The sequence below is a fragment of the Pseudomonas sp. JL27(2026) genome (genome assembly GCF_056933555.1).
The window spans coordinates 3,879,813-3,937,483 of sequence record NZ_CM167794.1 but is presented as its reverse complement, the minus strand read 5'-3'; the positions used below and the strand labels follow the sequence as shown (position 1 = coordinate 3,937,483).

Below are 57,671 nucleotides of genomic sequence, written 5' to 3'. Positions count from 1 at the left end.
GCCAGTGAACAGAATAGTGCCGCGTTGGCGTATCGCCATGCGCTTGGCCACTTCGCGTGCATTGAGAAAGCCCGAGAAGCAGGCCATCTCCCAGATCTTGAAGTACTTGCGTGCGGTCTCCTCAAGAATGCTGCAAGGCACGTTGGCGCCTATGTTGAAGACGAATGCTTCGATGGGGCCGATCTGGCTTTCTATTTGTTCTACCAGCGCCATCACCTCTTCTTCTTTACGCGCATCACAGGCGAACCCATGAGCCTGCCCGCCGGATGCCGTGATCGCATCTACCAGGGGCTGGAGTTTGTCTGCGCTACGGCGTGTGACGCAGGCAATGAATCCTTCTTGGGCAAAACGCTTGGCGATGGCCCCGCCAGTGGCATCGCCCGCGCCGACAACCAGCACGACTTTGTTGTTATGGGTAGCTGTGGTCATGGATATCGCCCTTTGTTAAACGATCGTTAAGTAAACGAACGTTATGCTACGATCCGCGATGCGTCAAGACGATGGATTTAAAGGGGGAAGCAATGCGTTACTCGGCCAGTCACAAGCAGGAAACCAAAGAGAAGTTGCTGCAAAGCAGTGCGGTGTCAGCCAAGACTCAGGGTTTTTCCACTGTGGGCGTCGACGCATTGATGAAGGCGATTGGCCTGAGCGGCGGAGCGTTCTATAGCCATTTCTCATCCAAGGACGAGTTGTTCGGTTCGATCGTCGAGCGAGAACTGAGCCAGAGCCTGGAACGTTTGAGTGGTGAAGGGGAGCAGAGCCGTGCGCGGCTTGAGCGCTGTCTACAGCATTACCTGAGCATGGCGCATGTCGAGCATCCCGAGTCGGGCTGCGCGTTGCCGGCCTTGGGGGCTGAAATTGCCCGCTCCAGCGATCAGGTGCGCGAGCACGCCGAGCATTGGATCTGCCAACTGCAACAGAGTTGGGCGTGTATCCTGGAAAGCGAAAGCCTGGCCTGGGCGATTCTGTCGCAATGCGTGGGCGCCTTGGTGGTCGCACGCATGCTTGTCAGTCCGGACGTCCAGCGCAGTGTACTGACCGCTAGCGTCAAAGAAATAGGCCGCCAGATTGCAGGTCAGAACACAGAGTAAAGCGGCATCACGCTACTTGCAGATGACGATCATGCTTCGGCTAGTGTAGCCGGCAGGGTTCAGGCCAAACGGATAGTCGCCCGGGTCCTCCACGGCATCGCCAGATTTGGCGATCACCTTGTAGCCCTTCGGGCCACACGAATTGGCTGCGCGGGTATTGCACTTTTCCCAGGAAGACGACAATCCCGAACAGTTGATATGCAGACCTTTCTTTCCACGTTTGACCTCGGTTTTCGACGTCGCGGCGCAACCGGCGATGGCGAGTACGGCTATCAATATCAAAAATCGTTTCATTCCCGTCCTTTATAGCGGCCCGAGTCTGGTGCTCGGGTAAGACTGCATTGGCGCTCGCGTGTAGTGTTTGGACTTCCTATTCCGAAAAGTCCATGCCTTACACTGGGTTGCGGGCTAAACATGGCCTAATTGAGCGGCAAATGCCAGACCTACGTCAAATCCGGTTTCAATCGGAAGCCACGATGGGCTTGGGTGCTCCGCGCATGGTCATGGTGGCACCGACTGAGGCCAGAATGATGCAACTGATGGCCAGCCATTGTGCCAGCGACAGGTATTCATGCAGGAACAACAATCCCGAGAGCGCGCCGAATGCGGGCTCGATGCTCATCAGCGTGCCAAAGGTGCGGGCGGGCATTCGGGTGAGGGCGACCATCTCGAGGGTGTAAGGAAGTGCGGTGGACAAAATAGCCACGCCAATGGCGATGGGAATCAGTGACGGCGTCAACAGTGCGGTGCCTGCATGCACGATGCCGATAGGGGCAACGAACAGAGCCGCAATCATCACGCCCAGTGCTGCGGTCGTTACTCCGTTGTCGGCCCCGGCTTTTTGTCCGAACAGAATGTACAGCGCCCAGCAAACACCGGCGCCCAGTGCGTATCCTGCGCCAACAAGGTCGATCCCAACGCTAGTAGCCCCCGTTGGTATAAGCAGGAGTAAGCCAATGATCGCGAGGCCAATCCACAGGAAATCAATTGCTCGGCGCGAGGCGTAGATGGCCACCGCCAAAGGACCGGTAAACTCCAGGGCGACTGCGATTCCCAGGGGCACTGTCCTCAGGGACATATAGAAGAGGAAGTTCATCCCGCCTAATGCCATGCCGTAGACAATCACGGTGCGTAAGGACTTGGCGGTGAGCTTTGCCCGCCAGGGACGTAGAAGCAGCAACATGATTAGGCTGGCGAATATCAGCCTTAATGTTGTGGTCCCCTGTGCGCCGACAATAGGGAACATGCTTTTGGCCAGGGACGCTCCCGATTGGATGGAGGCCATGGCTATTAATAGCAGGCCAACTGGAAACAGGGTCGAGGCGAGACTGCGGGGCTGGTCAATCATTGAGAGGCGTCGTCCAAGGTGTTGGGCAAGAAGGCATGCAAGCGCGAAGTAATGCTGGTTATTCAGTGCTGAGCAATATACTGCTCATTCTGTCAGCGCGCAGCTCTATCTAGGGGTGATTTGGTCGGCATTTAAGGTTTCTGATAGAAAAACTGAATTAGGAGTTGACGGCAGATTCTGGAAGTCTATAATTCGCCCCACTTCCGGCGCAGTCGAAACTGAAAACTCCTTGGTAAACAAAGAGTTACGCAGTTTTCGGCAGCAGGTTGCTTCAGTTCATCGAAGCCTGGAAGGAGTTGAAAGAGCAGGGTTGCATGGCGCTTTTGACGGTTCGATCTTCTCGGTCGAAAGCGGAGAAAAAGAGGGGTTGACAGCAGCGTGTAACGCTGTAGAATTCGCCTCCCGCTAACGAGAGATCGGAAGCGCAAGTGGTTGAAGTTGTTGAGGAATTCTTCGAAAACTTCTGAAAATAACCGCTTGACAGCAACAGAGGCTGCTGTAGAATGCGCGCCTCGGTTGAGACGAAAGATCTTAACCAACCGCTCTTTAACAACTGAATCAAGCAATTCGTGTGGGTGCTTGTGCAGTCAGACTGATAGTCAACAAGATTATCAGCATCACAAGTTACTCCGCGAGAAATCAAAGATGTAACCAACGATTGCTGAGCCAAGTTTAGGGTTTCTTAAAAACCCAAAGATGTTTGAACTGAAGAGTTTGATCATGGCTCAGATTGAACGCTGGCGGCAGGCCTAACACATGCAAGTCGAGCGGCAGCACGGGTACTTGTACCTGGTGGCGAGCGGCGGACGGGTGAGTAATGCCTAGGAATCTGCCTGGTAGTGGGGGATAACGCTCGGAAACGGACGCTAATACCGCATACGTCCTACGGGAGAAAGCAGGGGACCTTCGGGCCTTGCGCTATCAGATGAGCCTAGGTCGGATTAGCTAGTTGGTGAGGTAATGGCTCACCAAGGCGACGATCCGTAACTGGTCTGAGAGGATGATCAGTCACACTGGAACTGAGACACGGTCCAGACTCCTACGGGAGGCAGCAGTGGGGAATATTGGACAATGGGCGAAAGCCTGATCCAGCCATGCCGCGTGTGTGAAGAAGGTCTTCGGATTGTAAAGCACTTTAAGTTGGGAGGAAGGGCAGTTACCTAATACGTAATTGTTTTGACGTTACCGACAGAATAAGCACCGGCTAACTCTGTGCCAGCAGCCGCGGTAATACAGAGGGTGCAAGCGTTAATCGGAATTACTGGGCGTAAAGCGCGCGTAGGTGGTTCGTTAAGTTGGATGTGAAATCCCCGGGCTCAACCTGGGAACTGCATTCAAAACTGTCGAGCTAGAGTATGGTAGAGGGTGGTGGAATTTCCTGTGTAGCGGTGAAATGCGTAGATATAGGAAGGAACACCAGTGGCGAAGGCGACCACCTGGACTGATACTGACACTGAGGTGCGAAAGCGTGGGGAGCAAACAGGATTAGATACCCTGGTAGTCCACGCCGTAAACGATGTCAACTAGCCGTTGGGAGCCTTGAGCTCTTAGTGGCGCAGCTAACGCATTAAGTTGACCGCCTGGGGAGTACGGCCGCAAGGTTAAAACTCAAATGAATTGACGGGGGCCCGCACAAGCGGTGGAGCATGTGGTTTAATTCGAAGCAACGCGAAGAACCTTACCAGGCCTTGACATCCAATGAACTTTCCAGAGATGGATTGGTGCCTTCGGGAACATTGAGACAGGTGCTGCATGGCTGTCGTCAGCTCGTGTCGTGAGATGTTGGGTTAAGTCCCGTAACGAGCGCAACCCTTGTCCTTAGTTACCAGCACGTCATGGTGGGCACTCTAAGGAGACTGCCGGTGACAAACCGGAGGAAGGTGGGGATGACGTCAAGTCATCATGGCCCTTACGGCCTGGGCTACACACGTGCTACAATGGTCGGTACAGAGGGTTGCCAAGCCGCGAGGTGGAGCTAATCCCATAAAACCGATCGTAGTCCGGATCGCAGTCTGCAACTCGACTGCGTGAAGTCGGAATCGCTAGTAATCGCGAATCAGAATGTCGCGGTGAATACGTTCCCGGGCCTTGTACACACCGCCCGTCACACCATGGGAGTGGGTTGCACCAGAAGTAGCTAGTCTAACCTTCGGGAGGACGGTTACCACGGTGTGATTCATGACTGGGGTGAAGTCGTAACAAGGTAGCCGTAGGGGAACCTGCGGCTGGATCACCTCCTTAATCGACGACATCAGCTGCTGCATAAGCTCCCACACGAATTGCTTGATTCATTGAAGAAGACGATAGAAGCAGCCCGAAATTGGGTCTGTAGCTCAGTTGGTTAGAGCGCACCCCTGATAAGGGTGAGGTCGGCAGTTCGAATCTGCCCAGACCCACCAATTTTGTGTGGGAAACGCCTGTAGAAATACGGGGCCATAGCTCAGCTGGGAGAGCGCCTGCCTTGCACGCAGGAGGTCAACGGTTCGATCCCGTTTGGCTCCACCACTTACTGCTGTTTGACTGCTGTTTCTGCGTTAAAGCTTAGAAATGAGCATTTCCTTCGGACGAAGGCTAAATGTTGATTTCTAGTCTTTGATTAGATCGTTCTTTAAAAATTTGGGTATGTGATAGAAAGATAGACTGAACGTTACTTTCACTGGTAACGGCTCAGGCTAAGGTAAAATTTGTGAGTTCTCTTAACTGAGAAATTCGAATTTTCGGCGAATGTCGTCTTCACAGTATAACCAGATTGCTTGGGGTTATATGGTCAAGTGAAGAAGCGCATACGGTGGATGCCTTGGCAGTCAGAGGCGATGAAAGACGTGGTAGCCTGCGAAAAGCTTCGGGGAGTCGGCAAACAGACTGCGATCCGGAGATGTCTGAATGGGGGAACCCAGCCATCATAAGATGGTTATCTTACGCTGAATACATAGGCGTAAGAGGCGAACCAGGGGAACTGAAACATCTAAGTACCCTGAGGAAAAGAAATCAACCGAGATTCCCTTAGTAGTGGCGAGCGAACGGGGACTAGCCCTTAAGTGGCTTTGAGATTAGCGGAACGTTCTGGAAAGTACGGCCATAGTGGGTGATAGCCCTGTACGCGAAAATCTCTTAGTCATGAAATCGAGTAGGACGGAGCACGAGAAACTTTGTCTGAATATGGGGGGACCATCCTCCAAGGCTAAATACTACTGACTGACCGATAGTGAACTAGTACCGTGAGGGAAAGGCGAAAAGAACCCCGGAGAGGGGAGTGAAATAGATCCTGAAACCGTATGCGTACAAGCAGTGGGAGCCCACTTTGTTGGGTGACTGCGTACCTTTTGTATAATGGGTCAGCGACTTATTTTCAGTGGCGAGCTTAACCGAATAGGGGAGGCGTAGCGAAAGCGAGTCTTAATAGGGCGTCTAGTCGCTGGGAATAGACCCGAAACCGGGCGATCTATCCATGGGCAGGTTGAAGGTTGGGTAACACTAACTGGAGGACCGAACCGACTACCGTTGAAAAGTTAGCGGATGACCTGTGGATCGGAGTGAAAGGCTAATCAAGCTCGGAGATAGCTGGTTCTCCTCGAAAGCTATTTAGGTAGCGCCTCATGTATCACTGTAGGGGGTAGAGCACTGTTTCGGCTAGGGGGTCATCCCGACTTACCAAACCGATGCAAACTCCGAATACCTACAAGTGCCGAGCATGGGAGACACACGGCGGGTGCTAACGTCCGTCGTGAAAAGGGAAACAACCCAGACCGTCAGCTAAGGTCCCAAAGTTATGGTTAAGTGGGAAACGATGTGGGAAGGCTTAGACAGCTAGGAGGTTGGCTTAGAAGCAGCCACCCTTTAAAGAAAGCGTAATAGCTCACTAGTCGAGTCGGCCTGCGCGGAAGATGTAACGGGGCTCAAACCATACACCGAAGCTACGGGTATCACTTAGGTGATGCGGTAGAGGAGCGTTCTGTAAGCCTGTGAAGGTGAGTTGAGAAGCTTGCTGGAGGTATCAGAAGTGCGAATGCTGACATGAGTAACGACAATGGGTGTGAAAAACACCCACGCCGAAAGACCAAGGTTTCCTGCGCAACGTTAATCGACGCAGGGTTAGTCGGTCCCTAAGGCGAGGCTGAAAAGCGTAGTCGATGGAAAACAGGTTAATATTCCTGTACTTCTGGTTATTGCGATGGAGGGACGGAGAAGGCTAGGCCAGCTTGGCGTTGGTTGTCCAAGTTTAAGGTGGTAGGCTGGAATCTTAGGTAAATCCGGGATTCTAAGGCCGAGAGCTGATGACGAGTGTTCTTTTAGAACACGAAGTGGTTGATGCCATGCTTCCAAGAAAAGCTTCTAAGCTTCAGGTAACCAGGAACCGTACCCCAAACCGACACAGGTGGTTGGGTAGAGAATACCAAGGCGCTTGAGAGAACTCGGGTGAAGGAACTAGGCAAAATGGCACCGTAACTTCGGGAGAAGGTGCGCCGGTGAGGGTGAAGGACTTGCTCCGTAAGCTCATGCCGGTCGAAGATACCAGGCCGCTGCGACTGTTTATTAAAAACACAGCACTCTGCAAACACGAAAGTGGACGTATAGGGTGTGACGCCTGCCCGGTGCCGGAAGGTTAATTGATGGGGTTAGCTAACGCGAAGCTCTTGATCGAAGCCCCGGTAAACGGCGGCCGTAACTATAACGGTCCTAAGGTAGCGAAATTCCTTGTCGGGTAAGTTCCGACCTGCACGAATGGCGTAACGATGGCGGCGCTGTCTCCACCCGAGACTCAGTGAAATTGAAATCGCTGTGAAGATGCAGTGTATCCGCGGCTAGACGGAAAGACCCCGTGAACCTTTACTATAGCTTTGCACTGGACTTTGAATTTGCTTGTGTAGGATAGGTGGGAGGCTTTGAAGCGTGGACGCCAGTCTGCGTGGAGCCAACCTTGAAATACCACCCTGGCAACTTTGAGGTTCTAACTCAGGTCCGTTATCCGGATCGAGGACAGTGTATGGTGGGTAGTTTGACTGGGGCGGTCTCCTCCTAAAGAGTAACGGAGGAGTACGAAGGTGCGCTCAGACCGGTCGGAAATCGGTCGTAGAGTATAAAGGCAAAAGCGCGCTTGACTGCGAGACAGACACGTCGAGCAGGTACGAAAGTAGGTCTTAGTGATCCGGTGGTTCTGTATGGAAGGGCCATCGCTCAACGGATAAAAGGTACTCCGGGGATAACAGGCTGATACCGCCCAAGAGTTCATATCGACGGCGGTGTTTGGCACCTCGATGTCGGCTCATCACATCCTGGGGCTGAAGCCGGTCCCAAGGGTATGGCTGTTCGCCATTTAAAGTGGTACGCGAGCTGGGTTTAGAACGTCGTGAGACAGTTCGGTCCCTATCTGCCGTGGACGTTTGAGATTTGAGAGGGGCTGCTCCTAGTACGAGAGGACCGGAGTGGACGAACCTCTGGTGTTCCGGTTGTCACGCCAGTGGCATTGCCGGGTAGCTATGTTCGGAATAGATAACCGCTGAAAGCATCTAAGCGGGAAACTAGCCTCAAGATGAGATCTCACTGGAACCTTGAGTTCCCTGAAGGGCCGTCGAAGACTACGACGTTGATAGGTTGGGTGTGTAAGCGCTGTGAGGCGTTGAGCTAACCAATACTAATTGCCCGTGAGGCTTGACCATATAACACCCAAGCAATTTGCTGACCTGAAAAGGCACCAGATTGCGGTGTGTGAAGACGAAACGAACCGAAAGTTCGACTGCCCCTAAAAAGGCAGCACAAAACACCGAAACCTACCACATACCCAATTTGCTGAAGCGAGGCCCGCTGGCCACGACTCAGTACCCGAATTTCTTGACGACCATAGAGCATTGGAACCACCTGATCCCATCCCGAACTCAGCAGTGAAACGATGCATCGCCGATGGTAGTGTGGGGTTTCCCCATGTGAGAGTAGGTCATCGTCAAGATTGAATTCCGAAACCCCTATCTGCGTATGCAGGTAGGGGTTTTGTTTTGCCTGCGAAAAAGTCACCTGCGCAAATGGGCCTTCGTGATCTGTAGGTCGAGAGGTATTCTGCGCGCTCTGTTCCTTTGCTGACCCACACCTGTGGTCGTTTTGGCCGACAAGGACAGCGAACGAGGGAATTAGCCCGTCAGTGCCCGTACAGTTTTTGGTATGGTGCAGCTCGTTTTTAAGGGACTGATGTCAGCGCAAGGAGCGGCGTCCAACTTAGTCAAAGAGTTGCAGTAGAAATGCCTGAAGCGATCCCGATCAAAGACCACGAGAAAGAGTCCCGCCTGGTCAATAAGCGGCTGCTGGCCTGCGCGTTATTCGTTGTCGCCATTACCTGTGCATTGGTTGTGCGTATGTATGTCTTGCAAGTGCTCGAATACGACTACCACTCGACCATCTCCGAAAACAATCGCGTGCATGTCCTGCCCATCACACCGACTCGTGGCCTGATTTACGACCGCAATGGTGTAGTCCTGGCGGATAATCGACCGAGCTTCAACCTCACCATCACCCGTGAGCGTGCCAATGACGTGAAGGGCGAGCTGGACTCTCTGGTCAGCCTCCTGCACTTGCCGGCCGAGGACCGTACCCTGTTCGACAAGGCCATGAAGCAGGCGCGCCACCCGTTTGTGCCGGTCACATTGTTTTATGAGCTGACTGAAGAACAGATCGCCATTCTGGCTGTGAATGAGTTCCGCCTGCCGGGTATTGAAGTCGAGCCGCAGTTTGTCCGGCATTACCCATTAGCCGCGCACTTTGCTCATTCGATTGGCTATGTAGGGCGGATCAATGAAAAAGAATCCAAGACCCTGGATTCAGTGGAGTATCGCGGCACTCAATCAATCGGCAAGACCGGCATCGAGCGATTTTACGAATCCGAACTGCATGGCCATGTAGGTTATGAAGAAGTCGAAACCAACGCTCAGGGACGCGTGTTGCGAGTGCTCAAACACACTGATCCGATTCCCGGGAAGAACATCGTATTGAGCCTCGACGTCAAACTTCAGGCCGCAGCTGAAGAGGCATTGGGTGATCGACGAGGTTCCGTGGTTGCGCTGGACCCCTCGACCGGTGAAGTACTGGCGATGGTCAGCAAACCGAGCTTTGACCCTAATCTGTTCGTTACCGGTATCAGCTTCAAGGAGTACGCAGCGCTTCACGACTCCATCGACCGCCCCCTCTTCAATCGGGTGCTGCGCGGGTTGTATGCGCCGGGATCGACAATCAAGCCTGAAGTGGCCATTGCCGGGCTCGACACAGGGGTTGTTACGGCCTCGACCCGGGTCTTTGATCCAGGTTATTACCAGTTGCCGGATTTCGATCACAAGTACCGCAACTGGAATCACAGTGGCGACGGTTGGGTCGACATGGACGCCGCGATCATGCGTTCCAACGACACCTATTTCTACGACCTGGCGCACAAACTGGGCATTGATCGCCTGCACGATTACATGGCGATGTTCGGATTGGGTGAGAAAGTTTCGTTGGACATGTTCGAAGAGTCAGCCGGATTGATGCCATCCCAGGCCTGGAAGCGTGCGACCCGTCGTCAGCCGTGGTTCCCCGGCGAGACAGTGATTCTCGGCATCGGCCAGGGCTACATGCAAGTCACTCCGCTGCAACTGGCCCAAGCCACTGCATTGATCGCCAATAAAGGTGTGTGGAATCGACCGCACCTGGCCAAGACAGTCGGCGATGTTGCGCCAGTGGACCCCCATCCGATGCCCAATATACTGCTGAAAAACCCGAGAGATTGGGAGCAGGTCAATCATGGGATGCAAATGGTCATGCACGATCCGCGTGGCATTGCTCGCGCAGCCGCGGCCGGAGCGCAATACCGGATCGCCGGCAAGAGTGGCACCGCGCAGGTGGTGGCGATCAAGCAGGGCGAGCGTTATGACCGCTTGAAAACCCGTGAACGTAACCGCGATAACGCCTTGTTTGTGGGGTTCGCCCCGGCTGAACATCCGAAAATCGTCATCTCGGTCATGATCGAAAACGGCGAGGCGGGTGGTCGCGTCGCCGGGCCGGTGGTACGACAAATCATGGACGCCTGGCTACTGGATCAGGACGGTCACCTGAAACCGCAATATGCCAGCCCCGCCAAATTGCCAGGCGACCCCCACGTGTAAATAATTGATGATCCCTGCTGTGGAGCGCTGAGGATTTGATCGAACAGGGCCATCAGAATCCTCTGATCACCAGGCTATCCCGGCAGCGGGCATCCATCCGAACAAGTGCTTACCGAGGCACCGGGCAGCTCATGTCTCCTTCCTCACACTCAAGGTAGCGCTTGAATGTCTTGACCCGTTCGGTGGTCATGATACTCAGGCAGTTGGCGTAGATGGTCGGGTAGACGCTGCCTCCCGTCACAGTGGAGGCCGAAAAACCGCATTCTGCATCGCGGTAGGCAACCCAGGCGCGCTGGGCCCTCACCAGCAGCTTTTTAGTGTCAGCGTTGTCTTTCAGGCGCCCGTTGATTTGCTTGTACAGGGCGTTGAGTTCGGCGTCGGCGCTCTTGTACACCTTGCCGTAGCACTCGTTCATGGTGAGCTGGTCCCTGGCACTGCCGCAGTCTTCGGCTTGAGCCATGGAGAGGAACAGCAAGGGTGAAAGTGCCACTAGAACACGTTTGTACATGGGGACTCTCTTCTTGAAGAAACGGTGGGCCAGGAGGCAGGCAGTTTAGACTCTGCGGCGCGCAGTCGATGCGAGTAACAAGCCGTCGGCCATTGCCTCAATCTCATCGCCCATGTGCAGCCTGGCTCGCCAGCCCTCGGGAATGCCCTGAGCGCCGTAAAACGCCCCGGCCAATTGGCCGACAATCGCCGCCGTGGTGTCGGCATCGTCCCCCAGGTTCGCGGCTTGCAGAATGGCGTCTTCCAGGTTTTCGGTGTGTTCGAAGCACCAAAGGGCTGCCTCCAGCGAGGCGACACAATAACCGCTGCCTGTGATCTCGGCCCGGGATTTTTCCCGGTAGCTGCCACGGGCGATGGCCGCGACGTTGGGTTCGCTAAAGCGCGCGGTGTCCAGGTTGAACAGCTCGGATTTCGAGACGCCTTGCAGGGCATTACCGATCAATTCGGCGAACAACTGACAACACTCGACGGCTTCCGGGGCTGCGTGAGTGGTGCGTGAACTGGCGGCAGCAAACTCGCGGACTTGATCGCAGTCAGGGGAGTAAAACAGCACTACGGGCGCCAACCGCATCAGCGAGCCGTTGCCTGCCGAGTAAGGATCTGCCGAGCCGGCGAATGGATCACCGGTGAGCTGATAACGGCTCAAGGCATCACGTACGGTCATGCCAATGTCGAAGCAATCACCGGTCGAGCTCAGGTAACCCCACTGCCACCAATTAAGGTACCGCCCCATCTGGTCGATGGCATCGAAGCCGTTTTTTCTCAACAGGCTTTCTGCCAGGCACAATGCCATTGAGGTGTCATCGGTCCACTGGCCCGGTTTGAGGTTGAAGGGGCCGCCGCCCACCATGTCGGTGAGGGGACGGAAAGAGCCTCGGGGCTGGAACTCGACACTGGTGCCAACGGCATCGCCGCAGGCCAGCCCCAACAGGGCCCCGCGATAACGATCGCATAGCGTGAGTGGCATGAGTCGTCCTTGGTCTGGTTTTGATCGTCGACGACAGTAGCATTTTCCACTGTCATTGCAGGTCGACAGAGTCTATCAAAATGTATTAATGCAACGTTCAGGTTGCGGATTTCCCATTACCGACCTAGGGTCAATGCAGGAGGTGACTCATGAACCTGTCCGATCGCATTGAAAGAAAGATTCTGCTCAAGGCTCCACGCTCTCAGGTCTGGCGCGCACTGGCCAATGCCGAATCTTTCGGTCAGTGGTTTGGCGTTGCGCTGGAGGGCAAGCGGTTTGTCGCCGGAGAGCGCACCCAGGGGAACATTACCTACCCCGGTTACGAACATTTGTTCTGGGATGTTCAGGTCATGCGGGTCGAACCCGAGCGCGTGTTCGCCTTTCGCTGGCACCCATATGCCGTGGACCCCGAGGCCGACTATTCAACGGAACCCACTACGTTGGTGCTGTTCGAGCTCGAGGACATGGATGGCGGCACGTTGCTGCGGGTTGTGGAGTCGGGGTTCGATGGCATTCCCGCCGAGCGCCGTCTCAAGGCCTTTCGCATGAACAGCCGTGGCTGGGATGACCAAATGACCAACATCGAGACTTACCTTGCCGCTCCCTGACATCACGACGTTGAAACCCGCACCGCGCCATTCGGCGCTGGATCAGTCCGCTTTGACCTTCGCCGCACTGGGAGATGAAACCCGGTTACGGCTGGTGGCGGTGCTGTGCGGTGGAGGCGCGATGTCCATCGCGCAATTGACCCAAGGCACCGACATCACACGTCAGGCCGTGACCAAACACCTGCGGGTGCTGGCAGAGGCGGGCCTGGTACGCGATACGAAACTGGGGCGCGAGCGGTTATGGGTGTTTGAACCGGCGCAACTGAACGACGCACGCCATTCACTGGAGGTCATCAGCCAGCAGTGGGATCAGGCGTTGCAGAGTCTGAAGGCGTTCGTCGAATCATGAGCCAGCGCTTTGAACCTTATCTGGGCCAATGGCGTTTGCAGGTCGACGGCGAGTCGGTAATGCCGCCAGGTTTCTGGAAGACGCCGATATAGCATGCGTCGAAGGTCAGTTGAACGTCGCGAAACTTGCGGCTCAGGTGCTTGATGCCTGACGTCTCTAAGGGTTTACGGAAGTGCGGTTATGGCGAAAGGCTTACACGTGTTGGTAGCGTTGTCGTCTTTTTCACATGGGATCCAAAGCGTAATCTACACCCATCAACTGAAGCACAGGATGTGCTCAGGATCACGGATGATCGACCATAAGCAAGGAACGCTGCCGACATGGAGTCGTGATGGTCTTGGAAAAACCCGCTTCGGCGGGTTTTTTTTCGTCTGCACAACGCCCGTTTTTTCGACTGCGATGTCGGATCGTCAAAGGCTTACACGTGGTAGATGCTTTATCGTCTATTTACCCTTGGGCGATGGGTCTAATCTAGCTTCATCAACTGAAGCGCAGGACGCGCTCAGGATCATGGATGATCGACCATAGGCCAGGACGGCCGCTGACAGGATGTCATTATGGTCTTGGAAAAACCCGCTTCGGCGGGTTTTTTTATGGGCGATGGAAAACCCGGGTATCAGGCCTTGAGCACCTCGCGCAGGGGGGCTGGGTCGTGAGTTGCCTCAGCGAACTCAGCAGTGGTCATGGGTTGGGTGCTTTGTATCCAGATCAATTTTTTGTCTGTATCAGATCGGCGCCCTAATCTACGGCCTTTGATGACGGAGCGCCGTGGCCATGGTCGACCTTGCAAGCCTTTCGATGTTCATCGGTGCAGTGCTGCTCTTGCTTATGTCGCCGGGGCCGAACATGGCGTTTGTCATCAGTCATGGCGTGCGATACGGCTGGCGTGGCGGTGTTGCGTCGGGCGTGGGCATTGGGGTTGCCGACCTGGTGCTTACTCTTCTGACTGCTACGGGAGTCACAGCGATCATTGCCGGTTGGCCCCCGGCTTTTGACCTGATTCGTTATGCCGGCGTGCTTTATTTGCTTTGGTTGGCGCTCAAGGCCTTGCAGCGTCCTACGAGCGACACAGTGTCGCAGGCTCCCTTGGTGCCATTGAAGACGGTGCTGGTGCGGGCGCTGTTCAATAGCGTATTGAACCCCAAGGCTGTGCTGTTTTTCATGGTGTTCCTGCCGCAATTTGTCCGCCCGGAAGAGGGGGCGGTCGCCTTTCAGTTGATCAGCCTGGGCGTTGTTTTGACACTGGTGAGCGTTGTGTTCCATACGCTGCTAGGTATCTTCGGCGGCGCCCTGAGTCGCTGTTTCTCGGCCTCTTCGAGGTTTTCACGTGCACAGGCCTGGGTTTTGGCCGTCGTGCTGCTGGTGCTTGCCTTGCGTCTGGCCTTGATGGCGCGCCCGGTTTGATCCTGCTCATAGGCGCGGTAGACAGGCGCTGAAATCGTCGACGCTGAAACAGTCCCGCCATTGAGAAAAACTCGCGATAAGAGCACAAATTAATTGTGGTGACCAGTTTGGAGGACCTACCAATATTGGTAGGTTTACCGTAGGAAAAATCCGAGTAGAGTCTGGAACACAAGACGGGGATAACCCCGGGTGGAAGACCATTCCTTATTTTTCATGCCCGCAAAGGGACGTGATGATTTGAAATAAGGGGCGGGCGTTTTTCATTCTGCGTAGTTCAACTAAAAAATGTCGCAATTTAGCCTGGTGCTTTGCTGTGTGCGCGGTTTCTTTTGTTTTTTTAGCTTCAATTATTACGAAAAAGTTATGCCCGGTGGGCGTTTTTTGCTGTTTTATTTTCGTCGCTTGTTAGTTGGGCTGTCATTAAGTTGTCATGAACTGGCTGCCTTGTTATTCGCAGTTTAATAAAAGGGTCAACACGCTTATGAAGCGAGTCCTGGTCGTGCGCTATTCTCAAAGTGGGCAGTTGAGTTCAGTCATCGAAAGTTTGATTTCGCCTTTGCGTGAGGCGAATGAAGTGTTTATTCATGAAGTTGTCTTGAAGCCTGCGTCGGCCTATCCGTTCCCGTGGCCGGTCACTACGTTCTTCAACGTATTTCCTGAAACCGTGCAACTTTCACCGCCGGCGATCGAACCGTTGCAAGTGGACACGCAAGCACCCTTTGACCTGGTCATCCTGGCTTATCAGGTCTGGTATTTGTCGCCGTCGCCGTTGATCACCGCGTTCCTCAAGAGTGAAGAGGGTAAACGCTTGGTGGCCGGGCGTCCGGTAGTGACGGTGATTGCCTGCCGCAACATGTGGTTGATGGCCCAGGAGGCGGTCAAGCGGCTGCTGACCGAGGCCGGTGCCCAGTTGCGCGATAACGTGGTGTTTACCGACCGTGCCAACACCTTCGCCACCCTGATCACCACGCCGCGCTGGATGTTTACCGGGCGTCGCGAGTCGTTTTACGGATTGCCACGTGCCGGGATCAGCGACGCCGATATCAAGGGTGCCTCGCGCTTCGGTCGGGCGCTTCGCGAAGCACTGGCCAACGATCGGGAAAAAATCGATGCGCCGATGCTCAGCGGCCTGGGTGCTGCCGTGGTCAACCCAGGGTTGATTCTCAGCGAAAAAGCGGCCCACCGCGGATTCAGATTCTGGTCCGGTCTTATTGTCCGTTGCAGCAAGTATGGAAGCGCAGTAAGAGCGAGCTTGATGATGTTGTTCCTCGTGTACCTGATGTTGGTAATTACAACCGTTCTGCCGATTTCATTAGTGTTACGTCGTTTGCTTCATCCCTTCATCCGGGCGCGTATTGATGCGTTGCAGCATTACTACGAACAACCGTCCGGGTCGCAACTAAACCTTAAAGCCGAAGAGTGAAATGCTATGAGTGATTCGTTTGCCTATATTACGAAGACGTCCACTTTCATGCCGGGTGAGGCAGTGGACAACGATACGATGGAAAGCATTCTCGGTTATGTGGGCGGGCGTCCTTCACGGTCACGTCAGGTGGTCTTGCGCAATAACGGCATCAAACAGCGTTATTACGTACTCGACCGGGAAACCGGGATTCCAAAGTTCACCAACGCCGACATCACTGCCCTGGCAGTCAAAGGCCTGGTGGGCGATGGTTTTGCCCTGGATAACATTGAATGCCTGTCGACCGGTACCACCTTGCCTGACCAACTCATGCCTAACCACGGTGTGATGGTGCACGGTGTTTTGGGTAACAAACCCTGCGAAGTGGTGTCCACCGCCGGTATCTGCCTGGCCGGTTTGACCGCACTGAAATACGCGTACCTGTCGGTACTGTCGGGTGCCAGCAACAACGCGGTGGCCACGGCTTCCGAAGTGCTGTCGCCAGTGCTGCATGCTCGCAACTTCGACAGCGAAAACGAAGCCCTGGTCGCGCAGTTGGCCGCTCGCCCGGAAATCGCGTTCGAAAAAGACTTCCTGCGCTGGATGCTGTCCGACGGTGCCGGCGCGTTCCTGATCGAGAACAAGCCACGCAATACGGGCACTTCGCTGCGGATCGACTGGGTGGACATTTTCTCCTACGCCGACGTACTGCCAACCTGCATGTATGCCGGTGCAGAGAAGGGTGACAACGAGGAACTGACCAGCTGGAAACTGCTGAGCCCGGCACAGTGGGGCGAGCGTTCGATTTTCGCGATCAAGCAGGACGTGCGCCTGCTCAACGAGAACGTGGTCAACTACTCCCTCGGCAAACCGCTGCGTGAAGTCATGGTCAAGCGCAACCTGTCGCCAGAGCACATCGACTGGTTCCTGCCGCACATGTCCTCCGAGTACTTCCGCAAGCCGATTGCGCAGTGCCTGGCAGACAACGAGTTTGATATCCCTCAGGAACGCTGGTTCACCAACCTGTCGCAGCGCGGTAACACCGGCGCGGCATCGATCTACATCATGGTGCATGAGTTGATCGAATCCGGTCGTCTGAAACAGGGCCAGCGCATTCTGTGCTTCGTACCGGAAAGCGGTCGATTCTCCGGTGGCCTCATGCAACTGACTGTGATGTAAGCGCAACCGACCTCTTAAATTAGTGCAACACACCAAGGAATGGCTATGGACACTATCGAACAACGCGTCAAAAGAGTGGTAGCAAGGGAATTGGGCGTCGAGGAAGCCAAAGTGCTGAGCGTCCATTCGTTTGCCGAGGACCTGGAAGCCGATTCGCTGGCCAGGGTTGAACTGGTACTCGCACTCGAAAACGAGTTCGACATCACCATCCCGGACGATCAGGCCGATGGCTTGCAGACCGTCCAGCAAGCGATCGATTACGCTCGTGAGGCACTAGGCAGCGCGGTTACCGCCTAACGTCGCAACGTCGATGTGGCCGGGGCCTGGTTGGCTGGCCGGAGTAGTTACCCCCGGACCACATCTACGCGTGAACACACCAATGGCTTATGCCCGATCAAGTCGCGCCGCTGCGCGTTCGATGATCTCGGCACGCTGCTTCACCGATTGCACGGAACGCCGGTTGGCTTCCTCCAGTATTGCCCGTGGCGCAGTCTGCGGGGTGCCGGAGTCGAATGGTGGGGCCGGAGCATACTCAAGTTGTAGCTGAACCAACTGCGCCACATCATCGCCGAACAGTTCGGCGGCCAGGGTCAGCGCAAAATCGATCCCTGCCGTAATCCCGCCGCCGGTCAACAAATTGCCGTCGCGCACCACCCGATCCTGAACCGGGATCGCCCCCAATGGTTTCAACAAGTCGTGGTAGGCCCAGTGCGTCGTTGCACGTTTGCCCCGCAATAACCCCGCCGCGCCCAGCACCAACGCTCCCGTGCACACTGAGGTGACATACCGTGCACTGGCGGCTTTGTGCTGGATGAATTCCAGCGTTTGCGGGTCTTCGATCAATGGCCCGACGCCGCTGCCACCGGGGATACAGATCACGTCCAGGGCCGGGCAATCGGCGAACGTGGTGGTCGGCAGCAACACCAGGCCGGTGCTGGCGGTCACCGGGGACAGGTCTTTCCAGACCAGATGCACTTTCACGTCCGGCAGCGAGGCCAGCACGTCGTAAGGGCCGGTCAGGTCCAGTTGTTGAACCTGTGGAAACAACAGAAAACCGATGTGTACCGTCATGGCGTAATCCCTTGGGTCTGGTTGGGCGCACCCGACATGGGTGGACGGTTTGACTGTAGGCCCGTAGGATTTGGCGCATACGCCAATCACCCCACAAATTACGCCAATCATGCACACACCGCCGAAAACCATTCATGTGCTGGCCTTCGCCAACGTGCAAGTGCTCGATGTCACCGGGCCGTTGCAAGTGTTTGCCTCAGCCAATGACCTGGCGGCGAGCCAGGGCCTGCCGCTGCCGTATGCTGCCAGTGTGATCGCGGCACCGGGTGGGGCGGTGATGTCTTCGGCCGGGTTGGCGCTGGTGGCCGAGCCGTTGCCGACACAGCCCTGTGACACGCTGATTGTCGCGGGTGGCTGGGGTGTTTATGCGGCTGCCGAGGACCAGCCGCTGGTGAGCTGGGTGCGCGAACAGGCGGCGGTGTCACGGCGGGTGGCGTCGGTGTGTACCGGGGCATTTCTGCTCGCGGCCAGTGGTTGGCTCAATGGTCGGCGGGTGGTGACACATTGGACGCGCTGCGAGCAACTGGCGCGCCAACATCCGTTGCTCAAGGTCGAACCCAACCCGATTTTCATCAACGATGGCCCGGTCTGGACCTCGGCCGGGGTCACCGCTGGCATTGACCTGGCGTTGGCGTTGGTGGAAGAGGACCTGGGCCGCGCCATGGCCCTGGAAGTCGCCCGGCAACTGGTGGTGTTTCTCAAGCGGCCGGGCGGTCAGTCGCAGTTCAGCGTGACGTTGGCCCTGCAGAACGACGGCCAGCGTTTCGACGACTTGCATGCCTGGATCGCCGAAAACCTGTCGATGGACCTGGGCATTCCCACGCTGGCGCTTCAGGCGGGCATGAGCGAACGCAGTTTCGTGCGCCATTACCGCGCCGACACCGGTCAGACCCCGGCGCGAGCCATTGAGTTGATCCGCGTCGAGACGGCCCGGCGTTTGCTCAGTGATACCGGTGTGGCGATCAAGCGGATCGCCGTGCAGTGTGGTTTCGGCAGTGAAGAAACCTTGCGTCGCAGTTTCTTCAGGGTCATGGGTGTAACGCCCCAAGCGTACCGGGAGCGTTTTTCGGCCGAACGCTGAGGCGTTTACTGCACCCGCGTCAACTCGCCATCGCGGTACAGCACCTCGCAGCCCAGCCAGGTCGGGTCCACGTGGGGGAGCACCGCTGAAGGTTTACGCAACTCGCGTAACAAGGTCGAGCCGTGGGACAAGCGCCCCCCCATGCGCGCGATCACCGCTCGTGCCGCTTGATAGTGGGCGTGACGGCCAGGGTCGAGGGTGTCTTCGAGCAGAATGTCGTCGCCCAGAATGCCTTGCACCTGCCCCGGATAAATCATGAACCCGGTGGCGTGCTCGGTGCCTTCGCGGCCGTCCTGCCAGAAACTCCCGTCGCGGCTGCGCGCATGCGTGTGAGGTGCGAACCAGTAGGCGCGGTCGGCCAACGGCACCGCGTGGTGCAGGCGGAAAAACACCCGCATGAGGTTGTCGCGATACCATTCGCGCACTTGCAGGTAATGACCGCGCATGCCTGGCAACCCGAGCGAGTGGGCGAGGCTGATCGCGCCGGACCACTGTGCAAACGCCTGCAATGGCAACGCCGTCGGTGCCGGGCGCGGGGTGCCCGGATCGGTTTCCCACGGCAGGCGATGCGGGCAGTGTTCGAGGTTGTCGTAAGCGGTGGGCGGACGGCCCAGCAGTTCGCCGCCGCTGCTGGCCAGCGCCGTGGCGATGCACAGGTTGCCTTGCACCACGAACACGTAGAAACGCGTGAACCAGTCGGCGAGTTGCTGGCCACTGGCATTGGCCGCCGTCAGTTCGGCCAGTTCCTGATCGAAGCGCCGTAGCCCGTTTTCCAGTGTCAGCAGATGCTGGCGCGCCTTGCGCTGCATGCGCAGGAACAACGGCAGCGACCGCAACAGGCGCAGCCGCCGCCATGGCAGGTGCGGTGTGGCGCCGCCGACTTCGCCGGCATAACTGGCGGCCGAAACGCCCCAATCCGCCAGCCGTGCCAGGAACAGGTCATTGTTGATATAGGACGCGCCGCCGAACACGGCGGTGAACGGTTCGTTGTCCTGTAACACCCGCGAATCCCAACGGGCCATGATCGCCGGAATGCTCGCCGCTGCGCGCCGTTGGGCGTACTCCACCAAGCGGCTGGGTTGCGGCGGGAGGATCTCGGCGATGTTGGCGGCGGTCAGGTGCCGGCGCCAGCCGTAATCGCTGATCGGCCGGTATTGCAGCAACCACAACTGGCGGCCGTCCCAGGCCCATTCGACATCACCGGGCACGTAATGAAAGACCCGCAACACGCCCTGCAGGAACTGCCACAAACGGTCCGCTGTCAGGCCATGAGTGGCCTTGAATTCACCGCTGCGCCAGGCGTCACCCAGTCGCGACAGAATCGCCCGCTCAGGCGTGACGTGACCGTCGGCCAGAGATTCGAGATGACCTTCGACCCACTCCAGCTCCACCGACAGATGCCGCACAAACGCGATCCCGGACAGCAATGGCGTGATGAAGCGTTGCACCACCACTTCCTCGACACCGTCCGCGCTCAGTTGCGCGATGCGTGTGGGCACGTTGTCGGTCGGTTCACGCAGGAACGTGGTGCTCAACCCGGCATTCGCCGCGTCGGCCTGATCCTCGCCATAGCTGGACGAACGCACCGCCCAGCTCGCGCCGGGTTGGCTGGCCAGAAACGCCGGCAACCGCGAATCGTCACAGGCGTTCAGCGACAGGGCGGGCGGCACCGCTTGCCCGGCCAGCGTCGCCAACCGCAACCGACCGCCCTTGGTGTGGGCGACGAAACCGCGCTCGCCGGACTCCAGCCACGCGGCGAACTCGGCCGGTGCATCGATCCACGGGTAATGGCCCCAACCGGGTTTCAGGCTGATGGTCAGGTCTGCCCGGGCGAGGATGGCCGACCACGCGGCTGCTTGCGCGATGCCCAGCACCTTGTCCTGATCGCCCCAGACCAGCTCGACCGAATCACTGACCCATTCCAGCAGGGGCAACGCGGTGTCGGCCCGAAGTTGCTCCCAGTACGGCACGAAGGCCCGGCAGCGTGCGTAACCGGCGCCCATGCGCTGATACTGCGCGGGCGTCCAGGGCCGGACGGAAAACTTGTGCGCAAACAGCGTCGGTGTGTTCGCCAGCAACCAGTGAATGGTTTTACGGATCGGCAACGGTGACATCAGTGCCGGCAACCGCCGTTGCCACAAAAATGCCCCCACTGGCGCCAGCAAGACGCTGCGGGAAAAGTGCCCCGGTTTACGTTGCAAGGCATGCAGCACCAACAGCGCGTTGACCCCGACCGCCATGATCGCGCTGCCTGCTACCGTTGCGGCCAGCAATGCCTGGGCGTAGGCGCTCAGGTCTGCGCACGGCGCCTGCGGGTTGTCGCCAAAGCCCGGCAACTCCAGCGGCATCACCTGGTAGCGCTGAAAATGCGGCACGGCGTCGTCCCACCAATCGGCGGCGCTGCCGTTGCCGGCCAACAGGTACAACAGGGGCTTGCTCATCGGTCGTCCTCAGGCCAGGTCGCGCAGGGCGGCGTCGAGCGTCGGGTAGCGGAAGGTGTAGCCAGCCTCGTTCAAGCGCTTTGGCACGACACGCTGACCGTCGAAAAACAGCTGCGCCATTTCACCTGCCAAGGCCCGCACGGGGGCGGCTGGAATGTGCAGCCACACCGGATGCTTGAGCGCCTTGCCGACACTGTCGGCGAACACCGCCTGACTGACCGCGTCCGGGGCCACCACGTTGTACGTACCGCTCAGGCTGCTGTCGTTGAAGGCGCGGGCGATGACCTGAATCACGTCGTCGCGATGGACCCAACTCATGATCTGCTGACCATCGCCCATGCGTCCGCCGAACCCCAGGCGGAATGGAATCAGCAGCGGCAACAACGCGCCGCCGGGGCCGAATACCACGCCCAGGCGCATCACCACCTGACGCACGCCAAGGGCCACGGCCGGTTGCGCGGCGGCTTCCCAGCGCGAGCACAGTTCAGCCATGAAACCGTCGCCCATCGAGGCGTTTTCATCCAGGGTTTGCGAGGCGTCGCGCACGCCGTAGAAACCAATGGCCGAGGCCTGAATCCACAATTCGGGGGTGTGCCTGGCGTTCTTCAGCCAGGCAATCAACGCCTCGGTGGTGTTGACGCGGCTGGCCAGCAACTGCGCCTGGCGCCTGGCGCTCCAGCGTGGTCCGGCGACTGGGGCGCCTGCCAGGTTGATGATCACGTCGAAGGTTTCACGGTGGCCCAGTTTGCTCAGCGAACGCAGGCAACGGGCGCGACCGTCGAACAGGTACGCGGCTTTCAGCGGGTCGCGCGCCAAGACACTAACCGTGTGGCCAGCGTCGAGCAGTTGATTGACCAGGGTTTCACCGATGAACCCGGTGCCGCCCGTCACCAGCACGCGTTTGTAAGCGCCACCGCCGAACGGGTTGGCCGGTTTGCCTTCGCGCTGCATGCGTAGGGCTGCGAGACCGTCGCGAATGCCCGAGGCGGTCACGCCCACCGCGAACAGCGTGAGCAACCAGCCGCGCCAGCCGAAATCGATGGCCACCAACCCCGTGGGCAGGTCCGACCACTGCGCCAGTTGTACGCCGTACAGGGCAAAGAATGCACCGCCGTTGACCGCCAGCACCGTGTGCATGATGCGCTCGATGGCCGGCAGTTTGCGGGTGCGATCCTCGACCACGAAGTCCCACAGCGTCAGGCAGATTTCGAGGGCAAACAGCGCTGCGATGACAATCGCCCAGGTGCCGTGAAAGGCCAGGTGGGCCATGCCCATGAACAGGATGCCGTAGAAGCACGAGCGCATCGCGTGGATCGACAACTCCAGCCGCGCACCATGGCGATAGGGCAGGGCGACGGTCAGTTCGTGGTGATAAATCGTGTCCAGTGCACCGAGTATCGCCTGGGCGATCAACAGGGCGACCGCCCAGTCCAGAAGGGAAAAATCAGGCATGGTCAGACTCATTCAATGAATTACGACGGTCATGGCGGTACAGCCAGAACAGCGGCGGCAACAGGGTCAGCAGCGCGACGCTGTCGAACCACAGGTGGGACCAGACCTGGGCCCGGATAGAAAGCAGCATGTCCTGCGGCGCCCACACGATGATCCCGGCCATCAGCCAACCCCAGGCCATGGGAGTTTTCAGCCGATTACCGATATGCACCAGCGCCAGCATGTACAGCGAATAACTTTGCAGCGTGGCGCCGAACAGCGCGAGCCACCAGACTTGCTGCGAGCGGGCGGCGGTGGGTACGGCATCGACCCAGAATGCGTGTTCGACAGTGTTCAGATAACCGTCGAGCACACCCGAGTGGCCGGCCCAGGTCAGCACCAGGCTGACGAGCAAATGCACGAGGGCGGCGGCGTACAGCCAGCGCACCAGCGTGCGTCGAAGGGGAGAAGAGCGGGGCAACATTCCGTGTCCTGATGGCGTCCTTGGCGGGCCGCCAGTGTAACGATTTTTGCCCGGCCAGGGGCTAATGCCGGTCAGTTAAGGTGTGTAACCTGTGGGAGCGGGCTTGCTCGCGAAAGCGGTGTGTCAGCAAACAGTGATGTTGAATGTGCCGACGCCTTCGTCGGATCGCCATCCGGAGCAGGCCCGCACACACAGGGAGTTCACTTAACTGGCAGGCATTAGGCCAAGGGCCGATCATTCACCGGCCTTCAGTGGCCTTCAAGTAATTCCAGCAGCGCATTGAGCGTGGCCTGCGGCGCTTCCTGAGGAATGTTGTGGCCGACGCCTGGCAGAATCCGCCGCTGGTAAGGGCCGGTGAACAGCCCCAGGTCCTCATCAACGTCCGTTGCCGGCCCCACGCCGTCATCCGCTGCGCATAATGAAATACTCGGCACGCTGATCACCGGTTGCCGGGCCAGTGCCTGTTCAATCCCCTCCAGCGCCGGGTCGCCCGGCGCGTACATGAACCGGTGCCGATAGGAGTGAATCACCACCTCGACAAAGTCCGGGTTGTCAAAGGCCGGCGCGCTCAGCGGATACAAGTCTGGCCCTTGGGCCCAGGTCGGCGACCACAGTTGCCAGAGTAACGCGCACAGCTCCCGGCGATGGGCCGTCAAACCGTCGACGCCGCGCTGAGTGTGAAAATAATACTGATACCAGAGCCGATGCTCGGTGAGCGGCGCCAGCGGTTGCGTGGAGGCGGCGATGTTCTGAATGTTGTAGCCGTCGCCGGTCACCAGGCAACGAACGCGCTCGGGCCACAGCGCCGCGACGATACACGCGGCCCGGCCACCCCAGTCGTAACCGCAGAGGGCAGCGCGGTCGATGGCCAACCCGTCCATCAATTCCAGCAGGTCCTGGGCCAGGGCCGCTTGTTGACCGGAACGCAGCGTGTGAGGGCTGTTGAAGCGGGTAGGCCCGTAGCCGCGCAGGTATGGCACGATCACCCGATAGCCACGCTCGGCCAAACCCGGCGCGATGTCATCATAGGCGCGCGGGTCGTAGGGGAAGCCGTGAAGCAGAATCACCGGCTCGCCCGAAGACGGGCCGTGCGTTTCGTACGCGATGCTCAGGCTGGGCGTTTCAACGTGGTGGATCAGCACGGAAACGATGGGCGCGCGTGAGGGTGCAAGTCGACCTGGCATGCTTCGCTCCTAGGCTTGCACTTCAGCGGGCTGATTGAAGTACTTCGAGCGATCCGGCGTAAACGTCACCTGCATCTGCGTCCGGGAGCAGGTCAGCGCCTGTTCCTGAGTCAGGTCGATGTCCAGGTCTTCGCCGCGCAGGCCTTGCCATTGCGCGAGGTATTTGAGGGAGCCGTATTTGTCGCGTTTCTTCAGGCTGCGACTGACGCCGCCCTTCCAGCCCAGCACCGGCAGTTCACCGGCCAGGCAGCGTTGCGCCAGTTCAGGGAAGCGGGCGGCGCGTTCACGGCCGATTTCCCAGCATTTGATCAGGCCTTTGTCGGCGGCTTCCCAGACCTGGTCCCGGCTCAGGCCTGAGCGGGGAGGGGCATCAATGCTGCACTGCACACGGTGGGTCATTCTGGCTCCTTGAATTCGGGTTTTTATTGAACAGCTCCGCTGTACCCGTTGACGGTTGAATCATGGGAGGAGGCAGGATAGCTGACAACAGCGAAAATGTTGGCGCCGTGTCGGATTAACCGACGCGTGACGAAACACGCGTCGTGCCAGGGTCACACGGCTTCGCTGTAGCAGGCGATGTGCGTGCGGTTGCAGTTGGTGCCATGGCCCCAGCAGCATTCATAGGCGCGGGCGCGATCCTGGCCGTCGGAGCGGAAAATAATCACGCGCTCACCCTTGTGCACGCCCCGGGTCGTCAACGCGGCGCGGGCGGTGAACGGCGTGCCGTCACCCGTGGTGGAGTAAGCGGTGGTCGGGTTGGCGTAAATGTGGGTGAAGGCCGCGTCGAATGTCATTCGGTTGTGTGCGGTGTTGGCGTGGGGGCCGATGTTGGGTTTGGTGGTCATGGCGTGGCTCGCTTTGTGTAGGCACAGGGCCGGGGCTGTGTTGAACGGTTCAGGATGATATCAAGGTGATGGCGGTTTTCAGTGAATGTTTATCGGTGTCGGATGGGTTCCTACGGATTCCTTGAGGAATGAGGATATTTCCGACCGGGTTTTCAGATTGTGGTTGGGAAGTGGGCGCGACTAACTACCCCTGACATCTGTCACCACGCGCAACCCCCGCAACAACAACTCCAGCCCTTGCAGCGCCTCGCGCAGCCGTTCGCCAGGGGCTTCGTCGCGGGCGATCCACAGAGCCGCGTCCACCAGGCTGCCGTTGATCAGGCGTGCCAGCGCTTGCGGTGGGGCGTGGGTGACGAGGTTTTGCTGCATCAGGTGTTCGAGCAAACGGCTTAGGGTGTGGATGCAGTCGTGTTGCAAGGTCAGGGTCAGGTCGCCGAGGACGGCCGGGGCGTCGAGCAGCATGATGCGCTGGATTTCCGCTTCCTGGGCCATTTCCAGGTAGGCGGTGCAGCGCTGGCAGAAACCGCTCCAGGGGTCGCGTGCGTTGGCGGAAATTGCGTCGAGCCGGGCGTCCATTTCGGCGTCGATCTGCGCGACGACGGCGGCGAGCAGGCCTTTTTTGTCACCAAAGTGGTGGTACAACGCGCCACGGGTCAGGCCGACCTGTGCGGTGAAATCGTCCATCGAGGTGTTGCCGTAGCCTTGAGTCCCAAAGGCCTGACGTGCACTGGTGATCAGTTTGGCGCGGGTTTCTTCGATCATTTCGGCGCGTGGACGCTGGCTCATGGTTCTCCCTCGGTGAGTAGTTTTTGGATTTGACATACGGCGCGTATGTTCTCATGCTTTCTCACATACGCATCGTATGTATTTTTACCGCAACGCCTGAATGTGGCAAGTTGCAGGGACTTTCAGAGGTCGGGACGACATGGCAAACCCTTATCACGAACTGTTCAACGCCCCAGGCAGCCGGGCGTTTGTGCTGGCAGGAATGATTGCGCGCATGCCGATCTCCATGACTGGCATCGGGCTGATCACCATGCTCTCGCAATTACATGGCGGGTATGGTCTCGCCGGGGCAGTGGCGGCGACGTTTGCCCTGGCCACGGCGTTTTGCGCGCCGCAGGTGTCGCGCATGGTCGATCGCTTTGGCCAGGGCCGGGTGCTGCCGGTTTCGGCGCTGGTGGGGGGCGGGGCGCTGTTGATGCTGTTGCTGTGCACCCGTTTGCAGGCACCCGACTGGACGCTGTTTGTGTTTGCCGCGCTGGCCGGGTGCATGCCGAGCATGTCGGCAATGGTGCGGGCACGCTGGACCGAGTTGTATCGCGGCCAGCCGCAGTTGCAAACCGCTTATGCGCTGGAGTCGGTGCTCGACGAAGTGTGTTTCATCGTCGGGCCGCCGTTGTCCGTTGGCTTGTGCGTGGTGGCGTTTCCCGAGGCTGGACCGTTGGCGGCGTTGTTGATGCTGGCGGTCGGCGTCACGGCATTTGTCTGGCAGAAGGGCACCGAGCCGCCGGTTCATCCTCACGAGGAAGAAGCCTACGGTTCGATCATCCGTTCCGGGGAGATCCGCCTGTTGATGCTGCTGATGCTCGCCATGGGGGTGATTGTCGGCGTGGTCGATGTGGTCAGCGTCGCGTTCGCCCAGCAACAGGGGCAACCGGCGGCCGCGAGCATCGTGTTGTCGGTGTATGCCATCGGTTCGTGCCTGGCCGGGCTGGCGTTCGGTGCGTTGAAGCTTCAGGTGCCGCTGCCACGGTTGTTCTTGTATGGCGGCGTGGCAACAGCGGTGACGACCCTGCCGCTGCTGTTGGCGGGGAACATCCTCGGGCTGTCGCTGGCGGTGTTTGTGGCGGGGCTGTTTTTTGCGCCGACACTGATTGTCGCCATGGCGCTGGTGGAGCGCATCGTGCCACCGGCCAAGCTCACCGAAGGCCTGACCTGGCTGGTCACCGGCCTGAGTGTCGGGGTGGCGATTGGCGCGGCCAGTTCCGGTTGGGTGGTGGATGCCTTTGGGGCGCGCAGCGGGTTCTGGATCGCCATTGCGGCGGGTGCGGTGGTGCTGGGGGCGGCGGTGCAAAGTTATCGGCGTTTGGACGGTTTGCGCTAATTTCCTCAGGCCTTCATGCGTTCTCTGGTGAATGGATAACGAATTGAGGGTAAGCGCGGTGACCAAGCTGACACTGCTGTGCCTGCCGTACTCCGGGGCGAGCGCGATGGTTTATAGCCGCTGGCGGCGCAAGCTGCCGGACTGGCTGCAATTGCAACCGGTGGAATTACCGGGGCGCGGTGCGCGTTTTGGCGAGGCCTTGCACACCGACATGCGTGAGCTGGCCCAACAGTTGGCCCGCGAATGCAAGCTGACGTTAAGCACGCCGTATGCGCTGTTCGGCCATAGCCTGGGGGCGTTGCTGGCCTGTGAGCTGGCCCACGCCTTGCGGGCGCTCGGTTGCCCGGAGCCGGTGGCGTTGTTCGCCTCGGGAACGGCGGCGCCGAGCATGCGCGCCGACTATGACCGTGGTTTCGCCGAACCCAAGAACGACGCGCAGTTGATCGAGCAATTGCGCAGTTTGAACGGCACCCGCGAAGAGGTACTGGCCAACAAAGAGTTGATGAGCCTGACCTTGCCGATCCTGCGGGCCGACTTCCTGCTGTGCGGCGGCTTCCGTCCGCTGATCCGCCCCTTGCTCAACTGCCCGGTGCATGTGCTCGGCGGAACGAACGACAAAGCGACCACTGCTCAGTTGATCGGCTGGAGCAAGGAAACCCACGGCAGCTTTTCGGTGGACATGCTGGCCGGTGGGCACTTTTTCATCCATGAGCATGAAGCCAAGGTAATCCGCATGATCAAGGATCATCTGGACGTTCATCATCGGCGCCACGCACGTGCGCATTCGCTCGACAACGCGACGCTCGCTTCCTCGTTCTGACCTTTCTTTGATGGCTGCACAAGGCCCTGTCACCCACGGTGACGGGGCGTCTTTTTGTGCGCGTTCGGCCAGGCCCGGCGGGCCTGTCTGATTGTTGCCCGGTGTCGCTAATTTTTCCCGAGTGCATTCGTTTTATAGGAACGACGTGCCTTTGTGCTTCCTGCCTATCGACCCGGATGTTATGAAATGAATGCTGATGACGCCTTGAAACTCGCTCGCCGGTTTATCGGGTTGCCCCTGGAAAAGCGCCGGATGTTCCTCGCGGCCCTGAACAGGGAGGGGGTGGATTTCGCACAGTTCCCCATTCCGGTGGGCGTCGAGACCGAGGATCGTCATCAGCTGTCATACGCCCAGCGCCGCATGTGGTTCTTGTGGCAACTGGACCCGCAAAGCGGCGCCTACAACCTGCCGGGCGCGGTGCGTCTCAAAGGCCCGCTGAACGAGACCGCGCTGCAACAGGCGTTTGCCAGCCTGGTGGCGCGCCATGAAACCCTGCGCACGGCTTTCCAGCGTCAGGACGACGAGCGTATCGAGCAGGTGCCGGTGGTCGCTGCGTTGATGGTTCAACGGGCGGATTTCAGCGCGCTGCCGGTGGCCGAGCGTGAGCACGCGGTGATTGGCGAAGTCGAGCAGCAGTCGTTGCAGGCGTTCGACCTGGCCACCGGGCCGCTGCTGCGGGTCAAGCTGCTGCGCCTGGACGCCGAGGAGCACGTGCTGCTGCTGACCTTGCATCACATCGTTTCCGATGGCTGGTCGATGAACGTGCTGATCGATGAGTTCATTCGCTGCTACGACGCCCATGACCGGGGCGATGCAGCGGATTTGCCGCCGCTGGCGATTCAGTACAGCGACTACGCGTTGTGGCAGCGCCGCTGGCTGGAGGCCGGCGAGCAGGACCGTCAACTCGACTACTGGATGACGCGTCTGGGTAACGAACACCCGGTGCTGGAGTTGCCCACCGATCACCCGCGCCCGGCGATGCCGAGCTATCGCGGCACGCGTCATGAATTCGAACTCGACAGTGCGCTGGCCGAACAGCTGCGCGCCACCGCCAAGCAGCACAACATCACCCTGTTCATGCTGTTGCTGGGTGCCTTCAACATTCTGTTGCAGCGCTACACCGGGCAGTCGGACATCCGCATCGGCGTACCGATCGCCAACCGCAACCGCAGTGAGATCGAGGGGCTGATCGGTTTCTTCGTCAACACTCAAGTGCTGCGCGTGCAACTGAACGGCCAGACCCGCGTCGACGCGTTGCTGCGTGACGTCAAGGAAGCGGCGCTGGGCGCGCAGGCCCATCAGGACCTGCCGTTCGAGCAACTGGTGGAAGCGCTGAAACTGGAGCGCAGCCTGAGCCATACGCCGCTGTTCCAGGTGATGTACAACCATCAGCCGCACGTGGCGGACATCACCGCGGTGACCACCGCGTCCGGTTTGCAACTGAGCGCAGTGGACTGGCAAGGGCGCACCACTCAATTCGACCTCACGCTCGACACCTACGAGCGTGGCGGCCAACTGCATGCAGCGCTGACGTACGCCAGCGATCTGTTCGACGCGCCAACAATTGCGCGCATGGCCGAGCATTGGAAAAACCTGCTGCGCAGCCTGATCCGTCAGCCCGATGCCGCCATCGGCGAGCTGTCGATGCTCGCGGATGAGGAATACCAGCGCATCGTTCACGGCTGGAACCAGGCCACGGCGTTGGCCGAGCCCGGCACCTTGCAGCAACTGTTTGAAGCACAGGTCCAGCGCACGCCGGAGGCGCTGGCGCTGATCGACGGTCACTATGAATACAGCTACGCGCAGGTCAATGCGCGGGCCAACCAACTGGCGCATTACCTGCGCGAACGCGGCGTGGTGCCGGGCGTGCTGGTGGCCATTGCGATGCCGCGCACCCTGGACCTGCTGACCGGGTTGCTGGCGATTCTCAAGGCCGGTGGCGGCTACGTGCCGCTGGACCCGGATTACCCGGCCGAACGCCTGGCCTACATGCTCGAAGACTGCGGCGCACGCTGGCTGTTGAGCCACGCCAGCCTGCGCGCCTTGTTGCCGGAACAGGCTGGCGTCGAGCGCTTGTTCATCGACGAGCACGCGCCGCACTGGCAGGCCTGCTCGCCGCAGAATCCCGCGCTGTTGAATGACCCTCGTGATCTGGCGTACGTGATTTACACCTCCGGTTCCACCGGACGGCCCAAAGGCGTGAGCATTGAACACCGCAACACCACGGCCCTGATCGACTGGGCGCGGCAGGTGTATAGCCGCGAGGATCTGAGCGGTGTGCTGGCGGCGACGTCGGTGTGTTTCGACCTGTCGGTGTGGGAGTTCTTTGTCACGCTGTCGTGCGGCGGTTTCCTGATCATCGCCGACAACGTGCTGGCGCTGGCGCAGTTGCCGGCCCGCGAGCGCGTGCGGCTGATCAACAGCGTGCCCTCGGCGGCCACGGCGTTGCTCGCCGCTGAGGCGATCCCGGCCAGCGTGCGGATCATCAACCTGGCCGGCGAGGCGCTCAAGCAGAGCGTGGTCGACGGGCTCTACGCGTTGGCGCATCTGGACCACGTTTACGATTTGTACGGGCCGTCCGAAGACACCACGTATTCGACGTACACCCGCCGCGAAGCCGCTGGCCGGGCGAGCATCGGCCGACCGCTCAACGGCACCCGCAGCTACGTGCTCGATGAGCTGGGGCAGGTGGTGCCGGTGGGCGTGGTGGGTGAATTGTACCTGGCCGGTGTCGGGCTGACCCGTGGTTACCTGAACCGCGCCGGGCTGACGGCCGAACGCTATCTGCCGGACCCTTTCGACACCCTGGGCGGGCGTGCCTACCGCACGGGTGACCTGGCGCGTTACCGTGCCGACGGGGTGATCGAGTACGTGGGCCGGATCGACCATCAGGTCAAGGTTCGCGGTTTTCGCATCGAGTTGGGCGAGATCGAGGCCAAACTGCTGGAGCACCCGGTGGTGCGGGAAGCCGCGGTACTGGCTCAGGACCACGGACAGGGTCAGCAACTGCTGGCCTACGTGGCCACCGGCACCGAGTCGGTCGGTGCTGAATCCGAGGCTGCGTTGCGCCAGCAACTGCGGGCGCACCTCAAACTCAGCTTGCCGGATTACATGGTGCCGGCGCAGATCATGCTGCTGACGCACTTACCGCTGACCCCCAATGGCAAGCTCGACCGCAAGGCGCTGCCGCAACCCCAAGGCGTGACGCGTGACGCCGGGTTCTGCGCGCCGCTGGCCGGCGTCGAAGCGCAACTGGCGCAGATCTGGCAATCGGTGCTCGGCGTTGAAGAGGTCGGCCGCCAGGACAACTTCTTCGAGTTGGGCGGCGATTCGATCATCTCGCTGCAAATCGTCAGCCGTGCCCGGCAGGTCGGGATCAACCTTAGCCCCAAGGACATTTTCCAGTATCAGACCGTCGAGAGCCTGGCCGTCGTGGCCGGGCAAACCCCGCTGGTGGTTCAAGAGCAAGGGCTGGTCGGCGGCGACATGCCGTTGATGCCGGTGCAGGCGTGGTTCTTCGAGGAAGTAACCGAGCAGGCGCAGCACTGGAACCAGTCGGTGTTGCTGCGTGCCCGCGAGCCGTTGCGCGCCGAGGTGCTGAGCCAAGCGCTGCAAGCGGTGTACGCGCAGCACGATGCGCTGCGCCTGGGTTTTGCGCCGGGCAGTGAGCGGGCGCAGCATCGCCCGTTGGACGCGCAGGCCGGGCAGGTGATGCTCTGGCAGCGCACGGTCGAGTCGCTTGACCAGGTGACCGCGCTCTGCGATCAGGCCCAGGCCAGCCTCGACTTGCAACAAGGCCCGTTGCTGCGAGCGGTGTTGATCGAAACCCCGCAACAGCAGCGCTTGCTGCTGGCCATCCACCATTTGGTGGTCGACGGCGTGTCGTGGCGCATTCTGCTCGAAGACCTGCAACGCGCTTACCTGCAACTGCTCGCCGGCCAGCCCCCGCAACTGCCGGCCAAGACCAGTGCCTTCAAGGCCTGGGCCGAACGGTTGCACGCTTATGCCAGCGAACCCGAGTTGCTGGCGGAACAGGCCTACTGGCAAGCGCAACTGGGCGAGACACTGCCCGCGCTGCCCCAGGACAATCCTCACGGCAGCCTGAATAACCGCTACGCCCGGCGCCTGTCGTTGAGCCTCGACTCGACGCAGACCGAACGTCTGCTCAAGCACGCGACCCTCAGCTACCGGACCCAGGTCAATGACCTGCTGTTGACAGCGCTGGCCACGGTGATGTGCCGCTGGACGCAATCGCCGTCGGTGCTGGTGCAACTGGAAGGTCACGGTCGCGAGGACCTGTTCGAGGGCCTCGACCTGAGCCGCACCCTGGGCTGGTTCACCAGCCTGTTTGCCCTGCGCCTGACCCCGGCTGCGGAGCTGGCCGGGTCGATCAAGCAGATCAAGGAGCAGATCCGCGCCGTGCCGAACAAAGGCCTGGGTTATGGCGTGCTGCGCTACCTGGCCGAGCCACCGGTGCGCGAGCGCATGGAGGCGCTGGCCGAGGCGCGGATCACCTTCAACTACCTCGGGCAGTTCGACCAGAGCTTCGCCGACGACGCCTTGCTGGTGCCGTCCGGCGAGAGCAGTGGCGCCGGGCAAAGCCTGGCGGCGAGCCTGAGCAACTGGCTGAGCATCGACGGCCAGGTGTTCGAGGGCGCGTTGCGTCTGGACTGGTCGTACAGCAGCCAGATGTACCACGACGAAACAATCCAGCATTTGGTCGATGACATGCGCGCCGAGTTGCTGGCGGTGATCGAGCATTGCTGCGACGCCGGGCATCACGGCGTGACGCCGTCGGACTTCCCGCTGGCCCGACTCACTCAGGCGCAGCTGGACGCGTTGCCGCTGTCGGCCGCCGCCATGGCCGACGTCTACCCGTTGTCGCCGATGCAGCAGGGGATGCTCTTTCACACCCTGTACTCGCCGGGTGAAGCGGCGTACATCAATCAACTGCGGGTCGATGTCAGTGGCCTGGACATCGAGCGTTTCCGTGGCGCCTGGCAGGAGATGGTCAGCGCCCACGACATTTTGCGCACCGGCTTCATCTGGCAGAGTGACAGCGAGCAGCCGTTGCAAATTGTTCAACACGGCGTGACTCTGCCGATGACGGTGCTCGATTGGCGTGAGCATGCGGATCTCGAACACGCGCTGGACGACTTTGCCGACACGGACCGCGAGCAAGGTTTCGACCTGGTGCAAGCGCCGTTGATGCGCCTGACCCTGATCCGTCTGGACGAGCAGCGTTATCACTTGATTCACACCAGTCACCACATCCTGATGGATGGCTGGAGCAACGCGCAGTTGCTGGCCGAGATGCTCTCGCGTTATGCCGGCGAGCGGGTCGCGGCGCCGGGGCGTTATCGCCAGTACATCGACTGGCTGCAACGGCAGGACGGGGCAGTCAGCGAAGCGTTCTGGATGGAGCAGTTGCGTGACCTGGACGGCCCGACCCAACTGGCGGCGGCGTTGCCGCGTCAGGGCATGGCGGGCGAGGGCTATGCCGAACTCGATCTGCTGCTGGATACATCGGCCTCGGCTCGCCTCGGCGAGTTTGCCCGTCAGCACAAAGTCACCCTCAACACCTTGGTGCAGGCCGCATGGATGCTGTTGCTGCAACGCTACACCGGCCAGCGCTGTGTGACGTTCGGCACCACGGTGTCGGGCCGCCCGGCGCAGTTGCCGGGTATCGAGCGGCAGATCGGTCTGTTCATCAACACCTTGCCGTTGATTGCCGCGCCGGACGCCCGGCAAACGGTGGCGCAGTGGATTCAACAGGTGCAGGCGTTGAACCTGGCGATGCGCGAGCACGAACACACGCCGTTGTTCGACATCCAGCGCTGGGCCGGGTCGGCCGGCGAGGCGTTGTTCGACACGCTGCTGGTGTTTGAAAACTTCCCGGTTGCCCAGAGCCTGCAACAGAGTTCGGCCAGTGGCCTGACGTTCAGCGCGGCGCAGAACCATGAACGCACCAACTATCCGCTGGCCCTGACGGTGTACAGCGGCGAACGCCTGTCGCTGAACCTGGGTTACCAGCGCGAGCGTTTTGCCGACGACACCATCGGCCGGGTGATGAACCATTTGCGGCACCTGCTCGAACAGTTCGTCAGCAATGCCAACCTCGCGCTCGGCGCCCTGCAAACCGTGGTCGCCGAGGAGTACGAGGCCATCGTCCATGGCTGGAACCCGTCGACCCTCGAACAACCGGCACCGCTGTGCGTACAGCAACGCTTCGAGCAACAAGTTCAACTGCACGCGACGGCCCCCGCGTTGATTCTCGACGAGCGTCAGTTGACTTACGACGGCCTCAATCGTCGCGCCAACCGTCTCGCCCACAAACTGCGCGAGCTGGGCGTTGGCCCGGACGTGCTGGTGGGCGTTGCGGTGGATCGCTCGCTGGAAATGATTGTCGGCCTGCTGGCGATTCTCAAGGCGGGCGGTGCCTACGTGCCACTGGACCCTGAGTACCCGCAGGACCGTTTGGGCTGGATGATTGAAGACAGCGGCCTGCATTTGCTGCTGACCCAGCAACCGTTGCTGGCGCGCCTTCCGATCCCGGCGCATGTGCAGACCCTGTGCCTGGAAAGCGATCTGCAATGGCTGGCCGAGTACCCCGAAGACGATTTGCCGAACCTGGCGCAACCGAAGAATCTTGCCTACGTGATGTTCACCTCCGGCTCCACCGGCCGGCCCAAGGGAGTGGGGATTGATCACGCGTCGTTGGCGCGGCACACCGAGGTGGCGTCGGCGTTGTTCGAGCTGACCGCCGAGGACCGGGTGTTGCAGTTCGGTACGTTCAACTTCGACGGCTTTGTGGAGCAACTTTACCCGGCGCTGACCTGTGGCGCTTCGGTGGTGCTGCGCGGGGGTGAGTTGTGGGACAGCGAGACGTTCTATCAACAAGTGATCGAGCACGGCATCAGTGTCGCCGACGTGACCACCGCGTATTGGCACCTGCTGGCGCGGGATTTCGCCAGTCAGCCGCGCAACAGCTACGGACGGTTGCGTCAGGTTCACGCGGGGGGCGAAGCCATGCCGCCCGAAGGCCTGCTGGCCTGGCGTCAGGCCGGGCTGGAGCATATTCGCCTGTTCAACACTTACGGCCCCACGGAAGCGACGGTGACCGTGACGGCGCTGGATTGCGCGGACTACGTCAGCGGCAAGGTTGTACCGCCGCTGGTGATGCCGATTGGCAGCGTGCTCGACGGCCGCTCGATTTATCTGGTGGACGACTCCCTCAACCCGGTTCCGGTCGGGGTGGTGGGTGAACTGTTGATTGGCGGTGAGTTGCTGGCGCGTGGTTATTTCAATCGCCCGGCGTTGAGTGCCGAGCGCTTCGTTCCGGATGTGCTGGGCCGCGAACCGGGCGCTCGTCTGTACCGCACGGGTGACCTGGCACGCTATCGCGCGGACGGGGTGATCGAGTACGTTGGGCGCGCCGACCATCAGGTGAAGATTCGCGGTTTCCGGATCGAACTCGGTGAGATCGAGGCTCGGGTTCAGGAATACCCTGGCGTGCGCGAGGCGTTGGTGATGACGCTCGAGGGGCCGGGCGGGTTGCAGATTGCGGCGTGGCTGGTGCCCGGTAATGGCGATATCGTGAATGCCGACGCCGAAGTGCAGAGTGCCTGGCGCCAGGGTTTGCGCGAGCACCTCAAGGCGTTGCTGCCGGACTACATGCTGCCGACGCACCTGATTTTGTTGGCCCGTTTGCCGTTGAGCCCCAACGGCAAACTCGACCGCAAGGCACTGCCATTACCGGACATGAGTGAGGGCCGTCAGGGGTATGTGGCGCCGGTCACCGCCCTGCAACAGCAAGTGGCGCGGATCTGGGAAACCGTGTTGCAGGTCGAACAGATCGGCCTCAACGATCACTTCTTCGAGTTGGGCGGACATTCGTTGCTGGCCACTCGCGTGGTGTCTTGCGCCCGGGCCGAGGGCCTCGATACCTTGTCTCTGCGTGACCTGTTCGAATGCCCGCAGCTGTCGGCGCTGGCTGAACGCCTGGCCGAGCGTCAGGCATCGACTGCGTCGGGCCGGTCGTTACCGGCGCTGGTGCCGGTACCACGCGGTGCGACGTTGCCGCTGTCACTGGCACAACAGCGGTTGTGGTTGGTGGAGCGCATTTCCAGCGAAAGCGCGGCCTACAACATGCCGGCCGCGCTGACGGCACGCGGGCCGTTCGACCTGGCGCGCTTGCAGCGCAGTTTTGCCCAATTGATGCAGCGCCATGAAATCCTGCGCACCTCCTATCACGAAGATGAGGACGGCAATCCGCAAGCGCGGGTCAGCAATTGGGTCGAGTTGCCCATCGCTCTGCTGGACATCAGTGCACAGGTCAGCGAGGTCCGGGCACACATGCAGCAAGAGTGGTTGCTGACCTGCGCCGCCGAGCGCATCAGCCTTGAACAGGCACCATTGCTGAGGGCGCAAGTGCTCAAGCTGGGCGTTGAAGAGCACGTGGTGTTCTTCTCCATGCACCACATCATTTCCGATGCCTGGTCGATGGGGGTGCTGGTCGATGAGCTGCTGGCGTTCTATCACGCCGATGCCGACGATGGCTCGGCGGTGCTCGCCGCGTTGCCGGTGCAGTATCTGGATTACGCGTTCTGGCAGCAGCGCCTGCTTAACGAAGGCTTCCTGGCCCAGGACCAGCAATTCTGGCGAGAGCGCCTGCACGGTGTGCCGGCGCAGTTGCCGCTACCCACCGACTACCCGCGTCCGGCGCAGCCGAGCCACGACGGCGACAGCCTGGAATTGCGCCTGGAGCCGGCACTGTATGAACCGATCAAGGCCCTGGCCCAGGAATTGGGCTGCACGCCTTATTTGCTGCTGCTCGCGGCATTCCAACTGACGTTGCACCGCACCTGCGACGTGGCGGACCTGGTGATCGGCACCGACGTTGCCGGCCGTCAGCAACTGGCGCTTGAAGGTTTGATCGGGTTCTTCGTCAACGTGTTGCCGATGCGTTCGCGGTTGACCGTCGACCAACCATTCAGCGACTACCTGCAAGACGTGCGGCGCACAGCGCTGAGTGCCTATGAACATCAGGAGTTGCCGCTGGACCTGATCATTGAGGCCTGTGGTGTGGAACGCATCAAAGGTATCAATCCGCTGCTTCAGGTGTTGTTCGTGATGAATAACACCCCGACCGCGACCTTGCGGGTCGCCGGGCTGGAACTGGAGCCGTTGGCATTAAAAGAGCGCCACTCGAAGTTCGAGATGGGCCTGTTCGTTGAAGAACTTGGAAATAGCCTTGTTTGTAATTGGTCTTACGCCGTCGCCCTGTTCCGTCGCGAGCGCATCGAGCTGATGATGCGCAGCTGGATCGGCATTCTCGAGCAGGCGGTGCAAGACCGGCACACATTGTCAGGAGAATTCGTCATGCCCGTTGCACACCCGGTGCCTGCCATGGAAAAGGCCGCCAGCAAGAAGTTCGACAAGCTCAACAAGTTCCTCAAGAAGGCCCCGGCACCGGTGACGGCCGCCGAGCCTCAGGTACGTTTTCGCGAGTTGCGCGAGGGCCAGGTGTTTCCGTTGCTGGCCGAGCCAGGCGACAGCACGTTGGACGCCATTGAGTGGGTCAAGCACCACCGTGAGCTGATCGAGGAAAAACTCGCCAGCCACGCCAGCATCCTGTTTCGCGGGTTTGCGTTGAACGGTATCGATGAGTTCGAGCAGTTCGCGGAGGCGTTGCAGCCTGGGCTGTACGGGCGCTACGGCGATCTGCCAAAGAAGGAGGGCGGCAAGAATACCTACCGCTCCACGCCGTACCCGGAACAGAAAATGATCCTGTTCCATAACGAGAGTTCGCACCAGGACCGCTGGCCGCGCAAGCAGATGTTCTATTGCGAGCAGCCGTCACCGGTGGGCGGCGCGACGCCGATTGTCGACTGCCGCGAGATGTGCCGTCGCTTGCCGGCCGACCTGCTGGAGACGTTCGAACGCAAGGGCTTGCTGTATGTGCGCACCTTTACCGACAAGCTCGATGTGTCGTGGCGGCATTTCTTCAAGACCGACAGCCGCGAGGAAGTCGAAGCCCGCTGCCGTGAGTCGGGCATCGAGTGGACCTGGCTGGACAACGACGAGTTGCAGACCCGCACCCGTTGCCCGGCGGTCATCAGCCATCCGCTGACCGGCGCTCGTTCGTTCTTCAATCAGGTGCAACTGCACCATATTCATTGCCTGGACACCGATGTGCGTGAGGACCTGATCGCGATGTTCGGTCTGGATAACATGCCGCGGCATGTTTACTACGGCGATGGCACACCGATCGAAGACGAGGTGATGGAGCTGGTCGGGCGTTTGTATGAGGAGTGCGCAGTGCGCTTTGACTGGCAAAAAGGTGACGTGGTGCTGATGGACAACATGCTCGCGGCCCATGCCCGCGACCCGTATGAAGGCCCGCGCAAGATCGTCGTGGCGATGGGCGACATGTTCGACCGTTCGGGGCTGGAAACACCCCAGGCGCAACCGCTGCGTCAGGCGCAGGAAGAGGAGATCGGACTATGAGCCCGTCTTACGGTCAGGCCCTGAGCCCCGAGCAGCAAGCGTGTTTGAGCGGTTCGGCTGCCGATAGCCATCGTGCGTTGCTGCTGTTGATCGAGGTGCGTGGTGAGCTGGACCTGGCGCGTTTGCAGCGCGCCGCCGACCAGTTGTTGGCGCATCAACCGGTGTTGGCCACGCGTTTGATGCGGGTGCCAACGTATCGCGGTGTGCGCCAGACGCTTGAGCAACGTTCGGGGTGGCCGTTGCTGCACGAGCCAGCGGCGGCGCAAGGCTGGACGGCTTTCGAAGCGCACATGCGCACGCTGCAGCAGGAAGGTTTTGCTGAAGACGCACCGACTCTGGCGGTTTTGCATGTGTGCCGCCTGGGTGAGCAGCACCATGGCCTGGCGCTGCGTATTTCGGCGTTGCTGAGTGACCGGAACGGGTTGCCGGTTTTTTATGCTGCATTGCACCAGGCCTATGTTGCCGATCAATCGGTCGAGGTGGATCCCGAGGCGGCGCAGTATGCGCAGTACGTCGACTGGCGTGCAGAAATGGCCCAGGACGAAGACGCGGCGAGCGGTCACGAGTACTGGCGGCAAAGGGGGGCTGCGAACGCCCCGGCCCTGGCGTATCGACACAACGGGGCTACCGGGTTAGCGGGGCAAACGCTGCGGGTTGCACTCGACCCATCGTTGCAACAGGCCGTCGCTCAATATGCTCAGACGTTGGGGCAGCCGGTGACGCGGGTCATGCAAGCGGCCTGGTGGACGCTGTTGGCACGCATCAGCGCTCAGCCGCAGATGCAGGTGGGCTGGCGCCATGATTGCCGGCAGGACTATGAGTTTTTTGCCGATTGCATTGGCGTGTTCGAAAAGACCTTGCCACTGGTGATCGACGTGCCATTGCAGCAGAGCCTTGGCCAATGGTTACCAGCACTGGAAGCGCTGGCGGACGGGCACCTGACCTGGCAGGAACACTGGCCGGTGGAAGCGCCGCCCAGCGTGCAGCATCTGGCCTTTGGCGTTGCTCGCGAGGCTGCGTTGTCGCCCAAGGTGACCGCCGACGGGAACTGGTCGGTGCTGGCCGTTGAGGATGGCGGAGCGCCGTTTGAACTGGAGCTGCGGCTGATCGAGGCGGATGAACAGGTTCACGCCGTGCATGTGCGCTTTGCCCCCGAGCGTTACAGCGAGGCGTCTATCGACGGGTTGCTGGAACAATATCAAACGCTGTTGCGCAGCCTGACGGATGCCCCTGACACCGCGTTGGCCGATCTGCCATTGATCGGCGCTCGGGAGCAGGCGCGACAACAGCAGTGCGTTGGTTCGCCGTTGAGTCTGGATGGTCCGAACCTGCCACAGCGGATTGCCGAGTGGGCGCAACGTACTCCTGATGCACTGGCCTTGAGTTTTGCCGGTGAACAGCTGACTCACCGGCAGTTGGCCGAGCGCGTCGAGCAACTGGCCCGACAGTTGCGTGTCAACGGCGTGCAGCCGACAACGGTGGTGGCCCTGGCGTTGCCACGTTCGATGGATCTGGTGGTGGCCTTGCTTGCTGTGTGGCGAGCCGGAGCTGCGTGGGTACCGGTCGATCCGCAGTGGCCGGCGGCTCGTCAGGCGCTGGTGAGCGAGCAGGCCGGCGCGGTATTGACGGTCAGTGATCGTGCGCACTGGCACGGGCATTCGCCAGTGGTGTTGGTGGACCAGTTGACCGAAATTGACCGCGCAGTGACGTTTGACTGGGCGCCGGTCACTGCGGATCAACCGGCTTATCTGCTGTTTACTTCTGGTAGCACCGGTACGCCCAAGGGCGTGGTGATCGAACACCGGCAATTGCTCAGCTACGTGCTGGCCTCCACGGCCGCGCTGGGGTTGGCGGACTGCACGTCGTTCGCCATGACCTCCACCGTGGCCGCCGACCTGGGGCACACGACGGTGTTCGCCGCTCTGTTGCAGGGTGCGCCCCTGCACATTGCCAGTGATGAACACATGCAGGACGCCGAGCGCTTTGCCGACTTCCTGCAGAGCCTGCGTATCGACTGTCTGAAAATCGTCCCGTCGCACCTCAGCGCGCTACTCGATAAGGACCGCACTTACTTGCCGAGCACTTTGGTGCTGGGCGGCGAGGCCGTTGCGCCAAGCCTGGTGAAATTGATTTTCCAGGTCGCCCCGATGTGCCGTCTGTTCAACCATTACGGCCCCACCGAAACCACCGTGGGCGTGCTCTATCAGCCGCTTCACCAGCACAGCGACCTGAGCGCCGGCGTGCCCTTGCGTCGGGTGTTCGACGGTTGCGCGGTGTACCTGTTCGATGAGCACTTGCGCGAGGTGCCGGTGGGTGCGCTCGGCGAGTTGTACATCGGCGGCCAGCAAGTCGCGCGGGGTTACCTGCATGAGCAGGGGGGCGAGGCGTTTATCGAACACCCGCAGCGCTTGGGCGAGCGTCTGTATCGCAGCGGCGATCTGGGGCGTTATCTGCCGCAGGGCGGCGTGCAACTGGTAGGGCGTCGTGACCATCAGGTCAAGGTGCGTGGGTTCCGTATCGAGCTGGCGGAAATCGAACAGGCGCTGCTGGCGCAGCCGACCGTTGCCCAAGCGGTGGTGTGCACTTGGCGAGCGGCCGATGCCGATGAGGCTAATGTGCAATTGGTGGCGTATGTCCAGGCGCAGGACACGTCTGCCGAAGGCTGGCTCGACGCCGTGCGTGAACAACTGGCTGCCAGCCTTCCGGCAGCCATGTTGCCTGCGCATTTCTTTGCGCTGGAGCGTTTGCCCAGGTTGGCCAACGGCAAACTCGACCGCCAGGGTCTTCCGGCGCCGGAGTCGCTGTTGGCAGCGCAGGTCTATGTGGCGCCTGTCACGGCGTTGCAGACCCTGCTCGCCGACGGTATGGCGCAATTGCTGGGGGTTGAGCAACTGAGCATCGAGCAGAATTTCTTTGCCCTCGGTGGTCACTCGTTGCTGGTGATCAAACTGGTGTCGGCGTTGCGTAAGCAATTGCAGCTCGATGTTCACCCAGGTGTGGTGTTCGACCATCCGAGCGTCGTCGAACTGGCCGCTGCCCTGACCCGTGACGAGACGGCACCGGGTGCACTGGAGCGTACCGCTCAGGTACGTTTGAAGCTCAACAGTCTCACACCGCAACAACGTGAAGCGCTGCTGGCCAAGTCCCGAACCTGCGTCAACGCCTGATAACAATGCCCGTACCTGTTCGTCAGTGAATGACGAGCAGGCACGGGTTTTTTATTGCGTGAGATTTTTCTGATGTTTTGCACGAAACCTTTCCGGTTTTACGACGATGTTTCGTCTCATGCTTGATATTAAACAAGTAGCATTCTCATTAACGGCGCTTGCTGCTGAACTTTCAACTTTGAAAGGGCATATAAATGTCTGCTGAACGACACAAAAAAACCGCATTGCAGCGGGCCTTGGATTCAATCATGGGGCGCCATCAACCTTTGACGGCGGCTGTCCTGAGCCTGTCCCTGGGCCTGTCCGGTTCTTTGGCCGCAGCAGAGTTGAACATTGCGGCACAGTCGCTCGAAGGCGCGCTGCGGGAATTGGGGCAGCAATCCGGCCAGCAGATTCTTTACTCCCCGGACCTGGTTCAGGGCAAGCGCGGCATTGCGTTGCGCGGTGACCTGGATGTGCCTTCGGCCTTGCAGAAGTTACTCAGCGGCACCGGTATCTCCTACAAGATTGAAGACAACACCGTGCTGCTCAGCGGTGCCGTCGAAACCGGCGCAATGCAGCTCGATGCAGTGAAAATCGGTGGCGTGGCCATGGGCGCGACAACCGAGAACTCCGGTTCCTACACCACCGGTGCCACCAGCACCGCGACCAAACTGCCACTGACCCTGCGTGAAACCCCGCAGTCGGTGACGGTCATCACCCGTCAGCAAATGACTGATCAGGGGTTGGGCACCATTTCCGACGTGTTGCAGCAAACCCCGGGCGTGGCAGTGATGCATGACGACACCGAGCGCTTTAACTTCTACTCTCGTGGTTTTGGCCTGAACAACTTCCAGTACGACGGCGTACCGACCTCCGACTTCACCACCAACACCAACGGTCTGGGTGTACGTGACATGGCCATCTATGATCGGGTGGAAGTGGTGCGCGGCGCCACCGGCCTGATGAGCGGGGTGGGCAGCCCGGCCGGTGTGGTCAACCTGGTGCGCAAGCGCCCGACCAAGGAATTCCAGGGGTATGTCTCGGGCAACGGCGGAACCTGGGACCGCTACCGTACCGAGATGGACCTGTCCGGGCCGCTCTCGGAAAACGGTGCCGTGCGTGGCCGCGTGGTGGCTGCGTACGACGATGCCAATTCGTTCATCGACTATTACTCGTCGAAGAAGAACGTGTTCTACGCCATCGGTGAAGCCGATATCACTGACAGCACCATGCTCTATGGCGGTATCGACTATCAGAAAATCGACTCCAACGGGTCGAGCTTCGGCCAGTTGCCGTTGTTCTATTCCGATGGCAGCCGCACCGATTTCTCCCGTTCGATGAACCCGGCGGCCAAATGGGCCTTTGCCGACAGCGAAAGCACCAAGTACTTCGGCGGCGTCGAACAGCGTTTCGACAATGACTGGATGTTGCGGGTCGAAGCCAGTCACTGGAAGGGCGAGACCGAACAATTGCAAGGCAACATGATTGGCTGGGGCCCGTTCCCTGACAAGCAGACGCGTCAGGCGCGGTTGTTCCGCAGTCACAAGACCTACACCATCAACACCGATTCGGTGGACGTTTATGCCACCGGGCCGTTTTCGCTGTTCGGGCGCACTCACGACTTGATCCTGGGGATGAACGTCAGCGACCGTCGCTCCGATTATTTCTCGGAAAACGACAACAAACCGACCTTGTCCTTTGACTTCGACAAGTGGGGTAATAATCCGGCACGCCCGACCTCGTACAGCGCCTGGACAACCCAGGACTACCACATCAAGGAAGTCGGCGGTTTCGCGGCGGTGCGCCTCAAGCCGACCGATGATCTGTCGGTCATCCTCGGCAGCCGCGTTGTCAACTACAAGCGCGAAGGCGAGTTGGGTTTCAACTCCGATCCGGCGAACCCGGACCATGACGACGCGAAGAAAACCGGCAAGGTCGTGCCTTACGCCGGGATCGTTTACGACCTGAGCGAACAGCATTCGGTCTATGCCAGCTACACCGATATTTTCGAACCACAAAGCAACCGTGACATGGACGGCAAAGTTCTGGAGCCGATGGCCGGGAAGAACTACGAAGTCGGTTTGAAATCCGAATTCTACGGCGGCGCGCTGAACACCAGCGTCGCGCTGTTCAAGACCGAACAGGAAAACTACGCGCAGTACGTCGGCACCAGCATCACCGACCAGGATGCTTACGAGGGTGTGACCAACACCACCAAAGGCTTCGAGTTGCAGGCATCCGGTGAAGTATTGCCGGGCTGGCAGGTACTCGCCGGCTACACCTACGCTCAGCCGCGTGATGAGAAACACAAGCGCATCAGCCCCGAGCGTCCGGAGCGCCAGTTCAAACTGGCCACCAGCTACACACTCGACGGTCAGTTGAAAGACCTGACCGTGGGCGGCAACGTCACCTGGCAGGGCAAGACTTACTTCGTCAACGCAGACCTGCCGGCTGAAGCCAAGGAAGGCAGCTACGCGGTGGTCGGCTTGCTGGCGCGTTACGACATCGACAAACACCTGAGCGCTTCGCTCAACCTCAACAACGTGTTCGATCGTCAGTACTACAGCGGCTATGGCCTCTACAACAGCTACTTCTACGGCGACCCGCGTAACCTGATGGTGGGCCTCAAGTACCAGTTCTAACCGTCAGAGACAGCTAACTGCCCCCGCGCCGACCCACGCGGGGGTATTTTTTTGCCTGGAGGAAAGTGCCTGGCAGGGCAGGCGAGAAAGGGAAAGTGGCGACACCAGGATCGGTGCCGCCACGGGCGGGAGGGTTAGCGGGTGCCGAACAACGACTGGCTCAGGGACTGGATCAGTTGCGGGTCGAGGACAATCGCTTCGTGGTCGCAGTCCAGGGTCATCGACAGCGCCAGGCACTGTTCGCCGAACGCGGTTTTGAGCTGGTCTTCGAGGAGGCGGACCAGTTCAGGCTGTTTGTCCTGCCCGGCCCACCAGCAATGCAATGCAACTTTCAGCGGACGATAGTCGAACGCTTGCGCGAGTTCGCCCAGTTTTTCGCTGACTTCTTCCCCCAGCGCCAGTTCGTGTTCGCCCAGTATCAGGCTCGACAACTGCTCGGGGTGGTCCTGCAATTGCGCTTTGGCCCAGTCCATGAACAACGCTTCGCGCTCGCTCGGTGCGGTGTCGTGCAACGCCTGCTCATGCCAGCCTTCAGCGGCCTCGGCGCGCTGTGGGAACAGGCGCTTGAACAGCTCAAGGGCATTGCGCTGTTGTGGCGGTGGCGAGAGCACTTGCTGCGCTTGGACCGCTTGCCAGAACGGCTGCACGGACGCCGGTGGCGGCGCGTCGATCAAGCCCAGGAACGCCACTGTTTCACCTGCTGTTTCCAGACGATGGGCGACTTCCATGGCCAGGTTGCCGCCCAGCGACCAACCGGCGAGGGCGTATGGGCCGTGCGGTTGGACGTCGCGGATGTTTTGCACGTACAGCTCGATCATGGCAGCCCAACTGATGTCGCTCCAGGCGCCATCGGCAAAGGCTTTGCAGAGGATGCCGTAAACCGCAGACCGCTCGCTCAGCGCCGTCGCCAATGGCTGGTAGCTGTGGACCATGCCGAAGATCGGGTGGAAACAGAACAGCGGTGGTTGCGTGCCTTGATGCGGGTTGAGGCGCACTGTCAGTTGCTTCGACGGTGTTTGCAGGTTCTGGCACAGCGCCTCAAGGGTCGGGTGCCCCATGAAGTCGTGCAGGCTGAGCCGGGTGCCGCAGGTCTGGTTGATCAGACTCACGGCTTGCAGCACCAGCAGCGAGTGGCCGCCGAGTTCGAAGAAGTTGTCGTGCACGCCAACCTGTTCGACCTTGAGCACTGTTTGCCAGATCTGCGCCATCTGTTGTTGCAATGTCGTGCGCGGCGCAACATGGGCGGTGTGCAGGGCCACGGTGTGTGGGGGTGGCAAGGCCTTGCGGTTGAGTTTGCCGTTGGGGGTCAGCGGCAGTTTGGCGAGGAGCACCAGATGCCCCGGCACCATGTACGCCGGCAGATGGGCCTTGAGGTGATTGCGCAGCGCGTCGTGCAGTGCGGCATCGCCCTCGGCCCGCGCCGAATCTGTTGGCACCACGTAGCCGACCAGTTGCTTGCCGGTGGCGGCGTCGACAGCAATGACCACGGCTTCGCGAATGCCTTCGTAGCCTTGCAGGCAGGCTTCGACTTCGCCCAGTTCAATGCGGAAACCGCGAACCTTGACCTGATGGTCGGCGCGACCAACGTACTCGACGTTGCCGTCGGCGCGATAACGCGCCAGGTCACCGGTACGGTAGAGGCGTTCGCCATTGGCCTCGAACGGGTTGGGCACGAAGCGTTCGGCGCTCAGGGCCGGACGCTGATGGTAGGCCCGGGCCTGGCCGGTGGCGCCACCGATGTAGAGTTCGCCGACCGTGCCGATGGCTGCCGCGCAGAAGTCTTTGTCCAGCACATACAGGCTTCGGCCGGGCAGGGCACGACCGATGGGAATGCCATGTTCGGACAGGGTGTCGAGGTCCAGGCCGGAACATTCCAGGGTGCTCGACACCACGCTCGCTTCAGTCGGGCCGTAGGTGTTGAGCAAGCGCACGGCACCCAGGCCGGCGGCTTGCCAGTGACGCAAGCCTTCCACCGACATGGCTTCGCCGCCGACATGGACCTGCCGCAATTGACCGTAGCTGCGTGGGCCAGCCGCCGCGCAGTCGAGGGCAAACAGGTGCCAGTACGCCGACGGCAAGTCGGCGACGCTGATGCCATGATGCAGGATTTGCTCGTAGAGCGTCGCGGTGTCCCACACGGTTGTGCCGCGCAGTACCACTCGCGCACCTCGGCACAACGGTGGGTAGAACTGCTCGATGAAGCCGTCGAAACTGAACGTCGCGAACTGCAATACGCGGTCTTCGGCGCTCAACTGCGAATAGTCACCGGCAATGGCACAGAACTCGGCCAGTGCGCCGTGGGTGATGGCCACGCCCTTGGGCTGGCCGGTGGAACCGGAGGTGTAGATCACGTAGGCGAGGTTTTGCGGCATCACGCTGTGCGGCAGGTTATCGACGCTGTAGGCGTCCAGGCCTTCGCTCAGGTTTAGCGTGCACACCGTGGCCGGGATGGCCAGGCGTTCGCGCAACCGGTCTTCGATCAGCAGCAGTTGCAGGCCGCTGTCGGCGAGCATGTAGCGCAGGCGATCTTCCGGGTAGTTGGGGTCGAGCGGCACATAACCGGCACCGGACTTGAGAATGGCCAGCAAACCCACGGCCATGTCCAGTGAACGCTCTACCGCAAGGCCCACCAGCCGGTCAGGGCCAGCCCCCAGCGTGCGTAATTTACCGGCGAGCTGGTTGGCGCGGGCGTTGAGGGCGGCGTAGGTCAGGTGTTGGTCGTCGAGGACAATCGCTATGGCATCGGGGGTTTTCGCGACCTGGGCTTCAATCAGTTGATGGGCGCACAGCGTGATCGGGTAATCGACGGCACCGCCACGAGCATGACCGATCAGGGCCTGGTGTTGTTCATCGGACAAACCGTGCAGTTGCCCCAACGCCTGGTTCGGGTTGTCGAGCATGCGCAGTAACAGGCTGTCGACATGCCCTGCGATCTGCTCAATGGTGTGCCGGTCGAAATCGGCGAAGGCGTATTCGAAACTCAGCGACAGGCATTCGCCGAGTGACACGGCGACGGTCAACGGGTAGTTGGTTTGCTCAAAGTCCTCGACCTCGCCGAACACCAGTTCACCCGGTGCGGCTTGCTGCAAGGCTTCGGCCACCGGGAAGTTCTCGAACACCAGAATGTTGTCGAACAGCGCTTGTGCGCCCAAGGGCGACCAGCGCTGGATCTCGTGCAGCGGTGTATGTTCGTGTTCGCGCAGGTTCAAGTTGTGCGCCTGAACCTCGGCCAGCCACGCGGCAACGCTCTGGTTCGGTTGTGGGGTGGCGACGATTGGCAGGGTGTTGATGAACAGCCCCAACTGGCTCTCTACACCGGGCAGGTCCGCCGGGCGGCCGGCTACCGTGGCGCCGAACGCCACCGTGTTCTGGCCACTGTAGCGCGCCAGCAGGATCAGCCACGCCGCCTGAACGAGGCTGTTGAGCGTCACTTTCTGTTCGCGGGCGAACGTCTCCAGGGCCCGGGTCTTGCTGACGTCGAGCGTGTGCAGGTGAACGCCGTGGGCCTGGGTCGCCGAGGCGTCGAGGTGTTTGCGGCCAAAGGCACTGGCCAGTCGCGTGGGTTCGTTCAAGTCCAGTAACTGCCGGGTCCAGAAGGCCTGGCTGGCGGCGTGGTCCTGGCGTTGCAGCCAGCCGATGTAATCCTTGAAGCGCCCGATCAGCGGTGCAAGGGGTTGGTGGTCATAGCTTTGCAGCACTTCGCCCATCAACTGCGAGTTGCTCCAGCCATCCATCAGGATGTGATGGCTGGTGTAGATCAGGTGATAGGTGCGTTCACCCAGGCGTACCAGGGTCAGGCGCAGGAGTGGTGCCTGTTGCAGGTCGAAGCCTTGCTCGCGGTCGGCGCGGGCGAGTTCACGCAGTGCGGCCTGCGGTTGCGAGCGGCTGCGCCAGTCGAGTTGGCTGACCGGCAGGCTCAGGCGTTTGTGGACGATCTGCAACGGCTGCGGCAGTCCATCCTTCCAGAGGAAACCACTGCGCAGGATGTCGTGGCGCTCGACCACCGTTTGCCAGGCGCGAATGAAACGCCCGGCGTCCAGGCCATCAATGTCCACGGCCAACTGATTGACGTAGGTAGCGTCCTGACCTTCATACACCGAATGGAACAGCATGCCTTGCTGCATGGGTGACAGCGGATAAACGTCGTCGAGCTGGCGGGCGTCCACGGCAAGGCTGTCCAGTTGCGTCTGTGACAGTTGCGCCAACGGGAAGTCGGACGGCGTCACTGCGCCGGTCTGCGGGCTCAGGCAATGGCCGATCAGGGCGTGCAATTCGTCACGGTAGTGGTTGGCCAGTTGCTGGATCTGCGCCTCGTCGAACATCTCGCGGCTGAAGGTCCAGTTCAGTTGCAACTCGCCGCCGTAGACCTGCCCGTTGATGCTCAGCCAGTTGTCCAGTGGCGCGCCTGGGTCCTGGTTGTCGCCGCTGTCTTCGGCGGCGGGGCTGAACAGCGCGTGTTCGTCGAAGCTCTGGTCGAACTGGCCGAGGTAGTTGAAGGTGATTCGCGGGGTGGCGAGCGCGCGCAACGTTTGCTGCGTGTGCTCGTCACCGAGGTAGCGCAGGGCACCGTAACCGATGCCTTTGTCTGGAAGGCTGCGCAGTTGTTCCTTGATGGACTTGATCGAGTCGGCCAACTGCGACGCCGGTGTCAACCTGACCGGGAACACGCTGGTGAACCAGCCGACAGTGCGGGTCAGGTCGAGCTGTTCGAACAGGTCTTCGCGGCCGTGGCCCTCGAGCTGGATCAGGGCCGAGGCGTGCCCGGTCCAGCGGCAGATCACCCGCGCCAGTGCTGTCAGCAGCAGGTCGTTGACCTGGGTGCGATAGGCCGCCGGGGCTTCTTGCAGCAATTGTCGGGTCAGCAGCGGGTCGAGGCGGGTACTGACGAAGTGTGAGTGGCTGCCGGCCAGATCGGCATCACGCCGGGCACCCGGCAAGTCGCCCGATGCGCCGTGCAGCAGGGTTTGCCAGTAGTGCATCTGGGTTTGCAGGGCCGTGCCGCGGGCATAGCCTTGCAGGTGTTCGGCCCAGGCCTTGAAGGCACTGGTTTTGCCCGGCAGGTTCGGGGGCTGTCCTTGCAGCAAGGCTGCGTAACTGGTTTGCAGGTCTTCAAGCAGGATCCGCCAGGACACACCGTCGACCACCAGGTGATGGACCGCCAGCAACAGGCGCTGGCTGCCATCAGCGAGGTTCACCAGCAGGGCACGCAGCAGAGGGCCTTGTTTCAGGTTCAGGCTGCGTTGGGCGTCGTTGCACAGGGCCAGCAACGCGGGTGTATCGGCAGCCTCGCGTTCCCAGAGCAGAGGCTGATCTGTGTGGTTGACGGTGCGGTGGGCCGCTTGCCAGATGCCGTGATGAGATTCGAAGCCCAGACGCAGTGCATCGTGATGGCTGACCAGATGTTCCAGCGCTCGCGTCAGCGCCGTGGCGTTCACCGGCAGCGAAGGCTTGAGCAGGATCGACTGGTTCCAGTGTTGGCGCTCGGGCACCGGTTCTGCAAAAAACACCTGCTGGATCGGCGTCAGTGGCAAAGCGCCGTGGACCGGACCTTGCTCCAGTACCTGGGTGTCGAGGGCCTGCGCGACGCTCGCCAGGCTGTGGATGGTCTGGTGCTGGAACACGTCTTTTGGCGTCAGGCGAATACCGGCCTGGCGGGCGCGGCTGACGACCTGGATGGACACGATCGAGTCGCCGCCCAGTTCGAAGAAGTTGTCTGTGAGGCCGACCTGTTCGACCTTGAGCACGTCCTGCCAGATCTGCGCCAGATGCTGTTGGGTGGCGGTCTGCGGAGCCACGTAGGTGTGTTGAGTGACACTGAAGTCCGGCGCGGGCAGGGCCTTGCGATCCAGCTTGCCGTTGGGTGTCAGTGGCAGGCGCGATAGCAGCACCAGGTGCTTGGGCAGCATGTAGTCCGGCAGGCTGGTTTTGAGGTGATCCTTGATGTCGGTACGCAGCAGGTCCTGGTCCTTGGCCGACGCTTCACTCAGACTCAGGTCCAGCGGCAGGATGTAACCCACCAGTTGCTTGCCGGTCGGCCCGTCCATTGCCAGCACCACGGCTTCGCCGACGGCGGGGTGGTCTTGCAGGCGCGCTTCGATCTCACCGGGTTCGATGCGGTAGCCACGGATTTTGACCTGATGGTCGACGCGTCCCAGGTATTCGGTGACGCCATCCGAACGCAGGCGCACCAGGTCGCCAGAGCGGTAGAGGCGCCCGCCGTTGCTGTCGAACGGGTCCGCGACGAAGCGTTCGGCGGTGGTGTCCGGGCGCTGATAGTAACCACGGGCCAGGCCTTCGCCACCGAGGTAGAGTTCGCCGGCACTGCCCAGTGGCACGGGGTTGAGGTCGGCGTCCAGTACGTAGGCCGTTCGTGCGCCAACGATCTTGCCGATGGGGGCATAGGCGGCGTGGCAACTTTCATCGCGACCGGCCTTCCAGATCAGGGGTGTGACCACGGTTTCGGTCGGGCCATAGCCGTTGATGATGAACTGCGGTTGCAGCACCCGTTTGACCAGTTCGAAGCTGGCGTTGGGCACCGCATCGCCACCAAAGCAATAGATACGTACCGGTGGCGGTTCGGGGAACTGCCCGGCGTACTCGGCCAGTTGTTGCAGGTAGACCGGCGGGAATGCGACGACGCTGACCTGATGCTGGTGCAATGCCGCGTAGGTCTGTTCCACCGACCACAAGGTGTTGTCGCGGATCAGCAAACGGCCGCCGTGGGTCAGGGTGGTCAGCCAGCGTTCATGGGCACCGTCGAAGGCGAACGACATGAAATGCAGTTCGCAGTCCTCGGGGGTCATGCCATACAACTGGCCAATAGCCTGGCAATGCATGGTCAATGGACCGTGGGCGACACACACGGCTTTCGGCCGGCCGGTGGAGCCGGAGGTGTAGATCATGTACGCCAGGTGCTCGGGTTCGACCCGGCACGGCAGGTTGTCGTCGCTGCAGGCTTGCAGCCAGTCGCTGTCCTGATCGAGCACCAGGCTGTTAACGCCGTCAGGAATCGGCAGCACGTCGAGCAGGTGGTTCTGGGTCAGCAGCAGGTTGATGGCGCTGTCCTCGATCATGAACGCCAGGCGTTCGCGAGGGTATTGCGGGTCCATCGGCACGTAGGCACCGCCGGCCTTGAGAATCGCCAGCAGGCCGATGACCATGTCCATCGAGCGTTCAAGGGCAATGCCCACCAGCACGTCGGGTTTGACGCCTTGTTCCACCAGTTTGTGCGCCAGGCGATTGGCCCGGCGGTTGAGTTCGGCAAAGCTCAGCGATTGCTCGCCGAACAGCAGCGCCACGGCGTTCGGCGTGCGTGCGGCCTGGGCTTCAAGGGTCTGCTGGACACACTCACTGTGACCACCGTTGTAGTGGCTGCGGTTGAAGTCGCGCAGCAACGTCTGTTGTTCCGCCGCGCCCAGCAAAGGCAGGTCGCCGATGGATTGGGCGGGGTTACGGCACACGGCCCGCAGCAGGTTCAGCCAGTGGCCGGTGATCCGCTCGATGGTCGCAGCGTCGAACAGGTCGCTGGCGTAGCTCAGGGTGGCGCTCAGGCCCTGCTCGTGTTCGAGGGTGTTGAGGGTCAGTTCATACTGGGCGGTGCGGCGCTCCCAGCTGAGGTTCCTGACCTTCAAACCGGCAATCGCCGGAGCAACGCCAGCGTCTTCGTACTGGTGGTTGAGCATCACCTGGAACAAGGGGCTGTAGCTCAGGCTACGTTCCGGTTGCAGGGCTTCGACCAGTTGCTCGAAGGGCAGGTCCTGGTGGGCCTGCGCGCCAAGGGCCGTGGCCTTGACCTGCTGCAGCAGATCGCTGAAGAGGGTTTGGCTGTGCATCTCGGCCTTGAGCACCTGGGTGTTGACGAAGAAGCCGATCAGGCGTTCGGCTTCGGCCCGGTTACGGTTGGCCACCGGCACCCCGACACGAATCTGCGCCTGGCCGCTGTAGCGGTGCAACAGGGCTTGAAACGAGGCCAGCAGGAGCATGAACAGGGTGCAGTTTTCCTGCATCGCCAGTTGTTTGAGCTGCCTGGCCAGTGCCGGCTCGATGGGGATTTCACAGTCGGCACCGGCCTGGCTCTGCACCGCCGAGCGTGGGCGGTCGGCGGGCAGTTGCAATACCGGTTGTTCACCGCCCAGTTGTTCTTTCCAGTAGCCAAGCTGGCGCTCCTGCTCACCGGCCTCCATCCATTGACGCTGCCACGCGGCGTAGTCGGCGTATTGCACGGTCAGAGCGGGCAGGTTCGCATCGACCCCGTGTCTATACCCTTGATAGAGCGCGATCAGTTCCTCGATCATGATCGGCACCGACCAACCGTCCGAGACGATGTGGTGCATGGCCACCAACAGCACATGGTTGTCGTCGGCCAGTTTCAGCAGGCTGACCCGCAACAGCGGCCCCTGCTCCAGATCGAAGGGCTGGCTCGCCAGGCGTTCGACGAACGCCTGGATGTGCGCTTCATGCTCGGCAGCGGGCACCGCTTCGGCGTTTTCCACGTTCAGGGTGAACGCCCCGGCAGGGTGGATCACTTGCACCGCCTGGGCCTGATCCTGGGTGAAGGTGGTGCGCAGGCTTTCGTGACGCGCAATCAGCGCCTCGAAACTGCGTCGCAGTGCTTCAATGTCCAGCACGCCCTCCAGTTGCAGGGCCGCTGGAATATTGAACGCGGTGTTGTGTGGGTCGAGTTGCCAGAAAAACCACAGGCGCTGTTGTGCATAGGACAACACCGCCGGTTCTTCGCTGTGGCGCTTGAGGATCGGGGCAACGTTGTACAGGTTGATGCCCTGACGCTTGAGCAATGTCGCCAGCGCCTTGCGCTCTTTGGAAGACAGCGAACCGAGGGACGCGAGTAACTCTTGCACGCGAAAATTCCTTATTGAGAAATCAGGTCTTCAATATCGTCACTGGACAGGCTCTTGAGCAGCGCCAGGGTCCTGGCGAGTTCGTCCTGCAGAGGGTTGGCGGTGGCTTGCAGTGCCTGGACCTTCTCGGCGAGGTCGAGCAGATGCTCGGCGCTGAAGAGTTCGCGAATCGGTAACTCGATCCCGAGTTGCTCACGCACCCGCACCACCACCTGAGTGGCCAGTAATGAGTGGCCACCCAGCTCGAAGAAGTTGTCATGCAGGCCGATGCGCTCGACTTTCAGCACTTCCTGCCAGATGTCCGCAAGTCGGGTTTGCAGTTCCGTACCCGGGGCCACGTAGTCGCTGTGGGCCAGTGCCGGGTCGGGAGCCGGCAGGGCCTTGCGGTCTAGCTTGCCGTTTGGGGTCAGGGGCAGTTGCGCCAGCAGTACCCAGAAGGTCGGTTGCATGTAGTCCGGCAGGCTCGCCTTGAGCTGGGCGCGGACCTCGCTCAAGCGTGCTTTCTGGGTGTCGAGGTCGGCGCTGGCCAGGGCTGGGTCGGCCGGTACCAGGTAGGCCGCGAGTTGCTTGCCGTTGGCGCCGTCTATTGTGACCACCAGCACTTCGCGAACCTCGGCGCATTGCAGCAGGCGCGCTTCGATCTCACCGAGTTCGATGCGGAAACCGCGAATCTTGACCTGATGGTCGGCGCGACCGATGTACTCGATCACCCCGTCTGCGCGGTAGTGCACCAGGTCGCCGGTGCGGTACAGGCGACCACCCGGCTGATCGCCGAAGGCATCGACGACAAACCGTTCGGCGGTCAGGGCCGGGCGGTCATGATAGGCGCGGGCCAGCAACGGGCCGCCGATGTACAACTCACCGACCACACCGGCCGGAACAGGCTCAAGGTTGCCGTCCAGCACGTACATGCTGCGTCCACCCAAGGGCTTGCCGATGGGCATCAGCGCTGGCAGTGGCCGGGTACCCGAGACGTACTCGGCGCACTCAAGGAAACTCGCGGTGACCGTGGTCTCGGTCGGGCCGTAGGTGTTAAGCAAACGCACATGCCCCAGCCCGGCCTGGGCCCAGAGCTTCACGCCTTCGGGCGGCATGGCCTCGCCGGTGGCGCTGACCTGGCGCAAGCGCGCGTAGTCACGCGGGCCTTTGCGGGCGAACTCCTGGGCGATCAGGAACCAGTAGGCGGTGCTCAGGTCGGCCACGGTCATGCCGTTGTCGATCACTTCGCGATAGAAACTTTCGCTGTCCCAGACTTCGTTGCCGCGAATGATCACCCCGGCGCCGACGCACAGGGCCGGAAACAGTTGTTCGATGAAACCGTCGAAGTTCAGCGACGAAAACAGCAGCACCCGGTCCTGTGCGGTCAGCTGGAAGTAGCCGATGGCAACGTCGGTGTGGCCGGTCAGCGCGTCGTGGCTGATGTCGACGCCTTTGGGCATGCCGGTCGAACCGGAGGTGTAGATGACGTAGGCCAGGTTCAACGGGGCCACGGCGGTGCACGGGTTGGCGTTGCTGTACGACGCGAGGGCATCGTCGTTCAGGCTGAGGTTCAACACCTTGACGCTGTCCGGGATGCTCAGGCGTGCGAGCAGGGAAGGCTGGGTCAGCAACAGGCCGATGCCGCTGTCCTGCATCATGTAGCTGAGGCGGTCTTCGGGGTATTGCGGGTCCAGCGGCACATAGGCGCCGCCTGCCTTGAGAATCGCCAGCAGGCCGATGACCATTTCCATCGAGCGCTCGAACGCCACGCCGACCCGTACATCCGGGCCAACGCCCTCGGTGATGAGTCGATGGGCCAGGCGATTGGCCTGCTGATTGAGCTGGGCGTAGCTCAGGCGCTCACTCCCGAGCAACAGGGCTATGGCGTCAGGTGTCAGGGCAGCTTGTGCTTCGATGCGCTGATGCACGCCGGGGCGGCTGATGGTGAGCGGCGGCGGGTTCCAGCCGACCAGGATTTGCTGGCGCTCGGTGGCGTCCAGCAACGCCAGGTCGCCAATCGCGTGCTCCGGGTGTTGGCTGATGGCCTGGATCAGGTTTTGCCAATGCCGGGCCATGCGCTCGACCGTGGCGGCATCAAACAGTTGCGCGTTGTATTCGAGGCTGGCGTAGAAACCGTCGCGGCTGCTGCCGGCATCGATCGACAGGTCGAACTTGGCCTGTGGCAGGTCGCTGTCGATGAACTCCAGCGCCAGGTCGCCCAACTGCAACAGCGCGGCAGTGTTGTCGTCGACCCGCCAGTTGAACAGGGTCTGGAAAATCGGTGCGTGCTCGACACTGCGCTCAAAGGACAGGTTGTCCAGCAACACTTCAAACGGGATGTCGGCATGCTGCAAGGCCGCCTGGGATTCCTTGCGCAAACGGCGCAGCAGTTCCAGCGCGCTCATGCGCGAGTCGAGGCGCGCGCGGTAGACCTGGGTGCTGACAAAGCAGCCCACCAGCCCTTGGGTTTCTTCCAGGTGACGGGTGGCGTTGGGCACGCCGACGCAGAAGTCGTGCTGGCCGCTGTAACGGCTGAGCAGGATTTCCCAGGCCGCCAGCAACAGCACGAACGGTGTGATGCCTTCACGGGCGCAGAGCGCATCGACGTCTTGCTTCAGCGCATTCGGCAACTCGATATGGCAATAGGCGGCGGGTTGGCCGGTGGTCTTGAGGCGTGGCTGGTCGGTCGGCAATTCAAGGACCGGAAAGTCATCGCCCAGGTAGGTTTTCCAGTAGGCGATGCCGCTTTCCAGGCCCTGGCCGCTGGCCTGGCTGTCGCGCTGCCACTGGGCGTAATCGGCGTATTGCACCGCCAGCGCAGGCAAGGTTTTGAGGTCGCTGGCACCGGTGCTGATGCGGTAAGCCTCACACAGGTCCTGGACCAGAATTGCGTTGGACCAGGCATCGGAAACGATGTGGTGCAGGGTGATCAGCAGCGCGTGCTCCTGATCGCCCAGTTGCAGCAACCGGGCGCGCAGCAAGGGTGCCTGGCTCAGGTCGAATGGCTCGGTGGTCTGAGCCTGGATCTGTTGGTCGAGCAATGCCTGGCGTTCAGGCGCCGGGTAAGCGCGCAGGTCCTGACGCTCAAGCCGGAACCGTGCCTGCGGGTCGACTTCCTGAAACGGTTCGCCATTGATTTCAATGAAACGGCTACGCAGCACCTGATGGCGCTCGATCACTTGCACCAGGGCACTTTCCAGCGCCTGTGCGTGCAACTCGCCTTTGAGCAGGAAAGCCCGCGGCAGGTTGTAGGCGCTGCTTTGCGGGTCGTATTGCTGCTCGATCCACAAGCGTTGCTGTGCATAGGACAGCGGTGCCGGGCGAGTCGAGTCGCGTGGGCTGATCCGCGCCGTGTCGGTGGACTCATCGCCCAGCAGCAGGGCCAGTAGTTCGTCGTCTTGAATATCGTGAATGGCGGTCATTGCGTGTCTCGGGCGTTGAGTCAGGGTCGATGGGGCCGATTGTTGCGTGCGGGTCAGGCCAGGCTGTTGGCCTGGATCACCTTGCCCAGTTCCAGGCGCACCAGTTGATCGGCGACATCGAAGTAGCGGTCGTCATGGCTGATGACAATGATGGTTTTGCCCAGGCGCTTGAGGTCCGGCAGCAGCTCGGTATAGAAAATCCGGCGGAAGGTCGGGTCCTGGTCGGCGGCCCATTCATCGAACACCAGCACCGGACGCTCTTCGAGCCAGGCGTTGAGAAGCGCCAGACGCTTGCGCTGGCCGGTCGACAGGTCGGTGGTGGTGAACGCACCGTCGCGCACACTGACTTTATGGGCAATTTCCAGGCGTTCCAGGTACTGGTCGACATCGGCCGGCAGTTGCTTGCCGTGTTCGCCCTGCACCAGTTCATCGAACAGGTAGTAGTCGGAGAAAATCGTTGTGAACAGTTGTCGGTAATCGTCGCGGCTGTGGGCATCGACGGCCTTGCCGTTGAGCACGATCTGGCCTTCCTGCGGGGTGTACAGGCCCAGCAGCAACTTGATCATGGTGGTCTTGCCGCAGCCGTTTTCACCGACGATGAACAGGATTTCCCCTTGTTCGATGTTCAGGTTCAGCGGCCCCAGTTTGAACGGCTCGAAACCGTCGACGG

The 57,671-nt window shown here is 60.7% G+C and carries 30 protein-coding genes, 2 tRNA genes and 3 rRNA genes (2 of these 35 cut by a window edge); 19 read left to right on the top strand and 16 right to left on the bottom strand.

Annotated elements, in window-relative coordinates:
- Window positions 1-429: the 5' portion of an SDR family oxidoreductase gene (locus tag AC1Z1G_RS17890; protein WP_483621404.1), read on the bottom strand. It extends 312 nt beyond the left edge of the window; the window shows 429 of its 741 coding nt (coding positions 1-429); the start codon lies at window positions 427-429; its stop codon lies beyond the left edge, outside the window.
- A gap of 92 nt (window positions 430-521) precedes the next feature.
- On the opposite strand from AC1Z1G_RS17890, the gene AC1Z1G_RS17885 reads away from it, so the two are divergent.
- Window positions 522-1,091, top strand: coding sequence for a TetR/AcrR family transcriptional regulator (locus AC1Z1G_RS17885; RefSeq protein WP_483621402.1), 570 nt, complete (start codon window positions 522-524; stop codon window positions 1,089-1,091).
- 12 nt (window positions 1,092-1,103) lie between these two features.
- On the opposite strand, the gene AC1Z1G_RS17880 is transcribed toward AC1Z1G_RS17885, so the two are convergent.
- Window positions 1,104-1,385, bottom strand: a complete 282-nt coding sequence (locus tag AC1Z1G_RS17880) for a hypothetical protein (RefSeq protein WP_483621400.1) — start codon at window positions 1,383-1,385, stop codon at window positions 1,104-1,106.
- 166 nt (window positions 1,386-1,551) lie between these two features.
- Window positions 1,552-2,439, bottom strand: coding sequence for a threonine/homoserine exporter RhtA (rhtA, locus tag AC1Z1G_RS17875; protein WP_483621398.1), 888 nt, complete (start codon window positions 2,437-2,439; stop codon window positions 1,552-1,554).
- Window positions 2,440-3,141: 702 nt separating this feature from the next.
- Between rhtA and AC1Z1G_RS17870 the strand changes: the two genes are divergently transcribed.
- From AC1Z1G_RS17870 to mrdA, 6 genes are all read left to right on the top strand, one after another.
- Window positions 3,142-4,680 (top strand): 16S ribosomal RNA (locus tag AC1Z1G_RS17870).
- A gap of 81 nt (window positions 4,681-4,761) precedes the next feature.
- Window positions 4,762-4,838: transfer RNA gene (locus AC1Z1G_RS17865), tRNA-Ile, on the top strand.
- Window positions 4,839-4,868: 30 nt separating this feature from the next.
- A tRNA-Ala gene (locus AC1Z1G_RS17860) sits at window positions 4,869-4,944 on the top strand.
- Window positions 4,945-5,204: 260 nt separating this feature from the next.
- Window positions 5,205-8,096 (top strand): 23S ribosomal RNA (locus tag AC1Z1G_RS17855).
- Between the two features lie 171 nt (window positions 8,097-8,267).
- Window positions 8,268-8,383, top strand: a 5S ribosomal RNA gene (gene rrf, locus AC1Z1G_RS17850).
- The 16S, 23S and 5S rRNA genes sit together here with 2 tRNA genes alongside, the layout of an rRNA operon.
- Window positions 8,384-8,669: 286 nt before the next feature.
- Window positions 8,670-10,562 (top strand): penicillin-binding protein 2, encoded by a 1,893-nt coding sequence (mrdA, locus tag AC1Z1G_RS17845; RefSeq protein ID WP_483621396.1) that lies wholly within the window; start codon window positions 8,670-8,672, stop codon window positions 10,560-10,562.
- 109 nt (window positions 10,563-10,671) lie between these two features.
- On the opposite strand, the gene AC1Z1G_RS17840 is transcribed toward mrdA, so the two are convergent.
- The gene (locus AC1Z1G_RS17840; RefSeq protein ID WP_483621394.1) at window positions 10,672-11,070 is read right to left on the bottom strand and encodes a lysozyme inhibitor LprI family protein; all 399 of its coding nucleotides are present in this window, start codon (window positions 11,068-11,070) and stop codon (window positions 10,672-10,674) included.
- A 45-nt stretch (window positions 11,071-11,115) separates the two neighbouring features.
- Window positions 11,116-12,036 (bottom strand): ADP-ribosylglycohydrolase family protein, encoded by a 921-nt coding sequence (locus AC1Z1G_RS17835; RefSeq protein ID WP_483621393.1) that lies wholly within the window; start codon window positions 12,034-12,036, stop codon window positions 11,116-11,118.
- A 149-nt stretch (window positions 12,037-12,185) separates the two neighbouring features.
- Here AC1Z1G_RS17835 and AC1Z1G_RS17830 point away from each other — a divergent pair, with 149 nt between their 5' ends.
- From AC1Z1G_RS17830 to acpP, 6 genes are all read left to right on the top strand, one after another.
- Window positions 12,186-12,644, top strand: coding sequence for an SRPBCC family protein (locus AC1Z1G_RS17830; protein WP_483621392.1), 459 nt, complete (start codon window positions 12,186-12,188; stop codon window positions 12,642-12,644).
- Window positions 12,631-12,993 (top strand): ArsR/SmtB family transcription factor, encoded by a 363-nt coding sequence (locus tag AC1Z1G_RS17825; RefSeq protein WP_483621391.1) that lies wholly within the window; start codon window positions 12,631-12,633, stop codon window positions 12,991-12,993. The genes AC1Z1G_RS17830 and AC1Z1G_RS17825 overlap by 14 nt, the downstream gene beginning before the upstream one ends.
- Window positions 12,994-13,767: 774 nt before the next feature.
- Complete coding sequence (locus AC1Z1G_RS17820) at window positions 13,768-14,397, top strand: LysE family translocator (protein WP_483621390.1); 630 nt, start codon at window positions 13,768-13,770, stop codon at window positions 14,395-14,397.
- Between the two features lie 481 nt (window positions 14,398-14,878).
- Window positions 14,879-15,820, top strand: a complete 942-nt coding sequence (locus AC1Z1G_RS17815) for a dialkylrecorsinol condensing enzyme (RefSeq protein ID WP_483627903.1) — start codon at window positions 14,879-14,881, stop codon at window positions 15,818-15,820.
- A gap of 6 nt (window positions 15,821-15,826) precedes the next feature.
- Entirely contained in the window at window positions 15,827-16,978 is a 1,152-nt protein-coding gene (gene darB, locus AC1Z1G_RS17810) for a beta-ketoacyl synthase DarB (RefSeq protein ID WP_483621389.1), read from the top strand.
- A gap of 45 nt (window positions 16,979-17,023) precedes the next feature.
- A complete protein-coding gene (gene acpP, locus AC1Z1G_RS17805) occupies window positions 17,024-17,275 on the top strand; it encodes an acyl carrier protein (protein ID WP_483621387.1) in 252 nt (83 codons plus the stop codon).
- An 87-nt stretch (window positions 17,276-17,362) separates the two neighbouring features.
- Here acpP and inhA read toward each other — a convergent pair whose 3' ends face one another.
- Complete coding sequence (gene inhA / locus AC1Z1G_RS17800; protein ID WP_483621385.1) at window positions 17,363-18,049, bottom strand: isonitrile hydratase; 687 nt, start codon at window positions 18,047-18,049, stop codon at window positions 17,363-17,365.
- Between the two features lie 109 nt (window positions 18,050-18,158).
- Between inhA and AC1Z1G_RS17795 the strand changes: the two genes are divergently transcribed.
- Complete coding sequence (locus AC1Z1G_RS17795; RefSeq protein WP_483621383.1) at window positions 18,159-19,130, top strand: GlxA family transcriptional regulator; 972 nt, start codon at window positions 18,159-18,161, stop codon at window positions 19,128-19,130.
- Between the two features lie 5 nt (window positions 19,131-19,135).
- Here the strand turns inward: AC1Z1G_RS17795 and AC1Z1G_RS17790 are convergent, their stop codons facing one another.
- The 7 genes from AC1Z1G_RS17790 to AC1Z1G_RS17760 all read right to left on the bottom strand — a co-directional run bounded on the left by AC1Z1G_RS17790 (window position 19,136) and on the right by AC1Z1G_RS17760 (window position 26,301).
- A complete protein-coding gene (locus AC1Z1G_RS17790; protein WP_483621381.1) occupies window positions 19,136-21,571 on the bottom strand; it encodes a PEP-utilizing enzyme in 2,436 nt (811 codons plus the stop codon).
- 9 nt (window positions 21,572-21,580) lie between these two features.
- On the bottom strand, window positions 21,581-23,023 hold the full coding sequence (locus AC1Z1G_RS17785) for a TIGR01777 family oxidoreductase (RefSeq protein WP_483621379.1): 1,443 nt from the start codon (window positions 23,021-23,023) through the stop codon (window positions 21,581-21,583).
- Window positions 23,016-23,486 (bottom strand): cell division protein, encoded by a 471-nt coding sequence (locus AC1Z1G_RS17780; protein ID WP_483621377.1) that lies wholly within the window; start codon window positions 23,484-23,486, stop codon window positions 23,016-23,018. Before AC1Z1G_RS17780 ends, AC1Z1G_RS17785 begins: the two co-directional genes overlap by 8 nt.
- A gap of 248 nt (window positions 23,487-23,734) precedes the next feature.
- Window positions 23,735-24,670, bottom strand: coding sequence for an alpha/beta fold hydrolase (locus AC1Z1G_RS17775; protein ID WP_483621375.1), 936 nt, complete (start codon window positions 24,668-24,670; stop codon window positions 23,735-23,737).
- Window positions 24,671-24,679: 9 nt separating this feature from the next.
- Window positions 24,680-25,069, bottom strand: coding sequence for a hypothetical protein (locus AC1Z1G_RS17770; protein WP_483621373.1), 390 nt, complete (start codon window positions 25,067-25,069; stop codon window positions 24,680-24,682).
- A 152-nt stretch (window positions 25,070-25,221) separates the two neighbouring features.
- Complete coding sequence (locus tag AC1Z1G_RS17765) at window positions 25,222-25,515, bottom strand: hypothetical protein (protein ID WP_483621371.1); 294 nt, start codon at window positions 25,513-25,515, stop codon at window positions 25,222-25,224.
- Window positions 25,516-25,695: 180 nt separating this feature from the next.
- Window positions 25,696-26,301 (bottom strand): TetR/AcrR family transcriptional regulator, encoded by a 606-nt coding sequence (locus AC1Z1G_RS17760; RefSeq protein WP_483621369.1) that lies wholly within the window; start codon window positions 26,299-26,301, stop codon window positions 25,696-25,698.
- Between the two features lie 139 nt (window positions 26,302-26,440).
- On the opposite strand from AC1Z1G_RS17760, the gene AC1Z1G_RS17755 reads away from it, so the two are divergent.
- From AC1Z1G_RS17755 to AC1Z1G_RS17735, 5 genes are all read left to right on the top strand, one after another.
- The gene (locus AC1Z1G_RS17755; protein ID WP_483621367.1) at window positions 26,441-27,622 is read left to right on the top strand and encodes an MFS transporter; all 1,182 of its coding nucleotides are present in this window, start codon (window positions 26,441-26,443) and stop codon (window positions 27,620-27,622) included.
- Window positions 27,623-27,680: 58 nt separating this feature from the next.
- Window positions 27,681-28,442, top strand: a complete 762-nt coding sequence (locus AC1Z1G_RS17750; RefSeq protein WP_483621365.1) for a thioesterase II family protein — start codon at window positions 27,681-27,683, stop codon at window positions 28,440-28,442.
- 186 nt (window positions 28,443-28,628) lie between these two features.
- Window positions 28,629-38,951, top strand: a complete 10,323-nt coding sequence (locus AC1Z1G_RS17745; protein WP_483621363.1) for an amino acid adenylation domain-containing protein — start codon at window positions 28,629-28,631, stop codon at window positions 38,949-38,951.
- Window positions 38,948-42,118, top strand: coding sequence for a non-ribosomal peptide synthetase (locus AC1Z1G_RS17740; RefSeq protein WP_483621361.1), 3,171 nt, complete (start codon window positions 38,948-38,950; stop codon window positions 42,116-42,118). Before AC1Z1G_RS17745 ends, AC1Z1G_RS17740 begins: the two co-directional genes overlap by 4 nt.
- Before the next feature lie 194 nt (window positions 42,119-42,312).
- Window positions 42,313-44,742: a TonB-dependent siderophore receptor gene (locus AC1Z1G_RS17735; protein WP_483621360.1), complete on the top strand. Its 2,430-nt coding sequence runs from the start codon at window positions 42,313-42,315 to the stop codon at window positions 44,740-44,742.
- A gap of 134 nt (window positions 44,743-44,876) precedes the next feature.
- Here the strand turns inward: AC1Z1G_RS17735 and AC1Z1G_RS17730 are convergent, their stop codons facing one another.
- The 3 genes in view from AC1Z1G_RS17730 to AC1Z1G_RS17720 are tightly spaced (at most 53 nt apart) and all read right to left on the bottom strand, a layout consistent with a single transcriptional unit that may run on beyond the window.
- Window positions 44,877-53,600, bottom strand: a complete 8,724-nt coding sequence (locus tag AC1Z1G_RS17730) for an amino acid adenylation domain-containing protein (protein ID WP_483621358.1) — start codon at window positions 53,598-53,600, stop codon at window positions 44,877-44,879.
- 11 nt (window positions 53,601-53,611) lie between these two features.
- Window positions 53,612-57,001: an amino acid adenylation domain-containing protein gene (locus AC1Z1G_RS17725; RefSeq protein WP_483621356.1), complete on the bottom strand. Its 3,390-nt coding sequence runs from the start codon at window positions 56,999-57,001 to the stop codon at window positions 53,612-53,614.
- A 53-nt stretch (window positions 57,002-57,054) separates the two neighbouring features.
- On the bottom strand, window positions 57,055-57,671 hold the 3' end of the coding sequence (locus AC1Z1G_RS17720) for a cyclic peptide export ABC transporter (RefSeq protein WP_483621354.1). The gene runs 1,039 nt beyond the window's last position; the window shows 617 of its 1,656 coding nt (coding positions 1,040-1,656); its start codon lies beyond the right edge, outside the window; it ends in the stop codon at window positions 57,055-57,057.

Bases quoted from the DNA above. Each gene is read 5' to 3' on its own strand.
- AC1Z1G_RS17885 (WP_483621402.1), top strand. From the start codon at position 522: ATGCGTTACTCGGCCAGTCACAAGCAGGAAACCAAAGAGAAGTTGCTG.
- AC1Z1G_RS17880 (WP_483621400.1), bottom strand. From the start codon at position 1,385: ATGAAACGATTTTTGATATTGATAGCCGTACTCGCCATCGCCGGTTGC.
- rhtA (WP_483621398.1), bottom strand. From the start codon at position 2,439: ATGATTGACCAGCCCCGCAGTCTCGCCTCGACCCTGTTTCCAGTTGGC.
- mrdA (WP_483621396.1), top strand. From the start codon at position 8,670: ATGCCTGAAGCGATCCCGATCAAAGACCACGAGAAAGAGTCCCGCCTG.
- AC1Z1G_RS17840 (WP_483621394.1), bottom strand. From the start codon at position 11,070: ATGTACAAACGTGTTCTAGTGGCACTTTCACCCTTGCTGTTCCTCTCC.
- AC1Z1G_RS17835 (WP_483621393.1), bottom strand. From the start codon at position 12,036: ATGCCACTCACGCTATGCGATCGTTATCGCGGGGCCCTGTTGGGGCTG.
- AC1Z1G_RS17830 (WP_483621392.1), top strand. From the start codon at position 12,186: ATGAACCTGTCCGATCGCATTGAAAGAAAGATTCTGCTCAAGGCTCCA.
- AC1Z1G_RS17820 (WP_483621390.1), top strand. From the start codon at position 13,768: ATGGTCGACCTTGCAAGCCTTTCGATGTTCATCGGTGCAGTGCTGCTC.
- AC1Z1G_RS17815 (WP_483627903.1), top strand. From the start codon at position 14,879: ATGAAGCGAGTCCTGGTCGTGCGCTATTCTCAAAGTGGGCAGTTGAGT.
- darB (WP_483621389.1), top strand. From the start codon at position 15,827: ATGAGTGATTCGTTTGCCTATATTACGAAGACGTCCACTTTCATGCCG.
- acpP (WP_483621387.1), top strand. From the start codon at position 17,024: ATGGACACTATCGAACAACGCGTCAAAAGAGTGGTAGCAAGGGAATTG.
- inhA (WP_483621385.1), bottom strand. From the start codon at position 18,049: ATGACGGTACACATCGGTTTTCTGTTGTTTCCACAGGTTCAACAACTG.
- AC1Z1G_RS17795 (WP_483621383.1), top strand. From the start codon at position 18,159: ATGCACACACCGCCGAAAACCATTCATGTGCTGGCCTTCGCCAACGTG.
- AC1Z1G_RS17790 (WP_483621381.1), bottom strand. From the start codon at position 21,571: ATGAGCAAGCCCCTGTTGTACCTGTTGGCCGGCAACGGCAGCGCCGCC.
- AC1Z1G_RS17785 (WP_483621379.1), bottom strand. From the start codon at position 23,023: ATGCCTGATTTTTCCCTTCTGGACTGGGCGGTCGCCCTGTTGATCGCC.
- AC1Z1G_RS17780 (WP_483621377.1), bottom strand. From the start codon at position 23,486: ATGTTGCCCCGCTCTTCTCCCCTTCGACGCACGCTGGTGCGCTGGCTG.
- AC1Z1G_RS17775 (WP_483621375.1), bottom strand. From the start codon at position 24,670: ATGCCAGGTCGACTTGCACCCTCACGCGCGCCCATCGTTTCCGTGCTG.
- AC1Z1G_RS17770 (WP_483621373.1), bottom strand. From the start codon at position 25,069: ATGACCCACCGTGTGCAGTGCAGCATTGATGCCCCTCCCCGCTCAGGC.
- AC1Z1G_RS17765 (WP_483621371.1), bottom strand. From the start codon at position 25,515: ATGACCACCAAACCCAACATCGGCCCCCACGCCAACACCGCACACAAC.
- AC1Z1G_RS17760 (WP_483621369.1), bottom strand. From the start codon at position 26,301: ATGAGCCAGCGTCCACGCGCCGAAATGATCGAAGAAACCCGCGCCAAA.
- AC1Z1G_RS17755 (WP_483621367.1), top strand. From the start codon at position 26,441: ATGGCAAACCCTTATCACGAACTGTTCAACGCCCCAGGCAGCCGGGCG.
- AC1Z1G_RS17745 (WP_483621363.1), top strand. From the start codon at position 28,629: ATGAATGCTGATGACGCCTTGAAACTCGCTCGCCGGTTTATCGGGTTG.
- AC1Z1G_RS17740 (WP_483621361.1), top strand. From the start codon at position 38,948: ATGAGCCCGTCTTACGGTCAGGCCCTGAGCCCCGAGCAGCAAGCGTGT.
- AC1Z1G_RS17735 (WP_483621360.1), top strand. From the start codon at position 42,313: ATGTCTGCTGAACGACACAAAAAAACCGCATTGCAGCGGGCCTTGGAT.
- AC1Z1G_RS17725 (WP_483621356.1), bottom strand. From the start codon at position 57,001: ATGACCGCCATTCACGATATTCAAGACGACGAACTACTGGCCCTGCTG.